39 protein-coding genes, 5 tRNA genes and 2 pseudogenes are annotated in these 43,284 nt (G+C 54.9%); 37 read left to right on the top strand and 9 right to left on the bottom strand.

Annotation, left to right across the window (positions count from 1 at the left end; all coding sequences use genetic code 11):
- Nucleotides 1-676 precede the first annotated feature (676 nt).
- From BOW52_RS06120 to asd (BOW52_RS06130), 3 genes and pseudogenes are all read right to left on the bottom strand, one after another.
- A pseudogene (locus tag BOW52_RS06120) lies at nucleotides 677-1,113 on the bottom strand (nucleoside deaminase).
- A 156-nt stretch (nucleotides 1,114-1,269) separates the two neighbouring features.
- Nucleotides 1,270-1,959: a hypothetical protein gene (locus BOW52_RS06125; protein WP_078483216.1), complete on the bottom strand. Its 690-nt coding sequence runs from the start codon at nucleotides 1,957-1,959 to the stop codon at nucleotides 1,270-1,272.
- Nucleotides 1,960-2,147: 188 nt separating this feature from the next.
- Nucleotides 2,148-3,047 (bottom strand): archaetidylserine decarboxylase, encoded by a 900-nt coding sequence (gene asd / locus BOW52_RS06130; RefSeq protein ID WP_078483217.1) that lies wholly within the window; start codon nucleotides 3,045-3,047, stop codon nucleotides 2,148-2,150.
- Between the two features lie 125 nt (nucleotides 3,048-3,172).
- Here asd (BOW52_RS06130) and prmB point away from each other — a divergent pair, with 125 nt between their 5' ends.
- From prmB to BOW52_RS06175, 9 genes are all read left to right on the top strand, one after another.
- Nucleotides 3,173-4,090 (top strand): 50S ribosomal protein L3 N(5)-glutamine methyltransferase, encoded by a 918-nt coding sequence (prmB, locus tag BOW52_RS06135; protein ID WP_078483218.1) that lies wholly within the window; start codon nucleotides 3,173-3,175, stop codon nucleotides 4,088-4,090.
- Between the two features lie 45 nt (nucleotides 4,091-4,135).
- Nucleotides 4,136-4,456, top strand: a complete 321-nt coding sequence (locus BOW52_RS06140) for a hypothetical protein (RefSeq protein ID WP_078483219.1) — start codon at nucleotides 4,136-4,138, stop codon at nucleotides 4,454-4,456.
- A 3-nt stretch (nucleotides 4,457-4,459) separates the two neighbouring features.
- A complete protein-coding gene (gene hemN / locus BOW52_RS06145) occupies nucleotides 4,460-5,842 on the top strand; it encodes an oxygen-independent coproporphyrinogen III oxidase (RefSeq protein ID WP_078483220.1) in 1,383 nt (460 codons plus the stop codon).
- Between the two features lie 123 nt (nucleotides 5,843-5,965).
- On the top strand, nucleotides 5,966-6,385 hold the full coding sequence (locus tag BOW52_RS06150) for a rhodanese-like domain-containing protein (protein WP_078483221.1): 420 nt from the start codon (nucleotides 5,966-5,968) through the stop codon (nucleotides 6,383-6,385).
- A 70-nt stretch (nucleotides 6,386-6,455) separates the two neighbouring features.
- Complete coding sequence (locus tag BOW52_RS06155) at nucleotides 6,456-8,042, top strand: GGDEF domain-containing protein (protein ID WP_078483222.1); 1,587 nt, start codon at nucleotides 6,456-6,458, stop codon at nucleotides 8,040-8,042.
- Nucleotides 8,043-8,114: 72 nt separating this feature from the next.
- Entirely contained in the window at nucleotides 8,115-9,212 is a 1,098-nt protein-coding gene (gene aroC / locus BOW52_RS06160; protein WP_078483223.1) for a chorismate synthase, read from the top strand.
- 72 nt (nucleotides 9,213-9,284) lie between these two features.
- Nucleotides 9,285-9,959 carry a Fe2+-dependent dioxygenase gene (locus tag BOW52_RS06165; RefSeq protein WP_078483224.1) on the top strand — a complete coding sequence of 225 codons (675 nt, stop codon included), beginning with the start codon at nucleotides 9,285-9,287 and terminating at the stop codon, nucleotides 9,957-9,959.
- Between the two features lie 71 nt (nucleotides 9,960-10,030).
- The gene (locus BOW52_RS06170) at nucleotides 10,031-11,182 is read left to right on the top strand and encodes an MFS transporter (RefSeq protein WP_078483225.1); all 1,152 of its coding nucleotides are present in this window, start codon (nucleotides 10,031-10,033) and stop codon (nucleotides 11,180-11,182) included.
- A 376-nt stretch (nucleotides 11,183-11,558) separates the two neighbouring features.
- The gene (locus tag BOW52_RS06175; RefSeq protein ID WP_135622106.1) at nucleotides 11,559-12,056 is read left to right on the top strand and encodes a hypothetical protein; all 498 of its coding nucleotides are present in this window, start codon (nucleotides 11,559-11,561) and stop codon (nucleotides 12,054-12,056) included.
- Here BOW52_RS06175 and BOW52_RS06180 read toward each other — a convergent pair.
- A complete protein-coding gene (locus BOW52_RS06180; RefSeq protein WP_078483227.1) occupies nucleotides 12,053-12,937 on the bottom strand; it encodes a LysR family transcriptional regulator in 885 nt (294 codons plus the stop codon). The two genes, BOW52_RS06175 and BOW52_RS06180, sit on opposite strands and share 4 nt — an antisense overlap.
- A 115-nt stretch (nucleotides 12,938-13,052) precedes the next feature.
- On the opposite strand from BOW52_RS06180, the gene leuC reads away from it, so the two are divergent.
- The 17 genes from leuC to BOW52_RS06265 all read left to right on the top strand — a co-directional run bounded on the left by leuC (nucleotide 13,053) and on the right by BOW52_RS06265 (nucleotide 32,348).
- Entirely contained in the window at nucleotides 13,053-14,498 is a 1,446-nt protein-coding gene (leuC, locus tag BOW52_RS06185) for a 3-isopropylmalate dehydratase large subunit (protein WP_078483228.1), read from the top strand.
- A complete protein-coding gene (gene leuD, locus BOW52_RS06190) occupies nucleotides 14,491-15,132 on the top strand; it encodes a 3-isopropylmalate dehydratase small subunit (protein ID WP_078483229.1) in 642 nt (213 codons plus the stop codon). The genes leuC and leuD overlap by 8 nt, the downstream gene beginning before the upstream one ends.
- Before the next feature lie 26 nt (nucleotides 15,133-15,158).
- The gene (gene leuB / locus BOW52_RS06195) at nucleotides 15,159-16,238 is read left to right on the top strand and encodes a 3-isopropylmalate dehydrogenase (RefSeq protein WP_078483230.1); all 1,080 of its coding nucleotides are present in this window, start codon (nucleotides 15,159-15,161) and stop codon (nucleotides 16,236-16,238) included.
- 30 nt (nucleotides 16,239-16,268) lie between these two features.
- Nucleotides 16,269-17,381, top strand: coding sequence for an aspartate-semialdehyde dehydrogenase (gene asd, locus BOW52_RS06200; RefSeq protein WP_172840204.1), 1,113 nt, complete (start codon nucleotides 16,269-16,271; stop codon nucleotides 17,379-17,381).
- 12 nt (nucleotides 17,382-17,393) lie between these two features.
- Nucleotides 17,394-18,428 carry an aspartate-semialdehyde dehydrogenase gene (locus tag BOW52_RS06205; protein ID WP_078483231.1) on the top strand — a complete coding sequence of 345 codons (1,035 nt, stop codon included), beginning with the start codon at nucleotides 17,394-17,396 and terminating at the stop codon, nucleotides 18,426-18,428.
- 109 nt (nucleotides 18,429-18,537) lie between these two features.
- Nucleotides 18,538-21,279, top strand: coding sequence for a FimV/HubP family polar landmark protein (locus tag BOW52_RS06210; RefSeq protein ID WP_078483232.1), 2,742 nt, complete (start codon nucleotides 18,538-18,540; stop codon nucleotides 21,277-21,279).
- A 122-nt stretch (nucleotides 21,280-21,401) separates the two neighbouring features.
- Complete coding sequence (gene truA, locus BOW52_RS06215; protein WP_078483233.1) at nucleotides 21,402-22,181, top strand: tRNA pseudouridine(38-40) synthase TruA; 780 nt, start codon at nucleotides 21,402-21,404, stop codon at nucleotides 22,179-22,181.
- A 50-nt stretch (nucleotides 22,182-22,231) separates the two neighbouring features.
- Nucleotides 22,232-22,861, top strand: coding sequence for a phosphoribosylanthranilate isomerase (locus BOW52_RS06220; RefSeq protein WP_078483234.1), 630 nt, complete (start codon nucleotides 22,232-22,234; stop codon nucleotides 22,859-22,861).
- Between the two features lie 12 nt (nucleotides 22,862-22,873).
- Entirely contained in the window at nucleotides 22,874-24,073 is a 1,200-nt protein-coding gene (trpB, locus tag BOW52_RS06225; RefSeq protein ID WP_078483235.1) for a tryptophan synthase subunit beta, read from the top strand.
- Nucleotides 24,074-24,170: 97 nt separating this feature from the next.
- Nucleotides 24,171-24,983, top strand: coding sequence for a tryptophan synthase subunit alpha (trpA, locus tag BOW52_RS06230; RefSeq protein ID WP_078483236.1), 813 nt, complete (start codon nucleotides 24,171-24,173; stop codon nucleotides 24,981-24,983).
- Nucleotides 24,984-25,048: 65 nt separating this feature from the next.
- Nucleotides 25,049-25,906, top strand: a complete 858-nt coding sequence (gene accD, locus BOW52_RS06235; protein WP_078483237.1) for an acetyl-CoA carboxylase, carboxyltransferase subunit beta — start codon at nucleotides 25,049-25,051, stop codon at nucleotides 25,904-25,906.
- A gap of 111 nt (nucleotides 25,907-26,017) precedes the next feature.
- The gene (folC, locus tag BOW52_RS06240; protein WP_078483238.1) at nucleotides 26,018-27,274 is read left to right on the top strand and encodes a bifunctional tetrahydrofolate synthase/dihydrofolate synthase; all 1,257 of its coding nucleotides are present in this window, start codon (nucleotides 26,018-26,020) and stop codon (nucleotides 27,272-27,274) included.
- A 38-nt stretch (nucleotides 27,275-27,312) separates the two neighbouring features.
- A complete protein-coding gene (locus BOW52_RS06245) occupies nucleotides 27,313-27,885 on the top strand; it encodes an SPOR domain-containing protein (protein ID WP_172840207.1) in 573 nt (190 codons plus the stop codon).
- Between the two features lie 121 nt (nucleotides 27,886-28,006).
- On the top strand, nucleotides 28,007-28,495 hold the full coding sequence (locus BOW52_RS06250; protein ID WP_078483240.1) for a CvpA family protein: 489 nt from the start codon (nucleotides 28,007-28,009) through the stop codon (nucleotides 28,493-28,495).
- Nucleotides 28,496-28,554: 59 nt separating this feature from the next.
- Nucleotides 28,555-30,069 carry an amidophosphoribosyltransferase gene (gene purF, locus BOW52_RS06255; RefSeq protein ID WP_078483241.1) on the top strand — a complete coding sequence of 505 codons (1,515 nt, stop codon included), beginning with the start codon at nucleotides 28,555-28,557 and terminating at the stop codon, nucleotides 30,067-30,069.
- Nucleotides 30,070-30,295: 226 nt separating this feature from the next.
- On the top strand, nucleotides 30,296-31,492 hold the full coding sequence (locus BOW52_RS06260) for an O-succinylhomoserine sulfhydrylase (RefSeq protein ID WP_078483242.1): 1,197 nt from the start codon (nucleotides 30,296-30,298) through the stop codon (nucleotides 31,490-31,492).
- Nucleotides 31,493-31,529: 37 nt separating this feature from the next.
- The gene (locus BOW52_RS06265) at nucleotides 31,530-32,348 is read left to right on the top strand and encodes a ferritin-like domain-containing protein (RefSeq protein WP_078483243.1); all 819 of its coding nucleotides are present in this window, start codon (nucleotides 31,530-31,532) and stop codon (nucleotides 32,346-32,348) included.
- On the opposite strand, the gene BOW52_RS06270 is transcribed toward BOW52_RS06265, so the two are convergent.
- Both BOW52_RS06270 and BOW52_RS06275 read right to left on the bottom strand, forming a co-directional pair.
- Nucleotides 32,335-33,051: a UDP-2,3-diacylglucosamine diphosphatase gene (locus BOW52_RS06270; protein WP_078483244.1), complete on the bottom strand. Its 717-nt coding sequence runs from the start codon at nucleotides 33,049-33,051 to the stop codon at nucleotides 32,335-32,337. The two genes, BOW52_RS06265 and BOW52_RS06270, sit on opposite strands and share 14 nt — an antisense overlap.
- Nucleotides 33,051-33,650 (bottom strand): peptidylprolyl isomerase, encoded by a 600-nt coding sequence (locus BOW52_RS06275; RefSeq protein ID WP_078483245.1) that lies wholly within the window; start codon nucleotides 33,648-33,650, stop codon nucleotides 33,051-33,053. The genes BOW52_RS06270 and BOW52_RS06275 overlap by 1 nt, the downstream gene beginning before the upstream one ends.
- A 179-nt stretch (nucleotides 33,651-33,829) precedes the next feature.
- Here BOW52_RS06275 and cysS point away from each other — a divergent pair, with 179 nt between their 5' ends.
- Nucleotides 33,830-35,227: a cysteine--tRNA ligase gene (cysS, locus tag BOW52_RS06280; protein WP_078483253.1), complete on the top strand. Its 1,398-nt coding sequence runs from the start codon at nucleotides 33,830-33,832 to the stop codon at nucleotides 35,225-35,227.
- Between the two features lie 42 nt (nucleotides 35,228-35,269).
- Here the strand turns inward: cysS and folD are convergent, their stop codons facing one another.
- Complete coding sequence (gene folD / locus BOW52_RS06285) at nucleotides 35,270-36,124, bottom strand: bifunctional methylenetetrahydrofolate dehydrogenase/methenyltetrahydrofolate cyclohydrolase FolD (protein ID WP_078483246.1); 855 nt, start codon at nucleotides 36,122-36,124, stop codon at nucleotides 35,270-35,272.
- Between the two features lie 217 nt (nucleotides 36,125-36,341).
- Between folD and BOW52_RS06290 the strand changes: the two genes are divergently transcribed.
- From BOW52_RS06290 to BOW52_RS06310, 5 genes are all read left to right on the top strand, one after another.
- Nucleotides 36,342-36,418, top strand: a tRNA-Pro gene (locus tag BOW52_RS06290).
- A gap of 49 nt (nucleotides 36,419-36,467) precedes the next feature.
- Nucleotides 36,468-36,544 (top strand) — tRNA-Arg (locus tag BOW52_RS06295).
- Nucleotides 36,545-36,588: 44 nt separating this feature from the next.
- Nucleotides 36,589-36,664, top strand: a tRNA-His gene (locus tag BOW52_RS06300).
- A 38-nt stretch (nucleotides 36,665-36,702) separates the two neighbouring features.
- Nucleotides 36,703-36,778, top strand: a tRNA-Lys gene (locus tag BOW52_RS06305).
- Between the two features lie 113 nt (nucleotides 36,779-36,891).
- A complete protein-coding gene (locus BOW52_RS06310) occupies nucleotides 36,892-37,122 on the top strand; it encodes a hypothetical protein (RefSeq protein ID WP_078483247.1) in 231 nt (76 codons plus the stop codon).
- Between the two features lie 139 nt (nucleotides 37,123-37,261).
- Here BOW52_RS06310 and BOW52_RS17690 read toward each other — a convergent pair whose 3' ends face one another.
- Nucleotides 37,262-37,384: a hypothetical protein gene (locus BOW52_RS17690; RefSeq protein ID WP_269087638.1), complete on the bottom strand. Its 123-nt coding sequence runs from the start codon at nucleotides 37,382-37,384 to the stop codon at nucleotides 37,262-37,264.
- A 52-nt stretch (nucleotides 37,385-37,436) separates the two neighbouring features.
- Here BOW52_RS17690 and BOW52_RS06315 point away from each other — a divergent pair.
- Nucleotides 37,437-37,904: pseudogene (locus tag BOW52_RS06315) on the top strand (putative metalloprotease CJM1_0395 family protein); the annotation flags it as partial.
- A gap of 111 nt (nucleotides 37,905-38,015) precedes the next feature.
- A complete protein-coding gene (locus BOW52_RS06320) occupies nucleotides 38,016-38,324 on the top strand; it encodes a DUF6763 family protein (RefSeq protein WP_078483248.1) in 309 nt (102 codons plus the stop codon).
- 3 nt (nucleotides 38,325-38,327) lie between these two features.
- On the opposite strand, the gene BOW52_RS06325 is transcribed toward BOW52_RS06320, so the two are convergent.
- A complete protein-coding gene (locus BOW52_RS06325; protein ID WP_078483249.1) occupies nucleotides 38,328-40,766 on the bottom strand; it encodes a Lon protease family protein in 2,439 nt (812 codons plus the stop codon).
- Between the two features lie 169 nt (nucleotides 40,767-40,935).
- Here BOW52_RS06325 and BOW52_RS06330 point away from each other — a divergent pair.
- The 3 genes from BOW52_RS06330 (at nucleotide 40,936) to clpP (ending at nucleotide 43,126) form a co-directional block, all read left to right on the top strand.
- Nucleotides 40,936-41,020, top strand: a tRNA-Leu gene (locus tag BOW52_RS06330).
- 136 nt (nucleotides 41,021-41,156) lie between these two features.
- Complete coding sequence (tig, locus tag BOW52_RS06335; protein ID WP_078483250.1) at nucleotides 41,157-42,458, top strand: trigger factor; 1,302 nt, start codon at nucleotides 41,157-41,159, stop codon at nucleotides 42,456-42,458.
- Between the two features lie 29 nt (nucleotides 42,459-42,487).
- A complete protein-coding gene (gene clpP / locus BOW52_RS06340) occupies nucleotides 42,488-43,126 on the top strand; it encodes an ATP-dependent Clp endopeptidase proteolytic subunit ClpP (RefSeq protein WP_078483251.1) in 639 nt (212 codons plus the stop codon).
- Nucleotides 43,127-43,284 lie beyond the last annotated feature (158 nt).

A 43,284-nucleotide genomic window follows, 5' to 3' on the forward strand; every position in this document is an offset into this window, starting at 1 on the left:
GGGGCGCCGTAGGCATAAACGGTCGCGTTAAGTATTTGCCGCTTGCTTGGGCTTGGACGCCCAAAACAAGCTTCCGCAAAAATAGCGACTCCCCGATAAGTGCTCTGATCCTGTGATTTTAGTCACTACACTTAAGCAGATTCTTTTAACGTCTGAAGGCGTTCTGTTTTTCGTTCTGAATTAACGTGGTTAAGGTCGTGGTGCGTTCCCGGGGCTTGTGCTGAGGTGTCTGCATAATAATCGCCGCGTGGTCAAGAAAATCATGTCAATCCTACACGTCTGTTGAGGATGGGGAAGAGCATAGTGCGTTTATCGGGTGTAATGGATGTCAGTCGCTATATTGGATATCGCATTAGCTCAATCCAGCCTGCATAGCTTGGACAGCCGATTGTTCTAGTTATTCACCGCCACAGTCTCCACTGCCACTGTCGCCATCAAAGTGGTAGCTAACCCAGGTGCCGTGGTCGGCCCCGTTCGCGACGCCGCCGCCAATAAAAAAGATTAGGGAGCCAAGAAAGATCTCATTTTCTGTAAGGAGGTAGACACCAGATGCAATGGCGGTGTAACCGATCAGTTTTTGTATCGTCTGCTCAGTTCCCTTGAGTTTGGTTGTCCCTGTTGGTGTGCGTCGATCAAGTGCTCTGAGCCTTTGATTTAATGACTTGTTATGTGGGTTCTATTCGCCAATATCTTCATTCCACAGCTCTGGATTGTTTTCAATAAACGTCTGCATAAGTTCATGATATTCCTGGTTATCAATAACTATCACTTCAACGCCTCGTGACTTTACATAGCTCTCTGGTCCGCAAAATGTACGGTGCTCTCCTATAACTATCTTTGGGATCCCATAGAGGAGGGCGGCACCGTTGCACATATCACAGGGAGATAATGTTGAATACAAGGTTGCTCGACGATAATCTGCTGCCTTAATTCGCCCCGCATTTTCCAGGCAATCCATTTCTGCGTGCAATACTGCGCTTCCATTTTGCACTCGCTTGTTATGACCTCGCCCAACTATTCTTCCATCAATAACGAGTACCGATCCGATTGGAACACCACCCTCGGCCATCCCTTTTTCGCTTCATCAATTGCGGCCTCTAGAAATTTATCCATATTAATTCCTTCACATGACGTTTTGCTAGCCAGAGCATGTTGTGGTTATTTTGTGGAGCATTGGTGAAGCGTTTCCACAAAAGAAGCGCCGTAGCATGGGTCTGTGTTGAGCTTTTGGTTATGCGTATATCTGGTTGGTAAAAAGACATTAGTGAATTATTTTATATGTTTTTCAGAAAAGGTTTGTATTTGACTAACCAATCCATCAACCGCTTCGATATAATTTAGAATAAAATCATCATCAGTTTCTAATGCTTTCACTTTTTCAATGTTTATTTCGTCAATCTTAAATGGGTTGCCTCCAGCTACCTTAGCTAATTTCAGTAGTCCCTTTGGATTGGCTTGAACCATTTGAACCAACTTTAAAAAAGGCGAAGCATCAATGTCAGGTGATACTTGAACTTCAATGTCTGCATCGAGTAGCTCTCCTTCTAGATTAGATGCCCACATGGAAACAGTTGCATTACTTCCTATTGTTTTATTTTGCCATATAGAACTAAATGCTATTCCATACTCACCATCTTTAGATGTTGCAGAAGAACTACTCCATTTTTCAAATGGTGGTTCAGTGAATTGGCTTGGATACTTGTTGAAAGTATCCTTCATATGGTGCTCCCAGCCATTCGAATCAAAGAAATTGTTATAAAACACAACTGGGGAAGTGTGTTTATCAAGAAGCAACTTGTATCTTAATTTAATTGTAGCCTTTTGCTTGCTGCTATATCGTTCAACTTCAACACCCCCATCCATGATAGGTATTTCTAGTTTCCAGTAGTCAGAATCGGCAAAAGAATGACTCATAGAAAACAACAACAAAAAAACAAACTTGAATCCATTTCTATACATCTGTGACCCCCTTCCTTTTATCGCATAACAGTAGATTATGTGGCCGGCACATATATTGTGATATGCGGATGGCTCATATAACGCGTTATGAAGCCAAGAGTTCTCCCTTTGGCAGCCCGGTTTATTGTGTGTGTGGTGTGGTGGCGTTTTGCATCCTGCTGCCTCTCTCCTGTTCCCTGAATGATTTTCTAGCTTCTAGCCTCTACTCTATGGCCTATCTGTTCACCCATGCGGGTTGGGTGTTGATGATTGGTGAAATCGGGTAGCCACTTCGTTTTGCCGTTGGCGAAGAGGAGGATGACGGTGGAGCCCATGTTGAAGCGTCCCATCTCGTCGCCTTTGTTGAGGGTGACGGCCTCTTTCCCTTCGTAGCTTTTGCTCCACGGCTGCGGACCACGTGGGCCGATCTCGCCATGCCAAACGGTTTCGGTGCTGGAGACGAAGATAGCGCCGACCTTGATCATCGCCATCGGTCCCGCTTCGGTGTCGAAGATGGAGATGACGCGTTCGTTGCGGGCGAAGAGTTGTGGGATCGCGCGAACGGTGGCGGGGCTGACGCTGAAGAGGCGGCCCGGTACGTAGTGCATTTCGCGCAGTGTGCCGGTGATCGGCATATGGATGCGGTGGTAATCCTGCGGTGAGAGGTAGATGTTGAGAAAGTCACCCCCCTCGAACTCTTCGGTGAGTGTATCGCTGCCGCCGAGCAGCTCGAAGAGGCTGAAGGCGCGCCCCTTGGCCTGGAAGATAGAGCCGTCGTTGATGCCGCCGCCCTGGCTAACGTGGCCGTCGACGGGGGAGGCGATTGTGTTCTCACCCTCACAGATCGGACGGGCGTCGGATTTCAGGGCACGGGTGAAGAAGCTGTTGAAATCGCGGAAGTTGGCAGGGTCGGTGTTGACCGCCTCTTCCATGTCGATCTTGAACTTGCGGGCGAACCAGCGGGTGAAAGGGATGCGCAGGAAGGCGGCTTCGATACGAGTGAAGCGGTGCATCAGCCCTGAAAGCAGGTGGCCGGGGAGCAGGATCTGTGGGGCGCCCTTGATGTAGTCGAGCAGGCTTGCGCCGGGTGCGTTGGTGCGCTTGTCCATGGTGTCCGTTTGGTTGTTGTTTGCGCCGATTCTAGCCCGACTATGCCCACGCTGTCTGTAGTGGTGCTCTGTCGCCATTTCTCGCCATCGTTTATGATGGGCGACTTTCCAGCCGGGCCGGCACGATGAACGAAACTGAACAGACGATTCAAGACCTGCACACCATCAGCGACTTCATTCGCTGGGGCATGAGCCGTTTTCTCGAGGCGAAGCTCTATTTCGGTCACGGCACCGATAATGCGCTCGATGAGGCGGCCTATCTGGTGCTGCATGCGCTGCATCTACCGCCAAAGATTCCAGAACAGTATATGGATGCACGCCTGACCATGAGTGAGCGGCGTGCAGTGATGGAGCTCCTGCTACGCCGGGTGATTGAGCACCGTCCCGCCCCCTATCTGACCAACGAGGCGTGGTTCCTCAATATGCCGTTCTACGTTGATGAGCGGGTGTTGGTGCCGCGCTCGCCGATCGCCGAGCTGATCGAGAACCACTTCGAGCCGTGGATCGAGTATGAGCAGGTGGGGCGAGTGCTCGATATGTGTACCGGTAGTGGCTGTATCGCGATCGGTTGTGGCTACGCCTTCCCCGAGGCGCAGGTCGATGCGGTCGATATCTCCATCGATGCGGTTGAGGTGGCGAAGGTTAATGTGCAGAAGCACAAGCAGGGCGAGCAGGTACACCCGATACAGTCAGATCTATTTGAGGCACTCGGTGATCAGAGCTACGACATCATTGTCAGCAATCCCCCCTATGTTGATGCTGAAGATATGGCCGCACTGCCGCAGGAGTATCGGCATGAGCCGGAGTTGGGGTTGGCAGCGGGTGATGATGGACTCGATGTAGTGGCGCGAATGCTGCGTGAGGCACGGCGTCACCTCAATCCAGGCGGTATACTGATCGTCGAGGTCGGTAATAGCGAGCATGCGCTGGCTGAGCGTTATCCGCAGGTGCCGTTCATGTGGCTCGATTTTGAGCGCGGCGGGCACGGTATCTTCCTGCTCACCGCCGAGCAGCTCGATGAGCATCAGGCCGATTTCGAATAAGTGAATAGAGTTAGTTTTGTAGATTTAGCGAGGCGAGAGTTTTCCATGATTAAACGACCCAAGACAGCAGAAGCGTATGTAAGCCTGGTCGATCAGGCGATCGATGAAGTTGAGGAGCTGCGTTTTGCCTGTGAGTATGATGGTGAGTCGATGGGGACGATGCCGTTTCTCGAACCACTGGAGCAGATGGTGAAGGAGCTGCGTCAGTCGATGGCTGATGGTAGCTACCAGTTCGAGAATGAAGACCTGAATTTTATCGCGGTGGTCGATGCTGCACCCGATCGTCAACTGCCTTTCAAGTTTCTATTTCGCATGATCAATGAGACCCACCGCAAGGGGCTGGGTGTTGAAGAAGAAGAGGAATAATTGATGGATCAGAGTCTCACTTTTGATATTGAACTGATTCGTCGATACGACAAATCGGGTCCGCGTTATACCTCCTATCCGACGGCGGTGAAGTTCCATGACGGCTTTGCCGAGGCCGAATATATCGAGTGGGCCAAACGCAGTAATGAGAAGGGCGGACCGATCTCGCTCTACTTCCATATCCCCTTCTGTGACACCGTCTGCTTCTACTGCGGCTGCAACAAGGTGGTGACCAAGGACCGCACCAAGGCATCGCCCTATCTGCAGCGTCTGCACCGTGAGATGGAGCTGCAGGCGGGGCTGTTTGATCATCAGCGCACCGTCGACCAGCTCCACTGGGGCGGCGGTACGCCGACCTTTATCAGCCATGATGAGATGCGTGCGCTGATGGACAAAACCCGCGAGTGTTTCAAGCTGCATGATGACGATACCGGCGAGTACTCGATCGAGATCGATCCACGTGAGGTTCAGACCGATACCATCGCTTTGCTGCGTGAACTCGGCTTCAATCGCATGAGTCTCGGTGTACAGGATTTCGATCCCAGGGTGCAGAAGGCGGTTAACCGTATCCAGAGCGAGGAATCGACCCTTGGCGCACTCTCAGCGGCACGCTCGGAGGGCTTTAAATCGATCTCACTCGATCTGATCTATGGTCTACCGTTCCAGAGCGTGGCCAGTTTCGATGCCACCCTCGACCGCATTCTGACCATCGATCCCGACCGTCTCTCAGTCTTTAACTACGCCCATCTGCCAGAGCTGTTCAAGCCGCAGCGTCGTATCAATGAGGACGATCTGCCGGCCCCGCAGGAGAAGCTCGATATCCTGCAGTTGACCATCGAGAAGCTGACCAAGGCGGGTTACGTCTATATCGGCATGGACCACTTCGCCAAGCCTGACGATGAGCTGGCGGTGGCGCAGCGTGAGGGGAGTCTCTACCGTAACTTCCAGGGCTATTCGACCCATGCCGACTGCGACCTGCTTGGACTCGGTATTACCTCGATCGGCATGGTTGGCGACAGCTATAGCCAGAATTTGAAAGATCTCGAGGGCTACTACGCCGAGATCGATGCAGGACGTCTGCCGGTGTTCCGCGGCATCGAACTTAATGCCGATGACAAGCTACGCCGTGAGGTGATTACCCAGCTGATCTGCCACTTCGAGCTCGATATGAACAAGATCGCCTCCGATTTTTCCATCGACTTCGCCAACTACTTCAGCACTGAGCTGGGTGAGTTGCAGACGATGCAGGCGGATGGGCTGTTGGCGCTGGAGGGTAATATGATTCGTGTGCTTCCTGCGGGCAAGCTGCTGATTCGTAACGTCTGTATGGTGTTCGATCGTTACCTGCGTGAAAAGAGTGAGCAGCGTTTTTCTAAAGTGATCTAAGGCTTCACCACTGTGGCGGCGGTAGTGTGATCGCCGTCACAGTTACTGTTTTGTTATTCACCGTTCATCCCCTTACAATTGGTGAGTAATTATAAAAAATAATAAAAGAACAGGGGGTTCACGATGCTACAAAAATGGCTTTTTGTGGTTCCGTTACTTTTCATCGCAACACCGCTCTATGCCGAGAAACCGCTGGCACCAGAGAGCATTCCAGGTGCCACTATCGTCACCGCTGAGCAGCTGGTCGATCTGATTATCTCCAATCCAGAACTGATTATTGTCGATGCTCGTAAAAATACCGAGTACGCCAAAGGGCATATCGAGGGGGCCATATTCCTGCTCGATACTGAGATGACCCCGGAGAAACTCGACGCTGTTGCCCCAGAATTCACCACGCCGATTGCCTTTTACTGTAACGGACCGCGTTGTCTGCGCAGCAGCAACTCGGTGCGGCGTGCGTTGGGCTGGGGTTATGGAAACATCTACTGGTTCCGAGGCGGTTGGAAAGAGTGGATCAACAAGGAGCTGCCGATTGTGCAGTGAGGTTGATAAACGCTGATGGATCTATCTTTGTTAATAATGGACTACTGCATCAATCGACAGGGAGTTGTTGATGAGGATTGAACGCGTCTCACTGAGAGTGCTCTCTATCGGCATTTTGCTCATCCTGGGTGGTTCCTCTGCCTTTCTTTCGCTCGTTGCGGGCAGTCACTTTCGTGAGGCTGCGCTCGGTTCACAGATCAAATCGCTCTCGCGTGTGATTGAGGTGGCGGGAGGCGAGGTGATCAAGAGTCTGCGTTCGCAGGTGGTCTCGGTCGGTTTCTCGCTACAGAAGCGCGATGAGTTTCGTGACAGTCTGCAGCAGCTGGCTGAAGAGGGGGGACGCAAGCGCCTGCTCGATGTGCTCGATGATCCCTTTATCACCGGCTTTGTCGGGGTGGCCGATGTTGAGCTGGTGAAGCTGCGTGTTTTCGATCTTGAGCTACAGCAGTTGGCCGAGAGTCGGCGTGGCAGTGCCGATCTGACTCAGGGATTGCCACCCTTCCTCTATACGCGTGCGAAGCCCCGGAGCGGTGCCGATCGGCTCAAGGCCGTAGGCGGACTGTGGGTGTCGCCTATCGGTCCGCTCTACTCGGTACTAGTGCCGGTGGGTGGGTTGAGGGTGAAGGGTTATCTGGAGCTGGTAGTGCAGCCGAATTTTAATCTGCCTCGTGTTGCAGAGATTATTCAGATGCCATTAGAGATCTTTAACATGAGCGGCACACCGATCTATCAGAGTCATGGTAGTGGTCGGGAGCAGTTCGAGTGGTTGCCAGTCGAGTACGTGATGATGAGCGACAATGGTGAGCCCGCCTTCCGTCTGGTAGCGATGGAGAATGTCGAAGAGCTCAACGCTGAGATGTATGACACCCAGTTGCGCACCACATTCGGTTTTCTCTCGCTTACGCTCGCTTCGCTGCTGTTAGCGTTATGGCTCTTTAATCGCTTCCTGTTCCGGCCGGTAGAAAATATGATGGGACAGATCGAACGCTGTACCCGCGGCGACCTCGATACACAGATTGAGGGACGTTCGTTGAAAGAGTTTCACGCCCTGGCCAAAGCCTTTAACGGCATGACGAAAAAACTCAGGGATAGTATTAAGGAATTACAGAAGCTCTCTTCGCTTGACGGCCTGACCGGTATCGCCAATCGTCGTCAGTTCGATGCGGCACTGGAGAATGAGTGGAAGCGTTCGTTGCGTGGTGGCGAGTATGAGGTCTCGCTGATTCTGCTCGATATCGACTATTTCAAGCAGTTTAACGACACCTACGGCCACCAGTCGGGAGATGATTGTCTGAAGCGCGTTGCCGCTGCCCTGCAGCAGGCAACGCAGCGCCCTGCTGATTTGGTGGCACGTTATGGTGGCGAGGAGTTTGTGGTGCTGCTGCCTGCTACCGGCACTCAGGGAGCACTCAATCTGGCTGCACAGATCCAGAATGAGGTGGCCAAGCTGCGCATCCGTCATAGTTCCTCAGATGTCTCCACCTGTATCTCTGTCAGCCTGGGTATTACCACGCTCACCCCAACGGCCGAGACCCCTCCCTTTTTGCTGATTGGCGAGGCAGATGAGGCGCTCTACTACGCCAAGGAGCGAGGGCGAAATCGCGTTGAACTGAGTGAGAAGCTGCGTAATGGCGGCGCGAGTCAGCAGCACGGGTGAGCGGCTCAGCTCTCGGTAATATGAGCCAAAAATTACAGGACGACTTCCGCGTTTGTCGCTACAATAGCCGCCATGTCAGGAAATAGCTTCGGAAAACTCTTCACGGTGACCTCCTTTGGCGAGAGTCACGGTCCCGCAATCGGCTGTATTGTCGATGGTTGCCCCCCCGGATTGGCGCTTACGGTCGAAGACCTGCAGGGCGATCTTGATCGACGTAAGCCGGGTACCTCGCGCCACACTACGCAGCGTCGTGAGGCCGATGAGGTACAGATCCTCTCGGGTGTGTTTGAGGGTGTGACTACCGGCACGCCGATTGGGCTGCTGATTCACAACACCGATCAGCGCTCCAAGGACTACTCCAATATTGCCGCGACCTTTCGTCCCGGCCATGCCGACTACACCTATCAGCAGAAGTATGGGCTGCGTGACTACCGCGGTGGTGGGCGCAGCTCTGCGCGTGAGACGGCGATGCGGGTTGCGGCTGGCGCGGTGGCGAAGAGATATCTCGCCACGCTCGGGATCGAGATTCGTGGTTATGTCGCGCAGCTTGGTCCGATCAAGGCGGAGGCGTTTGACTGGAGTGAGGTTGGACAGAACCCCTTCTTCTTCCCCGATGCCAGCAAGGTCGAGGAGTTAGAGGCGTACATGGATGCACTGCGCAAGGATGGCGACTCGATCGGGGCCAGGGTCAATGTTGTTGCCAGTGGTGTACCGGCCGGTCTGGGTGAGCCGATTTTTGATCGTCTCGATGCCGATCTGGCCCATGCACTGATGAGCATTAATGCGGTTAAGGGTGTCGAGATTGGTGCGGGTTTTGACTGCGTGGAGCAGCGCGGTACCGAGCATCGCGATGAGATTACCCCCGAGGGATTCCTCAGTAATCACGCCGGTGGTGTACTGGGCGGTATCTCCAGTGGTCAGGATCTGCTCGCCTCGATTGCGATGAAGCCGACTTCGAGTCTGCGCATTCCCGGTCGCAGCGTCGATCTCGACGGCAAGCCGATCGAGGTGGTGACTCAGGGGCGTCACGATCCCTGTGTCGGTATACGCGCTACGCCGATTGCCGAGGCGATGATGGCAATGGTGGTGATGGATCATCTGCTGCGCCACCGTGCACAGAACTTCGATGTCGATTCGAAGACACCGCAGATCCCTGCCTCACCCAAGTAGAAGCGTATGGCGTTTTTTGTCACGCACACCTTTTCAGATTATTTGAACGCCACGAATTAGAGGAGCGTCGAGATGCTGTTGCATATCCCCAAGGTGCTGGAGAGCGAAGAGCTGCAGGCGGTGGTCAACGTGCTCAACCAGTCGCAGTTTGTCGATGGCAAGCTGACCGCAGGACAGGCGGCAGAACGGGTTAAATCGAATCTGGAGCTGGGTCGTGACCAGCCGCAGCGTGACCCACTGGCGAAGATTATTATCGGTGCACTGCATCGCAGCGAGATCTTCAATCAGGCGGCACTCCCCTACAAGATCGCCACACCACTATTTGCCCGCTACACGGCTGGAATGAGCTACGGCAGTCACGTCGATGATCCGATCATGGGCGCACCCGGTCCGCTCTATCGCACCGACGTCTCCTTCACCGTCTTTCTTACCGAGCCCGACGCCTACGAGGGCGGGGAGCTAACGGTACGCACCAACTGGGGTGAACAGCAGGTGAAGTTCGCTGCCGGTGATGCGGTGATCTACCCCTCCGGAACATTGCACCGCGTGGCTGAGGTGACCGGTGGAGAGCGTATGGTCGCAGTCGGCTGGGCGCAGAGTGTGGTGCGCGATCCGGCGCAGCGCGAGATCCTCTATGAGCTGGGTCAGGCGCGTAACAGTCTGTTGAAGAGCTCGCCACAGAGTGAGGAGTGTGACTGGGTCGATCACAGCTATATCAATCTGGTACGTATGTGGGGTGAGGTCTAGCCACCCACTATCCCTGAATGGGGCCTGGTTCGTTAACGATTTCCGAATAGATAATAAATAGCCGATAAACGATGCCGTACTGGCGACTCTCCACCTTTTACCTCTTCTACTTCGCCAGTCTGGGCGCGTTGCTGCCTTACTGGAGTCTCTATCTGCAGCATATTGGTTTCAGTGCGCTGGAGATCGGTGAGTTGATGGCGGTGCTGATGGCGACCAAGATCGTCTCGCCCAACATCTGGGGATGGATCGCTGATCACACCGGCAAACGTATGGCGGTGGTACGGATCGGCTCGCTGCTCTCGGTGATCGCCTTTGTGGCGGTCTTCGTTGATACCTCCTACTGGTGGCTGATGGCGGTGATGCTGCTCTTCAGTTTTTTCTGGAATGCGACCCTGCCTCAGTTTGAGACGGTCACACTCAAACACCTGGGGAGCGATACCCACCGTTACAGCGCAATCCGACTCTGGGGCTCAATCGGTTTTATTGTGGCGGTGGCTGTACTTGGACCGTTGCTGGAGGGTGATTCGGTTACCCTGCTGCCCGCGATCCTGCTTTCGATCTTTATCGCTATCTGGGTGATGAGTCTGCTGGTGCCCGAGCAGCAGAGTCCTCCGCATCATGAGCGGCAGGGCTCGATTACCGAGGTGCTGAAACGTCCCGAGGTGATCGCGCTGCTGGTAGTCTGCTTTCTGATGCAGGCGAGTCATGGCCCTTACTACACCTTCTACTCGATCTACATGGAGGGCTACGGCTATAGCCGTACCCTGATTGGTCAGCTCTGGGCGCTGGGTGTGATTGCGGAGGTGGGGGTGTTTCTCATTATGCACCGTATGGTGAAAGGTGTCGGGCTGAAACGGCTCTTGATGCTCGCCTTCTCGTTAGCGGCGCTACGTTGGTGGCTGACAGGTGCGATGCCGGAGAGCCTCCCGGTGGTGCTCTTTTCCCAGCTCTTCCACGCCGCCAGCTTCGGAGTATTCCATGCCGTGGCAATTGCCTACTTCCATCGCCACTTCACCGGCCGTCATCACGGGCGAGGGCAGGCGCTCTACAGTTCGGTCAGCTTTGGTGCAGGCGGGGCGTTTGGTGCCTTCTACAGCGGCTATGTCTGGGATTCAATGGGGGGTTACGTCAGTTTCTATATCGCCGGACTGATGTGTCTGCTGGCGCTCTTTATCGTCTGGCGCTTTATCGATGGCGCGCAGGGCGGTGAGGCGGCTTCGTAACGGATCACTTCCGCCTCGGCTGTAGTGCTCATGACTGAAAGGTAGGGGGCTTTACCAGATGCCCTGCATCCTCTACCTTTTCTGCACCACGTGCCGTCTTTACACACTCCTCTCTCCTCTTCATGGGCGGGGCGGTGCAGTCAGTACGGTTGCGATCGCTATCTTCCAGGTGGGCACGCTTTCAGACAGTCCTTGAGGTGGGAGGGGTGTCACGAAAGGTGTTGGTGATCTGTGATGGTGGTCACACTTTATCAATGCTTAGGGTTTTACCTAGTATTAGCGTTTTCTAAAGTTGTGTTACAGTCAGTCGCTACTATTTTTAGAAACCGAGTTTGGTTTCTGTTTTTAAACGAATTTTCTGCTGGGAGCATTGGTGGTGAGTGTAACAATTCCTGTCTATAGTGATCATGGCGAAGTGCCTCGTATCGAGATCTATGCCGAGACCGAAGAGGGAACCTTCCGTCGTACCTCTGTTCAACCTTTCAATATGCTGCGTGACAATATCGCTGGCATCAGCTCGTCGCGTGGCAAGATCGTCACCAGCAAATATGCACGGGGCGAGGTGAAGTGGAAGACTCCAACCATTAAACTACATAGCGGTCGCCCGAAGAGTTACTACCAGTTCCTGCGCGAGCAGCTCAAAATGCGTCGTCTCTACGTCTTTTCAGCGCCTTCGCTGAACGGTCGCTTACATCAGCTCGATGTGTTGGAGCTGAAACTCAAGACCTTCTCCTCTTCGCGGGTTAAAGAGATGTTTGCCGAGCGCTATATGGAAGCGGTTTCGCTGATGCCAGAGCCGCCCCAGAGTCGCGGCCGGGATGTGGAAGCCGTCATGCGATTGCGTGAGCGCCTGCACACAGCGATGAACGGTTAGAGAGCCTCGCTTGGTACGATCTCTAGTAGTAACTGTTTAAGGGCACTTGCCGCATTCGATAGGGTGCGCTGCGGGTGTTGCACCAACCCCAGAATCCTCTTCAGTTCGATCCCCTCTACATTCAGCACAGATACCTCTTCATCAACCATTGAACGAGGTAGCACGCTCCATCCCAGGCCGACTGAAACCAGCATCTTGATCGTCTCCAGATAGTTGGTCGCCATACTGACCCTGGGTGTGATACCGAGTGGGGCGAACTTCGCCTCGATGATCTGTCGGGTATAGGTCCCCTCGGAGGGGAGGATGGTGTCGTAGTTGGCCAGAGAACTAGCGGTGATTGCGCTCAGTTTTGTCAGCGGGTGATCGTGCGCGGCGATGAAGGCGAGCGGATCCTCCCAGATAGTATGTGTAATCAATCCGGCTGGTGATTCAGTTGGCAGGGTGATCAGTCCCAGCTCCAGTTCGCCGTGTAATACGGCCTGCATGCCCGCTTCAGAGTCGAGAAAGCGGATATCGAGATCGACTTGCGGATAACGATCAACGTAGCTGCGTAAAATCGGTGGTAGCCGGTGCAGACCAATATGGTGACTGGTGCCGATGGTAAGTTGACCGCCGATGGTGCCAGAGAGATTGGTGAGGGTGCGCTTGCTATCTTCGATCTGTTCAAGAATCTGCCTGGCTCGTGGTAACAGCGCAGCTCCGGCCTCGGTCAGTGTGGTCTGTCGTGAGATGCGGTCGAACAGGCGGCAGTTGAGTTCGCTCTCCAAAGCGGTGATGCGTTTACTGATCGCGGGTTGGGTAAGGTGGATCAGTTCGGCGGCAAGGGAGAAGGAGCCAGATTCGGCAACGGTGACAAAGGCGTTCAGGGCAGGGATGTCCATGGTAAATATCCAGTCATCTATTCCAGCAAGGAATAGATTACATGATAAATATGAATTTGAGTAATCACTGTCGGCGCTCTACTATTGAAAGCGAATTCTGAAGAGGTCAAAGGCTATGACTGCAAAAACACTCTATGACAAGTTGTGGGATGCCCACGTGGTGCGCACCGAAGAGGGTGGTACTGCTCTGCTCTATATCGATCGCCATCTCGTGCATGAGGTGACTTCACCGCAGGCCTTTGAGGGGCTGCGTCTTGCGGGACGCATGCCGTGGCGTAAAGAGTCGGTGGTGGCCACGCCCGATCACAATGTACCGACCACCGGTCAGAGTAGCGGCATTGAAGGTATCGAGGATCCGGTCGCACGTACTCAGGTGGCAACGCTTGATGCCAACGTGAAGGAGTTCGACCTCACCTACTTTCCGATGAACGATCCGCGTCAGGGCATCGTGCACGTGGTCGGACCTGAGGAGGGTGCAACCCTGCCCGGTATGACGGTGGTCTGTGGCGACTCGCACACCTCGACCCACGGTGCCTTCGGTGCGTTGGCGCACGGTATAGGCACCTCTGAGGTGGAGCATGTGCTCGCCACCCAGTGTCTGGTGCAGAAGAAGATGAAAAACATGCGTGTCACCGTGCAGGGCCATGTTGGTCCCGGTGTGACCGCCAAGGATATCGTGCTCGCCATCATCGGTGAGATCGGTACCGCAGGTGGTAACGGTCACGCCTTGGAATTTGCCGGTGAGGCGATTATGGATCTTTCGGTGGAAGGGCGCATGACGGTCTGCAACATGGCGATCGAGGCAGGCGCTCGTGCTGGTATGGTGGCGGTCGACGAGAAGACCATCAACTACTTCGAGAGCAAACCCTTCGCGCCCAAGGGTGAGCAGTGGCAGCAGGCGGTCGAGGCGTGGCGTGATCTGAAGAGCGATGAGGGGGCGGCGTTCGATACCGAGCTGATGATCGATGCCGCTTCGATCCAGCCGCAGGTTACCTGGGGTACCTCACCTGAGATGGTGGTCGGTATCGATGCCAGCGTGCCTAATCCAGAAGATGAGACCGATGCGGTCAAGGCGGAGGGGATGCGTCGTGCGCTCGACTATATGAATCTCGATGCCGGGATGGCGATTAGCGATATTCCGATTGATAAGGTCTTTATCGGCTCCTGTACCAACTCGCGAATTGAAGATATTCGTGCGGCCGCTGTAGTGGCGCAGGATGCACTGGACAAGGGGTGCAAGGTATCGCCGACCGTGAAACAGGCGCTGGTTGTGCCGGGCTCCGGTCTGGTCAAACAGCAGGCCGAGAGCGAAGGGCTCGACAAGATCTTTGTTGAGGCGGGATTTGAGTGGCGTGAACCGGGTTGCTCCATGTGTCTGGCGATGAATGCCGATCGGCTCGAAGCGGGTGAGCGCTGTGCCTCAACATCAAACAGAAACTTTGAGGGGCGTCAGGGTAACGGCGGCCGCACCCACCTGGTTAGTCCTGCGATGGCGGCGATGGCGGCCTTTACCGGCCACTTCTACGATGTGCGCAAGATGGGGGAGCTTAGTAATGGATAAATTCGAAAAGATGGATGCGCTCGTAGCGCCGTTGGATCGCTCTAATGTCGATACTGATGCGATCATTCCAAAGCAGTTCCTGAAGTCGATCAAGCGTAGCGGATTTGGTCCCAACGCCTTTGATGAGTGGCGCTATCTTGACCACGGTGAGCCGGGTATGGATAACAGCCAGCGCCCGCTCAATCCCGACTTTGTGCTCAATCAGGATCGATATCAGGGTGCCAATATTCTGCTGGCGCGTGAGAACTTCGGTTGTGGCTCTTCGCGGGAACATGCGCCGTGGGCCTTGGAGGATTACGGCTTTCGGGTGATCATAGCGCCCAGCTTTGCCGATATCTTCTTCAACAACTGTTTCAAGAACGGCATCCTGCCGATCGTGCTCGACGAGACGAAGGTTGATCAACTTTTCAAAGAGGTTGAGGTAAGCGAGGGTTATCAGCTGGCGGTCGACCTTGAAACGCAGACGATCAACACCCCGGCAGGTGAGTCGATCACCTTTGAGGTCGATGCCTTCCGCAAGCACTGCCTGCTCAACGGTTTTGATGATATCGGCCTGACCATGCAGCATGTAGACGACATAAAGGCCTACGAGGTGCGCCGCAAGAGTGAAGCGCCGTGGCTCTTTGCTAACTGATTAAATTTGATAGACGGAAATTAGAGATGACAAAGAAGATTGCAGTTCTGCCAGGTGATGGCATCGGCCAGGAGATCGTCGCTGAGGCGGTTAAGGTGCTTAATGTATTGAAGTCCGACTTCGGGCTCGATGTGGAGATGGAAGAGGGGCTGGTCGGTGGTACCGCCTACGATGCAACCGGCACACCGCTGCCCGATACAACGCTCGATCTCTGCAAGGCCTCTGATGCGGTGCTGCTCGGTGCTGTTGGTGGTTACAAGTGGGAGTCGCTGCCAATCGAGGTGCGCCCTGAGAAGGGACTGCTTGGTCTGCGCGCCGGTATGGAACTGTTTGCCAACCTGCGTCCAGCAATTCTCTATCCGCAGCTCGCTGATGCCTCAACACTGAAACCAGAGGTGGTCTCCGGGCTCGATATCATGATCGTGCGTGAGCTGACCGGTGGTATCTACTTCGGCCAACCACGCGGCGTGCGTGCGCTCGATAACGGCGAGCGCCAGGGTTACAACACCCTGGTCTACAGCGAGTCAGAGGTGAGTCGTATCGGTAAGGTCGCCTTCGATATTGCGATGAAGCGTGACAAGCGCGTCTGTTCGGTCGATAAGGCCAACGTGCTTGAGTGTACTGAGATGTGGCGTGAGGTGATGATCGAGGAGGGTAGGGCGTTCCCCGATGTGGAACTCTCACACATGTATGTCGATAACGCGGCGATGCAGCTGGTGCGCGCACCGAAGCAGTTCGATGTGATGGTCACCACCAACATGTTCGGTGACATCCTCTCCGACTGCGCAGCGATGCTGACCGGCTCGATCGGCATGCTGCCCTCGGCCTCGCTTGATGCCAACAGCAAGGGCATGTATGAGCCGATCCACGGTTCGGCACCCGATATTGCGGGCCAGAATCTGGCCAATCCGCTGGCGACCATTCTCTCGGTAGCGATGATGTTGCGCTACACACTCGATGAGCCGGCGATGGCCGATCGTATAGAAAGTGCGGTTAATGCGGTGTTGGATCAGGGTAAACGTACGGCTGATATCTGGACCGAGGGTTGCGAGAAGATCGGTACCGATGTGATGGGTGATGCGGTAATCGCCGCGATGCGTGGTTAAGCAGTAAAGAACAGGATTGAGGGTAAGACGATGATGAGAGTAGGTCTGGTTGGTTGGCGCGGTATGGTCGGTTCGGTGTTGATGCAGCGTATGCGTGAAGAGTCCGATTTCGAACAGTTTGAGCCGGTATTCTTTACCACCTCACAGGCGGGGCAGGCGGGACCGGATGTTGGTAAGGATGTGCCGGTGCTGAAGGATGCCAAGAATGTCGATGAGCTGAAGGCGATGGATGTGATCCTCACCTGTCAGGGCGGCGACTACACCAAGGAGGTCTATCCCGAACTGATCAAGTCTGGGTGGGACGGCTACTGGATCGATGCCGCTTCGACGCTGCGCATGGTTGACGATTCGATCATCGTACTCGACCCGGTCAACAAGGGTGTGATCGAAAATGGGCTGGTCAACGGCATCAAGACCTTTGTTGGTGGTAACTGCACCGTCTCACTAATGATGATGTCGATCGGCGGCCTGTTTGAGAAGGATATGGTTGAGTGGATCACGCCAATGACCTACCAGGCGGCTTCGGGTGCCGGTGCGCAGAATATGCGTGAACTGATTAAGCAGATGGGTGCGATCAATAATGAGGTAGTCGATCTCAACAACGATCCTGCCAGTGCCATTCTCGATATCGACAGAAAGCTCTCTGACTTTCTACGCTCTGAAACATATCCAAAGGATAAGTGGGGCGTGCCGCTGGCCGGCTCTCTGATTCCGTGGCTTGATGTTCAGCTCCCATCCGGTCAGTCGAAGGAGGAGTGGAAGGCGCAGGTTGAGACCAACAAGATTCTCGGTCGTTCTGATAAACAGATTCCGATTGATGGTATCTGCGTGCGCATCGGTGCGATGCGCTGTCATAGTCAGGCGCTAACTATCAAAATGAAGCAGGATGTACCGCTTGATGAGATCCACGACATTGTCGCCAGCCACAATGAGTGGGTGAAGGTGGTGCCAAACGATCGCGACGTCTCGATGACCGATCTAACCCCGGCTGCGGTGACCGGTACCCTGACCATCCCGGTTGGACGGATGCGCAAACTGACCATGGGTGATGATTATCTCTCCGCCTTTACCGTCGGTGATCAGCTGTTGTGGGGTGCGGCCGAGCCGCTACGCCGCATGCTACGCATTCTTCTCGAAGCATAGGTCGGATTGATCATGACAGAAGGCGTCTCGGTTGCACTTTTAGGTGCGACAACTCAGGCTGGTGAGTCGGTGCGTGAGCTGCTCGAGGAACGCGAGTTCCCGCTGGCAGCACTCTACTTTGTAGAACATGAAGAGCGTGCCGGTGGGAAGCTCTCGTTTGGTGGAAAGAACCTTGCGGTGCAGGATGCCGAAAAGTTCGACTTCTCCACGGTGCAAATCGCTATTGTGGTGGGTGATCGTACGCTTGCTGAACAGTATGCCGAGGTTGCAGCGACCGAAGAGGTGGTCGTTGTCGACTGCACCGGTCACTCTTGCGGTGCGCTGGATGTTCCGCTGGTGATTCCAGAGCTCAATCCCGAGGCGCTGGCCAACTATCGTCGACGCAATATTGTTGCGGCACCGAATAGCGTTTCGGTGGCGATGCTGTTGGCACTGAAGCCGATTCACGATTCGGTTGGTATCAAATGCGTCACTGTGACGGCTTGTCAGGCGGTATCGGAGCTGGGGCAGCCTGGGATGGAGGAGCTGGCGACTCAGGCAACCAGCATGTTCAATCTCAAACCGATTGAATCAAATGTCTTCGCCAAACAGATCGCTTTTAATATATTGCCAGCAGTTGAGGTCGTAGATGAGAACGGCTACGCAGAAAGTGAACGGGCTTTGGTTCAGGCTGCGCAGCAGATCCTTGGTGATGAGACGATTGATGTCAGCCCGACGCTGATCTGGGGGCCGGTCTTCTTCGGTCACTCGATGAGTATCGATCTTGAGCTGAGTGGTCAGCTAGATGCAAATGCTGCGCAAAAACTACTCGATGTTGCACCTGGCGTGAGTGTCATGAATGGCGCTGAGCCAGCGCAGATGCCTACCGCAGTGACAGAAGCGGCTGGGAGTGATCTGGTCTATGTTGGTCGTATTCGCCAGCCAATCAGTGGTGGTGAACGTCTCAGTCTGTGGTTGGTAACCGATAATGTGCGTCGAGGCGTTGCACTCAATGGTGTTCAAATCGCGGAAATTTTGGTAAAAGAGCATTTAGAGTCAGGCAACTAGCGACAGTTGTTCAGATAGTTTCACTGTTTAGAAAGTGGGATTTTTTCAGTGAACGGCTATTCTGAGCTATCAATACAAATAACAAGTCTTGCGTAATTAGGGGAAATGGATGTTGCGAAAACTGGTCACGGTCATGATTGTCATGGCATTAACGTCGATCCAGGGTGTTTACGCTCTAGGACTTGGAGAGATCGATCTTCGCTCGGCTCTCAATCAGAAGCTTGATGCAACCATCAAGCTTCACTCCAGTCGCATGGACGAACTCAAAGGTGCAGAGGTGCGACTCGCCTCCCAAGCCGCATTTGATCGTGCCGGTATCGAACGTCTTCCCATCCTGCTGAAACTCAAGTTCGCGGTTGCAGGTGTAGATCGCGGCGAGCCGGTTGTTGCGGTTTCGAGCGACGGTACCATTGATGAACCGTTCCTCAATTTCCTGGTTGAGGTGAATTGGGCCAACGGTCGTCTGCTGCGTGAATACACATTGCTACTCGATCCGCCCTCGCTGATGCCAGAGCCTGCGCCGGTGATCGATACACCTAAGATTGAGCAGGTTGCGATTGAAGAGGAGATCGTCGCTACGCCGATTGAGGCACCTGTGAAGGCTGCGCCAGCACCTGCCCCAGTGAGAAAGGCTGCGCCGAAAGCCCCTTCCAGAATTACAGAGCATGGACCGACCAAAAAGGGTGAGACGCTGTGGGAGATCGCCAGCAAGGTTCGTCCCGATAACTCCATCTCGGTCAACCAGATGATGCAGGCGCTACTGCGACATAATCCGGAAGCGTTTTTCAACAACAACATCAATAACCTTAAGACCGGCTATGTGCTGCGTGTGCCCGATCGCCAGACAATCCTCGCATTTGATAACGCGGCTGCCCGGGCGGCAACACGTGAGCAGACACGTAAGTGGCGTGAAGATAAATCGGTAACGACAGCATCGCCTGAGGCGATCGAAGCAGATGCGGTGCCTGCAGAAGCTGCTGACGGTGATAGCGGTGGTCGACTGAAGATCGTTGCGCCGGCTCCAAAGGAGTCTGTGAGTGAGGCGGCGACAGGTGCTGATGGTGTTGAGAGTGCTTCATCGAACGATGCCGAGTTGCAGCGTGAACTTAATCTACTGGCCGAAACTACCGAGGCACAACGCCAGCAGAACGAAGAGCTGCAGGAGCGTATGTCTGAGCTGGAAAAGCAGCTCGAGACAGCCAAACGTCTGTTGGAGCTAAAGGATGATGAGCTGGCTGCGATGCAGGGGCGTGCAGCTGAGGAGCCCGTCGAAGCGGTGGTAGCGGTTGAGGTTGAATCAACAGTGGCTATAGAGCCGGCTGAGACAACGGTTGCCGAAAAAGCCCCTGCAGTTACACCTGTGGCAGAGGCTCCCAAGCCTGTAGAGCCTGTAGCAGTTGCTGAGCCGGAGATTGAGGTCGGATCAGAAGAGGAGCTGGAGCTGGTCGACGAGATCCTCGAGCAAATTTCTGATTACACCGATGACACCATTGAATTTGTAGAAGATGCGATGGAGGATCCTACAGTGCTGGCGGGTGCGGGTGGCGCAATCGCTATCATCGCTCTGATCATCTGGCTTCTGGCACGTCGTCGTCGTATGGGAATGACCGAGTTCCAGGAGAGTATTTTGGCCGCATCACCAAAACCGTCTGGTTTTGGTGAAACTAGCGAAGCGGCTGCTGAGGAGCAGCTGGATACGCCGTCGCTAGAGCAGACCAATCTGAGTGAGTTCGGTTCTGTTAGTGGTATGGGTGATATTCAGAGCGAAGTTAGCGAGGTTGATCCGATTGCAGAGGCTGATGTTTATATCGCCTACGGTCGTTACCAGCAGGCTGAGGATATGCTCAGCGAGGCTGTTTCCAATGAACCAGATCGCAACGATCTTAAACTGAAGTTGCTTGAGGTCTATCACGCGACCAAGAATCAACGCGCCTTCGAAGAGAATGCTGAATCGCTCTACGCCTCTCTGGGCGGACAGAGCGATCCTATGTGGGATCGCGTTGTTGCGATGAGCAATGAGCTGGGCATTGATAATCCTATCTTTGGTGGTTCTGGCATCAGTACCGATGAGCTCTCTGCTGAGCTGGATACTATTTCAGGTGGCGCTGATATGACGGCCGCTGATGATGCGGCAGTGGTGAGTTCTGAGATTAGTGATGCTGATATCAGCTCAACCCTGGGCGCTGATGAGGAGTTCTCACTCGATATTGATCTCGATAGTGGTGAATTTGGTTCTGAAACTGTTGAGAGTGCCGATAGCGCCACGGCTGAGATCGATCTGGGTGAGTTTAATCTCGATGAGACAGTTGAGAGTGATGTAACCCCGGAGGTTGTTGAAGAGAGTGATTTGAATTTCTCACTGGATGAGAGCGCGACTTCCGATCCAGTGGTTCCAAGTGTAGATCCGGTGGCATCTGCTGATGAGGAGCCTGTATTCGATTTGGGTGATGTCGGTGAGCTGCAGCTTGATCTACCTGAAGAGGCAACTGCTGATGCAGCTGATGAGGCAGTATCCGATTCAATGGGTGAGTTTGATCTGAGTAGCTTTGATCTGCCTGAGGAGGGCGGGGCTGATGAGATACCACTTAATGCCGGTGAATCCACAGATATCTCGTTAGATGAAGTGCCCGAGTTTGATCTGGGTGAGTTGGAAACAGAGACAGCCGAGAGCGCGGACGAAGATAATCACTTGATGGGAAGTCTTGATGAAGTTGGCACCAAGCTCGATCTGGCCAAGGCCTACATCGATATGGGAGACCCTGATGGTGCGCGCAGTATTCTCAATGAGGTGCTCGAAGAGGGTGATGATACCCAGAAGGGTGAGGCAGAGGGGCTACTCTCACAGCTTTAGTCTTATAGATCGTCATACCGGTGATGAACACCGAGGACCGCCCAATCGGGCGGTCCTTTTGCTTTGGCCTATTGGAAACTGATTAGTACCCTTGATGTTTGGTGAGAAGAAGTAGACGTCGAATGAAGATTGCGCTGGGGATTGAATATAACGGTAGTAGCTTCCATGGCTGGCAGCGCCAGCGCAGTGTTCCGAGTGTTCAGGAGTCGATCGAAGCGGCGTTGACAAAGGTTGCCAACCACCCGATCGTGGTGGTCTGTGCGGGCCGTACCGATGCTGAAGTTCATGCAACCGGTCAGGTGATCCATTTCGAGAGTGACGCCGAGCGGCGCGAGCGGGCCTGGATGTTGGGCAGTAACGCTAATCTGCCTGATGGCGTCAGCGTGACCTGGGCACAGCGGGTTAGTGATGATTTTCACGCGCGCTTTTCGGCCACTGGCCGACGTTACCGTTACGTTATTCTCAATCGCGATAGTCGCCCTGGGGTGATGAGTGGCCGGGTGAGCTGGATTTATGCCCCGCTAGATGCCAATCGTATGCACCGGGCGGCTCAGGCGCTGCTGGGAGAGTGCGATTTCACCTCGTTTCGCGCACAGGGCTGCCAGTCGAACACGCCATGGCGCAGACTCGATGAGATCAAGGTGACACGCAGCGGTGACTTTGTTGTGATCGAGGTGGAAGCGAACGCCTTTCTGCACCATATGGTGAGAAACATTGCCGGTGTGTTGATAGCCATAGGTTCGGGTGATCAGTCCGTTGAGTGGGCTGCAGAGGTTTTGGCGCTGCGTGATCGCACCCAGGCGGGAGTGACTGCACCACCCCATGGTCTCTATCTGGTGAAGGTTCGCTACCCTGAGCAGTTCGCCATTCCCGATAGTGGCAGCGGGCCGCTGCTGCTCTGAAGCAGGGGCTGAATTCTGGTAGAGTTAGCTCCTTTGTCACGATCGATCTGATGAGTAGAACACGCGCAAAAATCTGTGGGATTACCCGTGAGCAGGATGGGCTGACTGCGGTGCAGTATGGTGCCGATGCAATTGGTCTGGTCTTCTATGCTCCCAGTCCACGAGCGGTGGGTATCGAGCAGGCACAGCGTATTACCGCTGCATTACCGCCATTTGTCACGGTGGTAGCGCTGTTTGTGAACCCCGACTCCGATGAGGTTCGTGAGGTGCTGCAGCAGGTACCGGTCACACTGCTGCAGTTTCACGGTGATGAGAGTCCTGAGTTCTGTGCCTCATTTGGACGCCCCTATATCAAGGCGATCAGGATGGGTGAGGGTGTCGATCTGCATCACGAGGCGGAGCAGTTCGCCTCTGCGCAGGGATTGCTGCTCGATAGCTTCAGTGCCAAGGCACGAGGTGGCACTGGTGAGGTCTTCGACTGGGGGCGTATTCCGCAAGATGTCGCACTGCCGCTGTTGCTGGCAGGTGGTCTGCACCCGGCCAATGTGGCCGATGCGATCAGAGAGTCACACCCCTATGCGGTTGATGTGAGTAGTGGGGTTGAGATTGAGAAGGGGATCAAGGGTGAAACGATGATCTCCGATTTTATGCGGGCCGTTGCTCGTGCTGATTCCGAATAGAGGTTGAAGAAAATGTCGTACCAAAATATGCCCGATGAGCATGGGCATTTCGGTCCTTACGGTGGTGTGTTTGCTGCCGAGACGTTGATGGAGGCGATCGATGAGCTGCGTGAGGCCTACGAGAAGTACAAGGACGATGACGAGTTCAAGGCGGAGCTGGCCCATGAGCTGAAGCACTTTGTCGGCCGTCCCTCACCGGTCTACCACGCGCAACGCTGGAGCGAGCAGCTCGGTGGTGCGCAGATCTGGCTCAAGCGTGAGGATCTCAACCACACTGGCGCGCACAAGGTGAACAATACCGTCGGTCAGGCACTACTGGCCAAGCGTATGGGCAAAAAGCGGATTATCGCCGAGACTGGTGCTGGGCAGCACGGCGTGGCGACGGCGACTGTCTGCGCTCGTTACGGTATGGAGTGCATCGTCTACATGGGTGCGGCAGATATCGAACGGCAGAAGATCAACGTCTACCGCATGCGAGTGCTTGGTGCCAAGGTGGTGCCAGTTACCTCCGGTTCAGCCACCTTGAAGGATGCACTTAACGAGGCGATGCGCGACTGGGTGACCAATGTTGATGACACCTTCTACATTATCGGTACCGTGGCAGGACCGCACCCCTACCCAGCCATGGTGCGTGACTTCCAGACCGTCATCGGCGAGGAGTCTAAAGTGCAGTTGCAGGATGAGGTGGGTAAGCTGCCCGATGCGCTGGTTGCCTGTGTTGGTGGTGGTTCAAATGCAATCGGATTGTTCTACCCTTTCCTCGAAGATGAGAGCGTGAAGATCTACGGTGTTGAGGGCGGTGGACTCGGTATCGAGTCGGGAAAACATGCTGCTCCACTGTGTGACGGCAAACCGGGAGTACTACACGGTAACCGCACCTACCTGATGGAGGATGAGGCGGGGCAGATCATCGAAACCCACTCGATCTCGGCGGGTCTCGACTACCCCGGTGTGGGACCAGAACACGCCTGGCTCAAAGATTGTGGGCGCGCCAACTACGTGGCTGCGACCGATGATGAGGCGCTGGCCGCCTTCCATGCGCTGACCCGCATTGAGGGCATCATCCCGGCGCTCGAATCGAGCCATGCACTCGCCTATGCCGCCAAGCTGGCACCAACGATGGCAAAGGACCAGATTATCCTGGTTAATCTCTCCGGACGTGGTGATAAAGATATCCACACCGTAGCAGCACTGGAGGGGATTGAGGTATGAAATACACGACGTATGCGTCGCTCATTGGCATCCATGCCTCCGCGGCATTTGCACATCCCTGTGCTTCATTTGGCGAGAGCCATGGAGGGCGGGAGCTATGAGCAGAATCAAACAGAAATTTTCAGACCTCAAGGTAAAGAATCGCAAAGCGCTAATACCGTTTATCACCGCAGGCGATCCCGAGCCGGGATTGACGGTGCAGATGATGCATGCGTTGGTCGAGGGTGGTGCCGACCTGATCGAATTGGGTGTTCCCTTCTCCGATCCGATGGCTGATGGTCCGGTGATTCAGCTCTCCTATGAACGGGCCCTGGAACACCATGTATCACTCGCGCAGGTATTGGAGATGGTGAGTGAGTTTCGCAGCAAGGATAGTGAGACCCCGGTGGTACTGATGGGCTATCTCAATCCGGTCGAGCTGATGGGCTATGAGCAGTTTGCCGAGCGAGCAACCGCTGCCGGAGTTGATGGTGCGTTGATTGTTGATCTATCACCGGAGGAGAGTGACAGTGTGGTCACTACCTTCCGTGACCGGGGACTCGATTCGATCTACTTGATTGCACCGACCAGCAGTGCGGAACGGATCAAAAAGATTACCGATTGCTCAAGTGGCTTTGTCTACTACGTCTCGCTCAAGGGTGTGACCGGAGCCGGTCACCTCGATACCGATGCGGTGGCCAATAAGGTCGCAGAGATACGCGGGATTACAGATCTTCCCGTGGGCGTCGGTTTTGGTATAAAGGATGCTGATTCGGCACGACGTGTTGCGGGTAGCGGTGACGCGGTGGTAGTGGGTAGCGCAGTGATACGACGTGTTGAGGAGCTGAGCGCAGACCCTGCTGCACTGTTGGCCGAATTGAGTCGATTTGCTACAGAGCTTCGTGGTGCGTTGGACGAGGCCGCCGCATAGCGGCATTATGTGGTCAGATAGTTGCTGGCCCTGGTTTAACTGAGAATAAGATCGAGACCGAGATTATGAGCTGGTTCGAAAAATTGATGCCTTCGCGCATTCGCACCGAAGGTGGTAATAAACGCACGGTTCCTGAGGGGCTGTGGATCAAATGTACGGCATGCAGTTCGGTGCTGTATCGCGCTGAGCTGGAGCGCAACCTCGATGTCTGCCCCAAGTGTGATCACCATATGCGCATCGGCGCACGCCGCCGCCTGGAGGCGTTTCTCGATGCCGAGCTGCGTGAAGAGATTGGTGCTGAGATAGAACCGGTCGATGTGCTCAAGTTTAAGGACAGCAAAAAATATCGCGATCGCCTCGCCCAGGCACAGAAAAACACCAATGAGAAAGATGCGTTAATCGTGATGCAGGGGCAGGTGAATGGTCTGCCGTTGGTTGCCGCAGCGTTTGAGTTCTCTTTCATGGGTGGTTCGATGGGGTCGGTAGTTGGTGAGCGTTTTGTGCGTGCAGCCAACGCCTCGCTCGAGCACGGTATTCCGCTGGTCTGTTTCTCGGCCAGTGGTGGTGCACGCATGCAGGAGGCGTTGATCTCGCTGATGCAGATGTCGAAGACCAGTGCTGCACTGGCGCGGCTTTCAAGCAATGGGATTCCCTTTATCTCCATCCTGACTGATCCGACCATGGGCGGTGTCTCTGCCAGTTTGGCGATGTTGGGCGATGTGAACATCGCTGAGCCGAAGGCGCTGATCGGTTTTGCCGGTCCGCGAGTCATTGAGCAGACAGTGCGTGAGACGCTGCCAGAAGGATTCCAGCGCAGCGAGTTCCTGGTTGAGCATGGTGCGGTCGATATGATTGTCGATCGACGCGATATGCGCGACCAGGTCTCTGGCCTGCTTAGTATTTTGACCAAGCAGCCAGCCTGAAAATAAGGAGGCGGGTAGCAGGTTGCGGGAAACGAGTGGTGGATATGAACCGTTTGGTTGTCTGCCTTAATCCTGTTATCCGTCATCTGACACCTCTCATCTAGTCTTCCCATGCGTTTCTCTACGCTTTCTGAATGGCTCTCCTGGCAGGAGGGGTTGCATCCGAGTGAAATCGAGCTGGGTCTGCAGCGAGTCTCCGAAGTCTGGTCGCGGCTGCGGCCTGAAGGGCACCGTTCCACGGTCGTTACAGTCGGCGGTACCAACGGCAAAGGCTCTACCGTGACGCTGCTTGAGTCGATGTTGCGTCGCGCCGGTTACCGCGTTGGAAGCTATACCTCGCCGCACCTGTTTCGCTACAACGAGCGTATCCGTATCGATGGGAAAGATGTTGGTGACGAGGCGCTCTGTCGTTCATTTGAGCGTATCGATCGGGCGCGCTGCACAACCTCACTGACCTATTTCGAATTTGGCACCCTTGCGGCACTTGATCTTTTTGCCGAGGCGCAGCTCGATATCGTACTGCTTGAGGTGGGATTGGGGGGGCGGCTCGATGCGGTCAATATTATTGATGCCGATGTTGCGGTGGTGACCTCCGTCGATATCGATCACATCGCCTGGCTCGGCAATGATCGCGAACAGATCGGCTTTGAGAAGGCAGGCATATTTCGTTTTGGGAGAGCTGCTGTCTGCGGAGATTCCAATCCTCCACAGCGACTGCTTGAGCATGCTGAACAGATCGGCGCGGTGCTCTATCGTTTCGGTTCTGAGTTTGGTTATGAGTGTGAAGATGGTGGCTGGCGTTGGTGGTCTGATGGTCAGAAGCTCGCTGACTTGCCGATTCCATCGCTCAGCGGGGAGTGCCAGCTCAACAATGCTGCAGTGGCGCTACAGGTACTACGGTTGTTAAACCCCCGTTTTATGGTTGAGCGTCAGGCGATTGCACAAGGGCTCGAAGAGGCGTCACTGCCGGGTCGTTTTCAGCGTATTCCTGGTGCGGTGGAGAAACTGTTCGATGTGGCGCATAACCCCCATGCCGCTCGCCAGTTGGCGGCTAATCTTCGTGCAAGCCGAGGTGGTGGGCGAACCCTGGCTGTGGTGGCGATGCTCGACGATAAAGATGTGGGGGGTGTCATCTCGGCGCTACAGGATGAGGTGGATCACTGGTATCTCGCTGGGCTTGATGTTGCGCGTGGGCTTGATCGCGATGCTCTCGCTCAACAGGCCAATCTGTCCGCCCAGCCGTTCGACTCATTTAATTCACTCACCGGGGCGATGCAGGCTGCTGAGGGAGAGAGCAAAGAGGGTGATCGAATTGTTGTCTTTGGCTCATTTTTTACCGTGGCGGAACTGTTGCCACAAGTCATATAATGCACGGGTGGGTGTGACCTTAATGGATGGTGGAAGCAGTGGATGATTGGCTTAAGCAGCGCCTTGTCGGCGCAGTGGTTCTGGTGGCGCTTGGCGTGATCTTTATTCCGATGTTGATCGAACCGCCGGAGCCTGAGCCAGAGGTGGCAGGGCGTCTCTACGACCCTGTTACACCCGAGGTCGATTTTCTAGAATCACCTGAGATCACCGAGGTGACCATCCCGTTGCCTGAAGAGCCGCCCACGGTGGTCGATACGGGGCTGGCACCGATCGAGCCGAGGCCGACCGAGGTTGTTGCAGAGCCTGCACCGGTAAAGGTCGAAACAGCGAATAAGCCAGCACCGGTAGAGGCCAAAGCCTCACAGGGTGATAGCCTGACCGCCTGGGTTGTTCAGGTGGGTAGCTTCAAACAGCAGCAGAATGCACTGGCGCTACGCGATAAGATTCGCAAACGCGGTTTTACCGCCTTTGTTGAGCGCATCAAATCGGCCTCAGGGGCGACCTACCGGGTGCGAGTGGGTCCCGAAATGTCATACACCAGGATCAAGCAGCGGCGAGATGCATTGAAGAGCAAGCTGAGCCTGAAGGGTGTGATTATGAAGCACCGCTAGCGGTGCTTCAGTGTTCAGTTCCCCTACCGGCTCTGTTAGAATCCGCCCATGAAACGCACCCCGCTCTCCCTGCTGCGAAATACCGACCGCACCTGCGCTTGGTACCTCTGAGAACCCTGTCATGATCTGGATCGATTACGTCATCCTGACGATTGTTGCTATCTCCATGGTGATCAGTGTTTCACGGGGTTTTGTGCGCGAGGCGCTCTCGCTGGTGATCTGGATCGCGGCCTTCTGGATCGCGCTGACCTTCTCCAATGATCTCGCACTGAGACTGGAGGGGATGATCGATACCCCCTCAGCGCGTATGATCGCCGCCTTCGCAATCCTTTTTCTAGCCACACTGATTGTCGGTGGCTTGACCAACTTCCTGATTGGCCAGCTGGTGAAAAAAACTGGCCTGGGGGGTACGGATCGTGCCGTTGGGATGCTATTTGGTATTGCGCGAGGCGTTCTGATTGTGGCCATTATTGTGGTCTTTGCGGGACTAACCCCGCTGCCGCAGGATCCCTGGTGGGGTGAGTCGACATTTCTGGTTCACTTCCAGCGTATGGCGATATGGATGATCAGCTTCCTGCCTGCGGAGTATGCAGGTAACTTCTCCTATTAGTTGATACGTGGCGGGGATGCCACTTTTCACTTCTGTGATATGTACGAGGAATTGAACTCATGTGCGGGATAGTCGGCGTTGTAGCTACATCACCCGTTAATCAGGCGCTCTATGATGGGCTCACTGTATTGCAGCATCGTGGTCAGGATGCCGCCGGTATTATGACCAGTGATAACGGTCAGCTCTTTCTGCGCAAAGATAATGGTCTGGTGAAGGATGTCTTCCGTACTCGCCATATGTTGCAGCTCAAGGGCAATATGGGTATCGGTCATGTCCGTTATCCGACTGCCGGTTGCTCATCTTCTGCCGAGTCGCAGCCCTTTTATGTCAACTCCCCCTACGGCATCTCGCTGGCACACAACGGTAACCTGACTAACGCGGATACCCTCAAGGAGGATCTGTTCCGTGAGGATCTGCGCCATATCAATACCAGCTCTGACTCTGAGGTGCTGCTAAACGTCTTTGCCCATGAGCTGCATCGTCAGAACAAGCTGCGCATTGATGAAAACGATGTGTTCGAGGCGGTGCGCGGTGTACATCGTCGCTGCAAGGGTGCCTATGCGGCGCTGGCGATGGTAACCGGTTACGGCATAGTTGCCTTCCGTGATCCCAACGGTATTCGCCCGCTGGTAATCGGTAAACGCGAGGGTGAGATGGGGGTGACCGAGTATATGTTCGCCTCCGAGAGCGTGGCGCTCGATGTGATCGGCTTTGAGCTGATGCGTGATGTTGAGCCGGGTGAGGCGGTTTACGTCAGTGTCGATGGCAAGCTGCATAGCCAGCAGTGCGCCGACAATCCAGTTCACAGCCCCTGTATTTTCGAGTTTGTCTATTTCGCACGCCCCGATACCATCATCGATGGCATCTCTGTCTACAAGGCGCGATTGCGCATGGGGGAGACGCTGGCGCAAAAGATCAAGCGTGACTTCCCCGATCACGATATCGATGTGGTGATTCCGATTCCTGATACCAGCCGCACCTCGGCGGTCCAGCTCTCTGCAGAACTGGGTACTCTTTATCGTGAGGGATTCATTAAGAACCGCTACATCGGCCGCACCTTTATCATGCCGGGTCAGACACAGCGCAAAAAGTCGGTGCGCCAAAAGCTCAATGCGATCGATCTCGAGTTCCGCGGTAAAAATGTACTACTGGTTGATGACTCTATTGTGCGCGGTACTACCTCACTGCAGATTATTCAGATGGCCCGCGATGCTGGTGCCAACAAGGTCTACTTCGCCTCAGCAGCGCCGCCGGTGCGTTATCCCAATGTCTATGGTATCGATATGCCAACCTCCAGTGAGCTGATCGGTTTTGGCCGTAACGATCAGGAGATCGCAGCGGAGATCGGTGCGGATCGGCTCTTCTACCAGGATCTCGATGACCTGATTGAATCGGTTCTCTACCGCAAGAACAAGACGGTGCAGCGCTTCGATACCTCGGTATTCAACGGTGAGTATGTGACCGGTGATGTGACCCCTGACTACCTCAATCAACTCGAGGCGAGCCGCAGTGATGGGGCCAAGGCGGAGCGGGATCAGCAGCAGATTCCGATCGATTTACATAACAACAGCTGACGCCATGCAGTTGACATGCATGGGGCAGTTTTTCTACTCTTTCAATCAAGCGCCGATTTGACTCAGCTTGCGGGCGCTAAATAAATCCAGCTAAAGAGAGGCGGTAACCTGCTTCTGCTGGAAGGCTGAGCGGGTTTTTTTGTGCCCGCTTGAAAGTGATCGACAGAGCCATGCGGGGTGTTATTCGTGTGGTTGCAAAGGGCCAGAGAATGGCCGGAGGTTAACGATGTTTGAAGATGGTCTAGACGATTTTGCACTGGAGACGCTTGCAGTCCGTGCTGGGCAGCAACGCACAGCTGAAGGGGAGCATGCAGAGCCGATATTCCCCACCTCCAGTTTTGTTTTTGCATCAGCCGAAGAGGCTGCAGCGCGCTTCTCGGGTGATCAACCCGGCAATATCTACTCGCGCTTCACCAATCCAACCGTGCGCACCTTTGAGCAGCGCCTGGCTGCGATGGAGGGTGGAGAGCGTTGCGTGGCGACCGCGTCGGGCATGTCGGCGATCCTCACCACCTGCATGGGGCTGCTGAAGGCGGGCGACCATGTCGTCTCCTCACGTTCGATATTTGGTACCACCACGGTGCTGTTCAACAACTACCTGACCAAGTTTGGTGTTGAGACCAGTTTTGTTGCGCAGACTGACTACAGTGAGTGGGAGGCGGCGATTCGTCCAGAGACACGCCTACTGTTTCTGGAGACCCCCTCGAACCCACTCACCGAGGTAGCCGATATTGCGCGTCTCGCTGAGCTGGCACACGCCAATGGTGCGCTGCTAGTGGTCGATAACTGCTTCTGCACACCGGCGCTGCAGCAGCCGTTGAAGCTGGGGGCCGATATCGTGATCCACTCCGCCACCAAGTATCTCGATGGGCAGGGACGTTGTGTCGGCGGCGCGGTAGTTGGCAGCGAGGAGATTGTCGGCGGTGATGTCTATGCATTTTTGCGCTCGGCTGGCCCGACCATGAGTGCCTTTAATGCCTGGGTCTTTCTCAAAGGGTTGGAGACACTCTCAATCCGCATGCGCGCTCACTGCGAGTCGGCGGGTGAGCTGGCGCACTGGCTAGAGTCTCAGCCAACAGTGAAACGTGTCTACTATCCCGGACTCGAATCGCATCCGCAGCATGGGCTGGCGGCGAGTCAACAGCGTGGTGCGGGTGGCATCCTCTCGTTTGAGCTCGAAGGTGGTCAGGCAGAGGCGTGGCGCTTTATCAATGCTACCGAGCTGGTATCGATTACCGCCAACCTGGGTGATGCCAAGACCACGATTACCCATCCGGCCACTACCACACACGGCCGTCTCACTGCTGAACAGTGTGCCGAGTCGGGTATTAGTGATGGTCTGCTGCGTCTCTCGGTGGGATTGGAAGATGTCGTCGATCTGAAAAACGACCTGGCCCGCGGTCTGGCGGCTGTGGCCGGATGAGTCGTCTCCCTCAGTCCGTTGATAGAGAAGGCGATCGATGATCCAGAGTATTTTTGATCTGGCACGGGGCTGTCTTGATGCTTGTGATCCCGATGAGAAGATCGCCCTGACCAACGCCGCCAGTGCGGCATGGCAGGCGGGTGAGTGTGCGCTTGATGCGACGGTTGAAGCTGAGCCGATTCCCGATCCCGGTCGTCCCGCGCGACCTCTACTAGTGCGTCCACGTGAATTGCAGCAGCGTAAACCGACCACGGTTGAGGGGCGGGCGATACTGTTTCATGCGCTGGTACATATCGAGTTTAATGCGATCAACCTCGGTTGGGATGCGGTCTACCGTTTTCGCGATATGCCGAATGACTACTATAGCGACTGGATTCAGATCGCCTTTGAGGAGGCGTACCACTTCGGTCTGCTGCGCGACCATCTGCGTACGCTCGGTTATGAGTATGGGGATTTCCCCGCCCATAACGGCTTGTGGGAGATGGCTGAGGAGACATCCTACGATGTATTGGCGCGTATGGCGCTGGTGCCGCGCTGTCTGGAGGCGCGCGGCCTCGATGTGAGTCCGGGCATTAAGGCCAAGCTGCTGAAGGTGGGGGATAGTGAAGGCGCGGCGCTACTCGATATTATTCTGCGTGATGAGATCGGCCATGTCGGAGTCGGCAATCGCTGGTTCCACTACCTCTGTAGTGAGCGTGCGCTCGATTCTGAGCAGCAGTTCGATGCGCTGCTGGAACGGCATATGAAGGGACAGATTCGCGGCCCCTTTCATCGTGAGGCGCGACTTGAGGCGGGTTTTACCGTTGAGGAGCTCGACTACCTCGAAGGGGTGGGCGGAACGCTCAGGCCTCGATAGGCTCGAGACTGCATCCCTCAGGAGTGCAGCGCAACACGCTGCCCCGCTGATGCCAGTCACCGACGACCATGCGTTGTACGCTTTGGCCATCTAGCTCAAGGTCGTGAATGGCTGGGCGGTGGGTATGACCATGGATCAGCTGCTGTACCTGATGAGATCGCATTACCTGTTCGATCTCCTGCTGGTTGGCATCCATAATCGCGAGTGATTTTTCACTCATCTCGGCACGACTTTTTGCGCGCACCTCCGAGATCATCTCAATGCGTGGTCCTATCTCCAGTGAGAGCACCTGCTCAATCAGTGCGGGTGCACGAACCATGTTTCGAAATGCCTGATAGTCCTGGTCATCGGTGCAGAGGGTGTCACCGTGCATCAACAGTGTTTGTTTGCCGTAAAGCTCGATCAGGGTTGGATCTTGAAGGAGTTGTGCGCCCGTCTCGGTAAGAAACTGCGCCCCAATCAGAAAATCACGATTGCCGTGCATGAAAAAGAGTGGGGCTTGCCACGCCTTGAGCGCCGTGACGATTTGCTGTTTCCCTGGGTCGGGATCATCATCGCCAAACCAGATCTCAAACAGGTCGCCGAGAATATAGAGCGCCTCGGCCGAGGCGCTCTCTCGCTGCAAAAAGTCGAGAAAGAGGCGCGTCGTCTCGGGCCGACTCTCGTGTAGGTGGAGGTCGGCGATAAAGAGGCTCTCACCCATCAGTTCTGTGCAGCGGTACCGGTTTTGTCGTCTACCACGGAGGCGCGTTCGATGATCACAACATCTTGTGGTACGTCACGCGGGAAGGGACCGCCTGAACCGGTGCGCATCTGTTCGATCTTGTCGACCACATCCATGCCTTTCACGACCTCACCGAAGACGGCGTAGCCCCAGCCGCGTTTGGTTTTTGCGCTGTGGTTGAGGAAGCTGTTATTGACGGTATTGATGAAAAACTGCGCGGTGGCGGAGTGGGGGATTGAGGTGCGTGCCATGGCGACGCTACCACGGCGATTCTTCAAGCCGTTATCGGCCTCGTTCTTGATCTCATCGCGAGTCGCTTTTTTGGTGTAGGTCTTGGTGAATCCACCGCCCTGGATCATGAAGTCACTAATCACGCGGTGGAAGACGGTGCCGTTATAGAAACCGCTGTTGACGTAGGTGAGGAAGTTCTCGACCGTAACCGGTGCCTTGTCGCGATGGAGCTGGATGGTGATGTTGCCGACATTGGTCTCAAGCAGTACATGTGGTGTTGGGGGCATCTCGGCCTGGGCGAGGTTGAAGGTAAGCAGCAGGAGCAGGGTGGTCAGTATGCGTTTCATGTTTTTTTTCCATGGTTGAACTGGGTTAGATGATAAAGTGGCGCGGCTGATGGGGAAAGCCTATTTTGTCGTTGATTTGGCTTTCCGTTAACATGCCCGCCACCGGTTGCAGGGCTGGAAGATCAACACTGCCCGCTGCGCTTCCACCGGCTAATGACTATGACCTCGGAAACTTCGATATGTTGCAGATCCACAATAACCTGAGCAATCAGCTAGAGCCCTTCACTCCTATCGACCCGCAGCGGGTACGAATCTATGTCTGCGGAATGACGGTTTACGACTACTGTCATATTGGCCACGCGCGGGTATTGGTGGTCTTTGATGTGGTCTATCGCTATCTCTGCAAGATCTACGGCGAGCAGCAGGTCACCTATGTGCGCAACGTGACCGATATCGACGACAAGATTATCCAGCGCGCCAACGAGAACGGGGAGGATTTTTCTAACCTGACCTCCCGTTTTGTCGAGGCGATGCACGAGGATGCCGATGCGCTGGGGGTGTTACGCCCGAATGAGGAGCCACACGCCACCACCCATATGGATCAGATTGTAGAGATGATCGCCAAGTTGGTCGAGAAGGGCTACGCCTATCCGGCTGCCAACGGTGACGTTTACTACGATGTCAGCAAGTTCGAGGGTTACGGCAAGCTCTCTGGTAAAAACCCTGAAGATCTACGCGCTGGTGAACGGGTGGCGGTCGATACCGCAAAAGACGATCCGCTCGATTTTGTCCTGTGGAAGGCGGCTAAACCGGGGGAGCCGAGCTGGGAATCACCCTGGGGAAATGGGCGTCCCGGTTGGCACATTGAGTGTTCAGCGATGTCGACCCACTGTCTCGGTAATCACTTTGATATTCACGGCGGTGGCCTCGATCTGCAATTTCCCCATCACGAAAATGAGATCGCACAGAGTGAGGCGGCGACCGGCTGCCAGTTTGTAAATGTCTGGATGCATAACGGTTTTGTGCGTGTCGACGATGAGAAGATGTCGAAGTCGCTCGGTAACTTCTTCACCATTCGCGAGGTGATGAAGCAGTACGATCCTGAGGTGATCCGTTACTTCATTCTTACCAGCCACTATCGTAGTCCGCTCAACTACTCCGATAAACACCTCGATAACGCCAAGGCAGCGCTGAGCACGCTCTATACCGCACTGAAGGGGGTTGCACTTGAGGGCGTGGAGGCTGCTGCAGGTGAGGGCTACACTGAGCGTTTTTATGCAGCATTGGATGATGATTTCGCCACGTCAGAAGCACTGGCAGTGCTGTTCGAAATGGCCAAGGAGGTCAATCGTCTGCGTGATAGTGATGGCGTGCAAGCGGTTGAAATAGCGGCGCAGCTAAAACAGCTGGCACAGCTGTTGGGTATTCTGCAGCGCGATCCGGTTGCCTACCTACAAGGTGGAGTCGGCAGCGAAGAGGGGCTCAGCAACGAGCAGATTGAGACGCTGATCGAGGCGCGTCTGACGGCGCGCAGCAACAAGGAGTGGGCCGAGTCAGATCGCATTCGTGATGAGCTGCAAGCGGCTGGAATCGTCCTGGAGGATGGTGCCGGCGGTACTACCTGGCGCCGCGGCTAGTTAGAGGCGTGTGGACGGAGTAGTTGCTCCGTCCACGGCATGTTATGAGTGGAACTGTTCCAGCGCCTCAATGGTGTTGTTGAGCAGTACAGCAACAGTCATTGGTCCAACGCCGCCCGGTACCGGAGTAATCCGGCCTGCGCGCTCACGGGCACTCTCAAAATCGACATCACCGACCAGACGCCCGTCATCGAGACGGTTGATACCGATGTCGATGACGGTCGCCCCCGGTTTGATCCACTCGCCCTTAACCAGTCCCGGTTTGCCGGCAGCGACGACCACGATGTCGGCGCGCCTGATCTGCTCCTCGAGGTCTCGCGTCATACGGTGGCAGGTGGTGGTGGTGCAGCCAGCCAGAAGCAGTTCAAGCCCCATTGGCCGACCGACGTGGTTAGATGCACCAACGACAACCGCCTCCTGGCCCTTCAGCTCCATACCGGTGCTGCGCAGCAGCTTGATTACGCCGTAGGGGGTGCAGGAGCGTAACGTTGGCAGGCGCACCGCAAGGCGGCCGATGTTGTAGGGGTGGAAGCCATCCACATCCTTGTCGGGGCGGATGCGTTCGATCACCGTCTCGGTATCGATATGCGCTGGCAGCGGAGTCTGGACCAGGATGCCGTCCACAGTAGCGTCTTCGTTGAGCTCATCGATTAGCTTAAGCAGATCTTCCTGGCTGGTCTCAGGGGACAGATCGTGGGAGATCGAATTCACCCCGACCTCGGCGCAGGCGTTACGTTTATTGCGAACATAGACCTCGGAGGCTGGATCAGCGCCGAGCAGAATGACAGCTAGTCCCGGTGCGCGCAGTCCTTTGGCGGTACGTGCCTCCACCTTGCCCTTTATCTCTTGTCTAAGTTCGGCGGCGATCGCCTTGCCGTCAATGATCTGCGCTGTCATGGGTGTGAAATCCAGTATGAATGAACGGTGAATTCTCTCATGCAGTAGCTGCTTGCGACAAGCGACCCTCACGCTATGTAATGTTCCATTACGATCTCTACAGACGTTTTTTTCGTGTTTTTTTCAGGAAGGAATTGACGGCATGGGGGGAGTGCGATTATTATCGCCAGCCTTCTTGCAGTACCTTGCAGAAGTCGAGTGCCTCAAGAAGGCTACTCGGGGTATAGCGCAGCCTGGTAGCGCGCCTGCTTTGGGAGCAGGATGTCGGGAGTTCGAATCTCTCTACCCCGACCAATTGTAAAGGTGAATGAGCAGTCAGGCGGCTCAGTCACAAAGGTTCAATGCGCCCGTAGCTCATCTGGATAGAGCATCGGCCTTCTAAGCCGAGGGTAGCAGGTTCGAGTCCTGTCGGGCGTACCATTCGCCGGTGGTTCTCATTGCCGCAAGGTATGAAGAGTTCAGTGGTGAGCGTAGCTCAGTCGGTAGAGCCCCGGATTGTGATTCCGGTGGTCGTGGGTTCGATCCCCATCGTTCACCCCATTATCTAGATCGTTTATTATTACGATCGAAATGAGTTTGGGATATTAGCTCAGTTGGTAGAGCAGGAGACTCTTAATCTCTTGGTCCAAGGTTCGAATCCTTGATATCCCACCATATTCAATGGGTTGCCGGAAACGGTAGCCCTTTTTTGTGCGCTGCTTCCAGTAAATAGACTGTGATCTGATATAATTCAGGGTATTGGGTTAAATAGCTACGAGGTTGTGGTTATGAGAATCGACAGCGCGCTCGGTACATCACTGCAGGGGTTGAAACAGGGGCAGCAGCGCCTGGTTGAAAGCTCTCAACAACTCACCGCTGCGGCGACCGCTGCACCGCAGGAAAATCTTACTGCTCCTATCGCTGAGCTTCAGCGCGCACGCGATCAGGTTGAGGTCTCGGCCAGGGTTGTGCAGGCCGTCGATCAAACACTCAATAACCTCCTCAAGGCCTTTTCTTAAAACTATGCAGATCGCATCCCAACAGATCGGTTCAGTCATTAACACTCTCTCTGGTATGAGCCCGGGGAGTCGCTATTTTTGCGGAAGCTTGTTTTGGGCATCCAAGCCCAAGCAAGCGGCAAAAACTTAACGCGACCGTTTATGCCTGCGGCGCCCCGACCGGACTAACCGCCTTCGCTTCGCTATCCATAGCGGTCAGCGCAGGTGAAGCGCGATGAAGCAGCTGCGCCTGCTGCTGAAGAGGATCAGAAAGAGACTGCAAGCCAGGGAGTGGGGGCGTTGAGCAGAAAGAGAGCGCTGAGAAGGAGGGGCGCGTAGAGGCGAATGAGCCGACCGAGCAGGATCTTGCCAGAGATCGACAGCTTGCGGAGCGGGATCGCGAGGTGCGGGCGCATGAGCAGGCACATCTCTCAGTAGGTGGCCCTTATACAGGTCGCGCCAGCTTTACCTACGAACGCGGTTCTGATGGGGTGAACTACGCGGTGGCTGGGGAGGTGAGTGTTGATACTTCGGCTGTTCCCAACGATCCCCAGGCAACCTTGGAGAAGGCAGAGGTGATTCGCCGTGCAGCCCTCGCGCCCGCTGAACCCTCGGCGCAGGATCAGCGTATCGCCGCGGAGGCGGCCAGTATGGCAGCTGAGGCGCGCACAGAATTGGCCGCTGAACGGGCCGAAGAGGCCTCCAAGTCAGCGGAAGGCGAATCTCAGAGTAATGAGCTTCATTCGCGTTACCAAAGTGATGACGAGGTTGAACCGGGGGCTTCGATAGATCTCTATGCATGAGTAATGTTTCCGGCCAGATGAGGGCTGGATAATCACTGTTTACTGCTATCTTTGTTTTATGAGGCACTGCTTCTATCCAAGTTGACCATCGGGTGCACTGGGGGAGGTTGTATGGCTACTGAGTTTGAGCCCAAGGTGGGTGAGTGGTACAAGTATTCCGAGACCGGCAAGCTGTTTGAGGTTGTCGCGTTTGATGAGGATGAAGGTGCGATCGAGATTCAACATCTGGATGGTGAGGTTGAGGAACTTGATCTCGAAATCTGGTTTGAGGTTGATCTCGAGATGGCAGAGGCACCGGAGGATTGGAGCGCCGCCTACGACGGCATCGATAAGGATGATCTAGGTTATAGCGACAAGGCGATTCGCCCAGAGGATTGGTCGGGACCGATGAATGAGATCGACCGGCTAGAGAGTGATTGAGCCTTACTCTGGAGGCTGAGGTTCGCTCTCCTCCGGATCGTGTTTTCCCTTTTCGCCAAACTCGTGGCGGATTGTGGCATAGCTCTCAATCCGCTCTGCTACCAGCTGGTTAATGCTCCCTTCCGGATAGTGTTCGTCATCATCCATTTCGCCTGCATCGCAGGCCATTAGCAGGGTGGCTGCCTCGTCGATGGTGTGGATGGGGTAGATCTGGAAACTACCATTTTCGACCGCCTCTACCACATCGCGGCGTAACATCAGGTGTTTGACGTTGCTGGCGGGTATCAATACCGCATGTTCATCCAGCTCTCCGCGCCCGCGGCAGATATCGAAAAACCCTTCAATCTTCTCATTGACCCCGCCGATCGCCTGTACCTCGCCGTGTTGATTGACCGAGCCAGTAACGGCGAGTGATTGCAGAATCGGTTTGTTGGCAAGTGATGAGAGCAGGGCGCAGAGTTCTGCAATCGATGCGCTATCGCCTTCGACTCCGCCGTAGCTCTGTTCAAACACCAGGCTGGCGGAGAATGAGAGCGGGTGTTTTTGGCCGTAGCGTTCGCCCAACAGTGCGGTGAGGATCATCACCCCCTTGGAGTGAATGGCGCCACCGAGTTCGATCTCACGTTCAATGTCGATGATCTCGCCCTCACCGAGGCGTGTGGTGGCGGTAATTCGTGTCGGTTGTGCAAAACGGAAGTTTCCGAGATCGATCACCGAAAGGGCGTTGACCTGTCCTACCTTGCTGCCGGAGGTGTCGATCAGCAGGGTGCCGCGATTGATCTCTTCGTAACTATGTTCACGTAATCGATCGGCGCGCCGAATCTGTGCGTCGATGGCCTGTTGAATATCACTGTCGTTGATCGCGCTGTGGTTGTTGATGGTGGCAAAGTGGTCGGCCTCACACAGCAGATCGACCAGGGTGCGGGCGTGAGTCGAGAGCTTCTCGTTATCGCCGCTACGACGTGCGCTGTATTCAATCACCCGCACCACGGCGGAGCGGTGCAGAGGAAGGAGCTTCTCTTTATGCGCCAGCATGCCGAGCAGACGTGCATAGAGTAGGCGATTCTCAGCGGTAGCCTCGATCTGCTCCTCAAAGTCGGCGGCCACCTTGAACAGTTCAGCAAAGTCGGGGTCGTACTCGAGCAGGATGTAGTAGAGCAGTCGGTCACCGATCAGGATTACCTTGATATCGAGCGGGATCGGTTCGGGTTCAAGCGAAACGGTGCTGATCAGGCTAAGCATCTGCCCCAGCGACTCAATCTTGATCTCTCCGGCGCGCAAAGCGCGTTTGAGGCCCTCCCAGGCGTAGGGCTCAGTGAGCAGTTTGCGAATATCAAGAATCAGGTATCCACCATTGGCCTGGTGCAGAGCGCCGGGTTTGATCAGGGTGAAGTCGGTGATCAGGGCGCCCATCTGTGCAATATGCTCGACGCGACCAACCATGCTCTGGAATGAGGGGTTGTCGTTGTAGATGATCGGCGCACCTTTTGAGTCACTTTGATCGATTAGCAGGTTGACGCGGTAGCGATTGAAAAGAGAATTCTGATTGTTAGCTGTGGCATTGCTCGGTTGTTTACTCTCTTTGCCGTCCGGTTTGATAAAGATCTCGGTATTCTCAACCAGATCATCGCGTACCGACTCCAGATAGGTCACCACCTTGGGCAGATTACTGAAGCGGATGGTTAACGCGTCGATCAGGTGAGCAACGGCGGTCATAGTGACTTCGTGATTGAGCTGCTTGGTATGCTCGCGTGCCTCTTTATTCCAGAGCGGGATCTGATTGAGAATGTGGTGCAGCTTCTCCTGCAGTGTGGAGACAATCTGCTCAATGCGTGCCTGCTCCTCTTGGCCGAGCTGTTCATATTTCTCTGGTGGAATGACCTCGCCCTCTGTGGTGGGCGCGAAGGCAAAACCCGATGGGGTGCGGATCAGGGTGATCTGGTGCTGTTCCGCCTCCTGCTGTAGCTCCGCAAAGGCGCTCTCCTGGCGCTCTTTCAGTGCGTCCTGTATCTCCTGAACCCGATTCTGATACTCCTCACCTTCAAAGGCGGCGGGGATGGCGCTAAGTAACTCCTCGATCAGGTGGTCCATCTCTCGATGCAGCTCGACTCCTTCGCCAGCGGGGAGTTCGAGTGCGAGTGGCTTGTGTGTCTCTTTGAAATTGTTGACGTAGCACCAGTCGGAGGGGGTGCGGTCGTTGCTGGCCTGCTGTTCGACAAAGTGCTGGATCAGTGTGTGACGACCGATGCCAGCGGGGCCAAGGGCGTAGATATTGTATCCTTCGCGACGTATCGCAATGCCAAAATGGACCGCCTCTTCAGCGCGGGACTGGCCAACGATCTCTTTGAGGCCATCAAGCTCATCGGTGGTTTCAAACTCAAACTGGTCCGGGTCGCAAAGGCGACAGAGCTGCTGGCTATTGAGCGGTTTGATCGGTTGCATGGGATACCTTTATGGCTCTCTTATTCTGATCCTAGTCCCGATTCTCGCATTTGACTGCCAAATCGTGAACCTGGGTTGTGGTGCTGCCTGAAATAGGTTGAAAAAGGGGCTTCCGCGAGGCGCCCTGATCCCGGTATAATGGCAAGTTGACCTGTTTGTTCAGGGCAATGCGAGAGTGGCGGAATTGGTAGACGCGCTGGATTTAGGTTCCAGTGGGGCAACCCGTGAGAGTTCGAGTCTCTCCTTTCGCACCATATTTTAGTTGTAGTTCTCGAAAGTCGCCCCTATCTATAGCTGGATGCGGGTTTCGAGATGAATTGGCAGCAATCGAATGCTGCCGTTAGTTAAACCATATAGACGCATGCGTTCCATGCGATGAGGTGATTTTCAATGCAAGTTTCAGTCGAGACAACCGAGGGCCTTGAGCGCCGCATGACCATTGAGGTGCCCGCCGAGGAGATTGAACAGGCCATTGAGAGCCGTCTGGAGTCGATGAAAGGTCAGGTCAAGGTTGCTGGCTTCCGTCCTGGCAAGGTGCCGCTCAAGGTGGTTAAGCGTCAGTATGGTGATCAGGTTCGCGCCGAGATTGTAGAAGAGGCGATTCGCAATGCGCTCTCCAACGCGGTTAATCAGGAAAATCTACGCCCTGCAGGCAGTCCTCTGATTGAGCCTAAGCCTCTCGAGGCGGGCAAGGCGCTGGAGTTCTCTGCAACCTTTGAGATCTATCCGGAGTTTGAGCTTGCTGCGCTTGAGGGTGCCAAGATCGAGAAGCCGGTTGTTGAGATCAGGGTGGAAGATCTTGAACAGATGCTCAACAAGCTGCGCGATCAGAAGGCAGAGTGGAACGACGTTGAGCGTGAGGCACAGAATGGCGATCGTGTAATGATCGATTTTGTCGGTGCTATCGATGGCGAAGAGTTCCCTGGTGGTACCGGCCAGCAGGTTGCCGTTGTGCTGGGTGCCAATAGCATGATCCCCGGTTTTGAAGATGGGTTGATCGGTAGCAAGGCGGGCGAGGAACATAGCCTCGATCTGACCTTCCCCGAAGAGTACGGTGCCAAAGAGCTTGCGGGTAAGGATGTGAACTTCAAGGTCACTGTCACCACCGTTGCTGAATCTTTCCTGCCTGAGCTGGATGATGCCTTTGCTGTTGATTTTGGTGTGGCTGATGGCGGTATCGAAACGCTGCGCAATGAAGTACGTGCCAATATGGATCGTGAGCTTGAGCAGGCAGTGAAGGGCAGTGTTAAAGAGCAGGTAATGGAGCTGCTGCTGTCGAAGAACGAATTTGACGTGCCAAAGGCGCTGGTCGATCAGGAGATCGGAAATCTGATGCAGCAGTCGGGTCTGCAGATGCCGCCCGAGATGCAGAAGGATCCGGAGCCGGTTCGTGCGCTGTTTGAAGAGCAGGCGAAAAAACGCGTCAAGCTGAGCTTGATTTTGGCTAATGTCGCCAACAGAAATGAGATTAAGGTTGACCCTGATCGTGTCCGTGAGACGGTCGATAAGGTTTCGCAGACCTACGACAACCCAGAAGAGTTTGTGAAGTGGTACTACAGTAATCGCGAGGCACTGGCGCACGTAGAGTCGCTAGTACTTGAAGAGCAGATCGTTGACTGGGCTGTTGAGCAGCTCGAAGTCAGCGAGGTAGCGAAGTCATTTGAAGAGGTCATGGCGTCGAAAACTGCTTAAGTAATCAAAGCCGTAGTCGAGGGGATTAAATGAGCAATTTTGGTGGATTTGACGGTATTCAGGCATCAGGCCTGGTTCCGATGGTGGTTGAGCAGACGCAGCGTGGTGAGCGTTCCTACGATATCTACTCACGACTGCTCAAAGAGCGCGTGATCTTCATGGTTGGCCAGGTCGAAGACCATATGGCAAACCTGATTGTCGCGCAGTTGCTCTTCCTCGAGTCAGAGAATCCCGATAAAGATATCCATCTCTATATCAACTCACCGGGTGGTTCGGTCAGTGCCGGTCTCTCAATCTACGACACGATGCAATTTATCAAACCCGACGTCAGCACCATGTGCATCGGTCAGGCGGCCAGCATGGGTGCGGTGTTATTGGCGGGTGGTGCGGCAGGTAAGCGCTTTGCGCTACCTCACTCTCGCACCATGATTCATCAACCGCTGGGTGGCTTCCAGGGTCAGGCCTCAGATATTGAGCGCCATGCCAAAGAGATCCTGTTGGTGCGTGAACGTCTCAACAAGATCCTTGCCGACCATACCGGTCAGTCGATTGAAAAGATTGCAGCCGATACCGATCGTGATTTCTTCATGAGTGGTGAAGAGAGTGCCGAATACGGCTTGATCGATTCAGTGCTAGATAACCGCGCAGCAGTTGCTTCTGAGGAGTAAGGCACGCCGCTGAGTCACGCGACAGTGCACGGCACTGCGCTGTGGCATTTCAGGCATAACCTCCGCTGACCGCCATGGATAGCGAAGCGAAGGCGGTTAGTCCGCGATAGTCGACGCCGTCTGCATATTCGTAGTTGAGAGCGCGAGCGAACGACGAA

It is taken from the genome of Solemya pervernicosa gill symbiont (assembly GCF_002020875.1).
Classification (GTDB): Bacteria; Pseudomonadota; Gammaproteobacteria.

Bases quoted from the DNA above. Each gene is read 5' to 3' on its own strand.
- aroC (WP_078483223.1), top strand. From the start codon at position 8,115: ATGTCAGGAAATAGCTTCGGAAAACTCTTCACGGTGACCTCCTTTGGC.
- truA (WP_078483233.1), top strand. From the start codon at position 21,402: ATGAAGATTGCGCTGGGGATTGAATATAACGGTAGTAGCTTCCATGGC.
- BOW52_RS06250 (WP_078483240.1), top strand. From the start codon at position 28,007: ATGATCTGGATCGATTACGTCATCCTGACGATTGTTGCTATCTCCATG.
- hemN (WP_078483220.1), top strand. From the start codon at position 4,460: ATGGATCAGAGTCTCACTTTTGATATTGAACTGATTCGTCGATACGAC.
- BOW52_RS06125 (WP_078483216.1), bottom strand. From the start codon at position 1,959: ATGTATAGAAATGGATTCAAGTTTGTTTTTTTGTTGTTGTTTTCTATG.
- BOW52_RS06320 (WP_078483248.1), top strand. From the start codon at position 38,016: ATGGCTACTGAGTTTGAGCCCAAGGTGGGTGAGTGGTACAAGTATTCC.
- BOW52_RS06275 (WP_078483245.1), bottom strand. From the start codon at position 33,650: ATGAAACGCATACTGACCACCCTGCTCCTGCTGCTTACCTTCAACCTC.
- trpA (WP_078483236.1), top strand. From the start codon at position 24,171: ATGAGCAGAATCAAACAGAAATTTTCAGACCTCAAGGTAAAGAATCGC.
- BOW52_RS06165 (WP_078483224.1), top strand. From the start codon at position 9,285: ATGCTGTTGCATATCCCCAAGGTGCTGGAGAGCGAAGAGCTGCAGGCG.
- BOW52_RS06265 (WP_078483243.1), top strand. From the start codon at position 31,530: ATGATCCAGAGTATTTTTGATCTGGCACGGGGCTGTCTTGATGCTTGT.
- purF (WP_078483241.1), top strand. From the start codon at position 28,555: ATGTGCGGGATAGTCGGCGTTGTAGCTACATCACCCGTTAATCAGGCG.
- BOW52_RS06155 (WP_078483222.1), top strand. From the start codon at position 6,456: ATGAGGATTGAACGCGTCTCACTGAGAGTGCTCTCTATCGGCATTTTG.
- leuD (WP_078483229.1), top strand. From the start codon at position 14,491: ATGGATAAATTCGAAAAGATGGATGCGCTCGTAGCGCCGTTGGATCGC.
- BOW52_RS06220 (WP_078483234.1), top strand. From the start codon at position 22,232: ATGAGTAGAACACGCGCAAAAATCTGTGGGATTACCCGTGAGCAGGAT.
- BOW52_RS06310 (WP_078483247.1), top strand. From the start codon at position 36,892: ATGAGAATCGACAGCGCGCTCGGTACATCACTGCAGGGGTTGAAACAG.
- BOW52_RS06150 (WP_078483221.1), top strand. From the start codon at position 5,966: ATGCTACAAAAATGGCTTTTTGTGGTTCCGTTACTTTTCATCGCAACA.
- accD (WP_078483237.1), top strand. From the start codon at position 25,049: ATGAGCTGGTTCGAAAAATTGATGCCTTCGCGCATTCGCACCGAAGGT.
- BOW52_RS06170 (WP_078483225.1), top strand. From the start codon at position 10,031: ATGCCGTACTGGCGACTCTCCACCTTTTACCTCTTCTACTTCGCCAGT.
- leuC (WP_078483228.1), top strand. From the start codon at position 13,053: ATGACTGCAAAAACACTCTATGACAAGTTGTGGGATGCCCACGTGGTG.
- BOW52_RS06260 (WP_078483242.1), top strand. From the start codon at position 30,296: ATGTTTGAAGATGGTCTAGACGATTTTGCACTGGAGACGCTTGCAGTC.
- BOW52_RS06325 (WP_078483249.1), bottom strand. From the start codon at position 40,766: ATGCAACCGATCAAACCGCTCAATAGCCAGCAGCTCTGTCGCCTTTGC.
- cysS (WP_078483253.1), top strand. From the start codon at position 33,830: ATGTTGCAGATCCACAATAACCTGAGCAATCAGCTAGAGCCCTTCACT.
- asd (WP_172840204.1), top strand. From the start codon at position 16,269: ATGATGAGAGTAGGTCTGGTTGGTTGGCGCGGTATGGTCGGTTCGGTG.
- folC (WP_078483238.1), top strand. From the start codon at position 26,018: ATGCGTTTCTCTACGCTTTCTGAATGGCTCTCCTGGCAGGAGGGGTTG.
- leuB (WP_078483230.1), top strand. From the start codon at position 15,159: ATGACAAAGAAGATTGCAGTTCTGCCAGGTGATGGCATCGGCCAGGAG.
- BOW52_RS06210 (WP_078483232.1), top strand. From the start codon at position 18,538: ATGTTGCGAAAACTGGTCACGGTCATGATTGTCATGGCATTAACGTCG.
- folD (WP_078483246.1), bottom strand. From the start codon at position 36,124: ATGACAGCGCAGATCATTGACGGCAAGGCGATCGCCGCCGAACTTAGA.
- BOW52_RS06180 (WP_078483227.1), bottom strand. From the start codon at position 12,937: ATGGACATCCCTGCCCTGAACGCCTTTGTCACCGTTGCCGAATCTGGC.
- prmB (WP_078483218.1), top strand. From the start codon at position 3,173: ATGAACGAAACTGAACAGACGATTCAAGACCTGCACACCATCAGCGAC.
- BOW52_RS06205 (WP_078483231.1), top strand. From the start codon at position 17,394: ATGACAGAAGGCGTCTCGGTTGCACTTTTAGGTGCGACAACTCAGGCT.
- tig (WP_078483250.1), top strand. From the start codon at position 41,157: ATGCAAGTTTCAGTCGAGACAACCGAGGGCCTTGAGCGCCGCATGACC.
- BOW52_RS06270 (WP_078483244.1), bottom strand. From the start codon at position 33,051: ATGGGTGAGAGCCTCTTTATCGCCGACCTCCACCTACACGAGAGTCGG.
- trpB (WP_078483235.1), top strand. From the start codon at position 22,874: ATGTCGTACCAAAATATGCCCGATGAGCATGGGCATTTCGGTCCTTAC.
- clpP (WP_078483251.1), top strand. From the start codon at position 42,488: ATGAGCAATTTTGGTGGATTTGACGGTATTCAGGCATCAGGCCTGGTT.
- asd (WP_078483217.1), bottom strand. From the start codon at position 3,047: ATGGACAAGCGCACCAACGCACCCGGCGCAAGCCTGCTCGACTACATC.
- BOW52_RS06140 (WP_078483219.1), top strand. From the start codon at position 4,136: ATGATTAAACGACCCAAGACAGCAGAAGCGTATGTAAGCCTGGTCGAT.